Here is a 56,359-nt window from a genome sequence, read left to right as displayed (position 1 = left end):
ACTCGAACTGGCTGCTGCCGAACCGGCTCTACGAGGGGTGCCTCAACGGCGCGATCCCGATCGCGCTTGAGGGCACCGAGACGGCCGCATTCATCGAGCGGCTCGGTATCGGTGTCGTCGTTCCCGATATTTCCCAGGAGACGCTTGTCGCCCTCTTTGAGGGGATGACCGCCGAACGCATCCGTGACCTGGCAGCTGCGGTCGCGGCCCAGGACCCCACGACATTCCGATGCGACACGCGCGAATGCGTCGCGCTCGTCGAGCGTCTTTCGGGAGCCAGGTCCACCCAGCCCGCATTGGAGGCCGCCGCATGAGCGCTCGCACAATCATCGTGGTGCCCACCCTCAACGAAGCCCGCCACATCGATGCATTGCTGGACGCCCTGCTCGTCGAGGCGGAGTCACTCGATGCCCGCATTATCGTCGCCGATGGCGGCAGCTTGGATGGCACCACCGACATCGTGGCGCGACGGGCCAGGTCCTCGGCACGCGTGGTGTTGATCCACAATCCCCAACGGATCCAGAGTGCGGCCATCAATCTGGCCGTGCGGGAATTCGGCGATGATGCCGATTACCTGATCCGGATCGACGCGCATGGTGCGTATCCGGCCCACTATTGCCGCATGCTGGTGGCCGAGGCCGAGGAGCGGCAGGTGGGCAGCATCGTGGTGCCCATGACCACGGTCGGCATTGCGACCTTCCAGCGTGCCGTCGCTACGGCGCAGAACTCGGCGATCGGCACAGGCGGCTCGGCTCATCGCACCGGCAAGGGGAGCGGACCGGTCGATCATGGTCATCATGCCCTCATGCGTGTCGACGCCTTTCGCGACGTCGGCGGGTATGACCAGAGCTTCCGGTTCAACGAGGATGCAGAGCTCGATCATCGCCTGCGGCTGGCGGGTCACACGATCTGGCTGACCGACCGTACCGGCATGACCTACTATCCCCGATCGACGGCGACCAGCCTGTTCCGGCAGTATTTCGGCTATGGTGGGGGCAGGGCGCGCAACATCCTCAAACACCGCATGCGGCCACGCCTGCGCCAATTGGTGCCGCTGGCCATCCTGCCCGTCGTGCTGCTGGCGGCGCTGTCGATCTGGCATTGGGCCTTCCTTGTGCCCTTGGCCATCTGGGGGCTGGGATGCATTGCACTGGGCATGCATGCCGCGCAGAAACACTATCCTCAATATGAGATGCCGATGCTGCTCTCGCCGCTGGTGGGCCTGGCCGCCATGATCATGCATCTGGCCTGGTCGTCCGGCTTCTGGGCGCATGTGGCGCAACGGCCGTTCCGCCGGCGGGAGCCAGTGTGATCGCCATGGCCAGCGTGGACATCTGCATCTGCACCTATCGCCGGACCTTCCTGGCCCAGACGCTGGGCTCGATCGCGTCGCTCGACCATGGCGGACACACCATCCGGGTGATCATTGCCGACAATGACGCGGTCGCTTCGGCCCGGGACCTTGTCGAGGGCATGCGGGAGCAGGTGCCCTTTCCCATCATCTATGTGCATGCCCCGGCGGCCAATATCTGCATTGCGCGCAATGCCTGTCTGGACCAGGCGGACGCCGACTTCGTCGCCTTTGTCGATGACGACGAGGTGGTCACCCCCGGCTGGATTGCCGCATTGGTTGAGAAGGCTGGGGCGAGCGGCGCTGCGGCAGTATTGGGCCCGGTGCGCGCCATCTATGGCCCGGATGCCCCGGCCTGGATGGTGGATGGCGACTTTCATTCCACGCGCCCGGTCTTTGTCGGCGACACGATCCGCACCGGCTATACCTGCAACGTGCTGATCCGCTGGAAGTCGCCCTACAGCGGCCTGCGCTTCGATCTTGCCCTAGGCAAGACCGGCGGCGAAGACACAGCCTTCTTCTATCAACTGACCGCCTTGGGCGGCACCATCGCCTATGCCGAGGCCGCCCTGGTCGAGGAGCCCGTGCCGGCCGACCGGGCCAGCATGAACTGGCTGGTGCGTCGGCGCCTGCGGTTCGGGCAGACCCACGGCATGCTGCAGGCCGGTTCGCGGGCGAGGGCCCTGGCCATCGTCGCCGCCAAGATCGGCTATTGCGGCGCAATGGCGGCGCTGACGGCATTTTCCCCGGTGCTGCGGCGCCGGAACTGGCTGCGCGCCGTGCTCCATGTCGGCGTGGCCGGGGGCCTTCTCGGCGTCCGCCAGGCCGCCCACTACGGACAACCGGCGTCCCGCTGAGCGTCCCCTTTTCCTCCCAGCCAGAATGGCGGAGTTCAAAATATGCTTGAAAAGACTGGATACCCCGAGACGTTGGCGCCGCTACCGTCCGACCTCAAGACCATCGATCTCGAGCGTATCCTGTCGCTGCTGCGTCGGCACGCGGTGGTGCTGGGATCGTGCGTGCTGGTGACCCTGGTGCTGGCGACGTTCTATCTGTCGCTGGCACCGCGCAGCTACCTCTCGGCCGGACAGGTGCTGCTGGACCGCAACCTGGAGCAGGCTGCGGGGGACGGGGAACCCACGACCAGCAGCGTTGATCTGGAAGCCCAGGTGCTCAACCAGATCGAGGTGCTCCGGTCCAGCCGCGTCGCCACGGCCGTGGCAGAGGCCGAAAACCTGACGACCGACCAGGAATTCCTCAATCCGCCGCCTTCGTTCAGCCAGCGGGTGCGCGGGCTGCTGCCATTCGGTCGTGCCGCGCGCCCTGCCAACCTCGAGGCCAGCATCGAAGAGGTGGTGGGCATGTTGCGGGCCAATGTGCAGGTCGATCGCATGGGCCGCAGCTCGATCATCCGGGTGGGCTATGAGGCGACGACGCCTGAGCTGGCACAGCGCATTGCCCGCGCCTATGCCGAGGCGCTGCTCGAAGACCAGCTCAACGCGGAACTCGAGGCAACCAGTGCCGCGTCGGACTGGCTGCAGCAGCGGCTGGCTGAAATCGGCGAGAGCCAGCGAACCGCGAGCCTTGCCATCGAACAATATCGCCAGCAGACCGGGCTGTCGGTCGGGCAAGATACCAACCTGACCAATCAGCGCATCGAGGCCCTGTCCAATCAGTTGGCGGAGGCGCAGGCCGAGACGGCGCGACTGCGTGCCCTGTCGGATCAGTTGCAGACCGTGGTGGCAGCCGGGCCGGAAGCGGCCGCCGCCAATGTCTCCCTGCTGAGCGGAACCCAGGTCGACCCTGCCGAAATTGCGGTGCTGCGCACCCAATCGGCGGCGCTCACCAGCCGGATCGCGGAGGTTCGTTCCAGCTTTGGCGAGGATCACCCGCAATTGCAGGTGCTGGCGGCGGAAAAGGCCGGGCTCGACAGCCGCATCTATGCCTTGCTGCAGAATCTGGACGAGCAATACCGTACCCAACTGTCCATCGCGACACAGCAGGAGGCGGGCCTGCGCCGCGATATCGATGCGGAGGGGCAAAGTGCTGGACTGATCAGTCAGGAACAGGTCCGGCTCAACGAACTCCAGCAGCGCTCCGACGCCCTGCGATCGCTCTATAACAGCTATCTGTTGCGCTATGAGGAATCGGTGCAGCGCCAGAGCTTCCCGATCCCCTCCATCCGCATCGTTACCGATGCGCTGCTGCCCGAGCAGCCCTCCAGCCCGAAGGTCATGGTCATTGTAGCCGCAGCCCTCATCGCCGGTGCCTTCATGGGCACCATGCTGGCGGCGGTCATCGAGCTGCGCGATCGTGGCTTCCGCGTGGGGTCGCAGGTCAGGCGCCAGTTGGGCTTGCGCTTCCTGGGCTATTTCCCAAGGCTTCAGGTCGATGGCGGCCTGCCGCAGACGGAATCGCGCCGGACGATCCGCACTCTGGTCCGCCACGCCTTCGGCCAGCGCAGCGGCCCGCGCTGGGGTCGCCCGTATATGGAGACGCTGAGGGCCACCCGCCTGGCGCTGCAGCCGGTGGCAGACCGTGGGACGGCCGTCATCGGGGTGCTGTCGGCTTTGCCGGGCGAGGGGAAGTCCACCTTTGCGGCGTCCTTTGCCGAAATGCTGGCCGCCTCCGGTTCACGGGTCCTCATCATCAATGCCGATGAGATCACGCCGCAGGGCCGCACGGCGATGCCGGTGCGCGTCCTGCCTTCGCAAATGGGCGATTGGCGCAGGATCGTCGTGACCGACAGCGAAACGGGGATTGTCAGCCTCTCCGCCTCGGCTCCCGAATCCGGGGGCGGGGACCTTTCGGGCATCGTGATGCAGAAGGTGCTGGCCGAGGCTCGTGGCGAATTCGACTATGTGCTGCTGGATCTGCCGGCATTGGCGCTGGTCGTCGGCGCACTGTCGGTATTGCCGCTCACCGATGGGGCTATCCTGGTGGCGGAATGGGGCAAGACGCCTCGCCGGCTGCTCACGGGTCTGCTCGAAGAGGAGCCGGAACTGACCGACTACATTGTCGGCGTGGTGCTCAATAATGTGGATTTGAACGCGCTGCCCAGGTTTACCGATATCGGGGGGCTGGAGCGGTTCGCCTATCGGGCGGAGCAACAGATGCAGACGGCGCCCAACTAGGGGCGCCGTCTCACGGCTAGCTGGCAGCAATCTCGCGGCTATTCGGCAGCAATCTTGAAGCCTTCCATCAGGGCGTTGTGCAGCCCGATCCTGGCCAGTGCGGCCAGGAAGTCGTCGCCGATATCTTCCCGGTCGAGCGCGTAGGCGACATTGGCCGTGAGGAACCCGATCTTGGAGCCGCAGTCGAAGGACTGGCCTTCATACTTCACGCCAATAAAGGGCTGCCGCTGCATCAGTGTCTGCATGGCGTCCGTTATCTGAATTTCCCCTCCCGCTCCCCGCGGCTGATCGGCAAGCAGCGAGAAAATCTCCGGCTGCAGGATATAGCGGCCGGAAATGATGAGGTTCGACGGGGCGTCGGCAATAGCGGGTTTTTCGACCATGCCGTTGATGCGGAAGCCATTATCGTCGCCTTCGCCCCGCCCCACGACGCCGTAGGACGACACCTCGGCCATCGGCACTTCCTCGACAGCGACGACATTGCCGCCGGTCACTTCGTAGGTTTCCATCATCTGCTTGAGCACGCCGCGGCGGCCCTTGAAGAGCATATCGGGCAACAGCAGGGCGAATGGTTCGTCGCCGACGATATCGCGGGCGCACCAGACGGCATGACCCAGGCCCAATGGCTCCTGTTGGCGCGTGAAGCTGGTGCGGCCCGCCGATGGCAGATCCTGTTGCAGGTCCTTGAGAATGCGGGTTTTGCCGCGCGCCTCCAGGGTTGCTTCCAGCTCAAACTGACGGTCGAAATGGTCCTCGATGACGCCCTTGTTGCGGCCGGTCACGAAGACGAAATGGGTGATTCCCGCTTCACGCGCTTCGTCGACCGCATATTGGATGAGCGGCCTGTCGACCACCGTGAGCATCTCCTTGGGCATTGCCTTGGTGGCGGGCAGGAAGCGGGTTCCCAGTCCCGCGACCGGAAATACGGCAGTTTTTACACGTTTGGACAACGCACTCTCCTTATTCAGTGTAAGCCGAGTGGATTGGACCATCTCCGCACAAGTCGATCCACCTGAAACGCCAAATGTCGTTGCATGGCTCGATTGCAGATATGCTGCTGACCTGATTTGCCCAATTGGAAGGCATCCGCGCGGGTTTTGGCCGCATTTTCAGCTCCCTGTCAGGTCTGCTTTTTCTGGGGCCTTCAGAATTGGCAAGTAATTTTGGTTGAAGCGCCGCACCACTGGAAATAACCTGATGGTGCCACATCTTGCTTGCGCACTGGGCCGGTGGCGGCGAGCGCTCAACGCAGTCGTGATCGCCAGACCTATTTCGCCTCGCGCATGAGGGTTGTATTTACCGCCGCATGCTACCCAGCCTGCGGGTACAGTTGGCAGCTTGTCGACGCGGTCGACCGTTTGCCGCATCTGGCGGTGGCCATGGGAGGTTTTCGTGGAGCCAAAGGGACCCAAAGAAGGTCAGTTGCGCAAGGCGCCGATGACGGCCGTTCCGCAGGGAAGGGCGCGCGCGGAATTTCCCTGGCCGTGGGGGCTCGTCGCCATCGGCGTGATGGCGATCGCCTGGGTCGGCGTCTACCTGATGTGGAACGGCATCGCCTTCCTGTTCAATTGGTGAGTCTTGGCTCCTTTTGAGCCGCTCCGCTGCATTACTTGCCTGGGCACTCCGGCATAGAATAGCAGAAACGATAGTCTTTTCAGTCGTACCCGGTGCACCCTGCCTGCACTTGGCGGGGTGATTTGCCTTTGCCGGCCCCCGTCGCTTTGGGGTGAATTTGTGACTGGGAGGCGCATTGCAGCCATGCGCACCCGGCGTTGCCACGCCAATCCGATCATGTTTGCCTCCTGCCAATGGCGATGCGCGATCCGGTCACGGAGGCGGTATCGTCAAAGTGCGGCGAACCCGGCGTAGGCTCCGGGGATAGATCAGAACTGTTCGACCGGTTGGGACACCGTGGGAGCGTGCGCTTTCGCGAACGATGTTCCATGCCTCCGAGAGACGATTGAGCGCCGCTGGTTATCAAGGCTTCAAACTTCGCGAGAGAACATCATGTCGATCACAAATGCTGAAGTCGGTTCGTCAGACCTCGATTCCAAGTTCGGCGCACGACGCGGCGCCGGCGCCAAGCGGGCGTTCGATATCACGGCCGCGTCCCTCATGCTGATATTCGCCCTGCCGGCGATGTTCTTCATCGCCGTCATCCTGTTTTCCGCCGATCGCGGGCCGGTGCTGTTCTCGCATGAGCGGATCGGCCAGAACGGCAAGCGCTTCAGATGCCTCAAGTTCCGCTCGATGGTGGTCAACTCCCAGGAAGCGCTGCAAAGGCACCTCGAAATGTTCCCGCAGGCCCGGGCCGAGTGGGAGGCAACGCAGAAGCTGCGCGACGATCCCCGCATCACGCCCCTGGGCCGCTTCCTGCGGGTGACCAGCCTTGATGAGCTGCCGCAGCTCATCAACGTCATCCGCGGCGAGATGAGCCTGGTGGGCCCGCGGCCCATCGTTCAGGACGAAGTGGTCCGCTATGCCGACCAGATCGAACACTATGCGGCCGTTCGGCCGGGGATTACGGGTCTATGGCAGGTCAGTGGGCGTAGCGACGTCGACTACGACCAGCGCGTCCAGCTCGACAGCCTCTATGTCCGCGAGTGGTCCTTCCTCGGCGACTTCGTGATCCTGCTCAAGACCGTCAAGGTCGTCATCATGCGCACCGGCAGCCGCTGAGGAGATGGCCATGAAGATGTTTACGATGCGTCCGCGTGCATTTCGGTCTCGCAATCCGAGTCGGGACGCCGAGACCGACGAGGCGCGCTTCGGCACGATCAGCAATGCCATCGCCATGGCCCTGGCCGATGCCCGCCGCGAGCGCGATGGCCTCGGCCAGCGCATGAATTTCTATTACGCCCAGGCCGCCACGCTGATGGACAACTCGGCTGACTATGGCAAGCGTGAGCCGCTCGACGAGCGCGCGATAGGCTCTGCCGAGCAGAACGGGTCCCGCGCCCGGCAGCGCATGGCGCAGCTCGATACCCAGATCCAGCGGCTCGAGGACTTGCTGGGGCAGGTGGATCGGACCCTCGCACCCAAGGCAGAGCCGGGCGAGAGCGTCGCCTAGGCGATGCCGGAAGCGGGTGCGCAGATGCAGTCATCGGACAGACGGACCAGGGGCGGGCCGCTCATCTCCGTCATCATGGCCAACTTCCAGGCTGGTGGGCGAATTGTACCCGCCATCAGGTCCGTACTCGGTCAGACGATGGGCGATGTCGAGATCATCGTCAGCGACGATGCCTCGCGTGACAACAGCCTGGCCCTGGTGCGCGCCATGATGGCGGACGATCCCCGCATTCGCGTGGCTACTGAAGAGGCCAATCGCGGCCCCGCCCACTGCCGCAACCGGGCGCTGGACCTGGCGCGCGGCGATTGGGTCGCCATCGTGGATTCCGACGATATCATCCATCCGGAGCGCTTCGAGCGACTGCTCGCGGTGGCCGCACGGCACGATGCCGACATCGTTGCCGACGACCTGCTGCTGTTCCACGAGGACGGCAGCCCGCCCAAGCTGATGTTGGGCGCCGAGGCCCAAGCCAGCTTCATCGTGTCCCCCATGCAGTGGGTCCTGGCGGGTCTCGATGGCTCCCCCGCGCTTGGCTACCTCAAGCCGATGATCCGCGCCGAGCGGCTCAGGGGTGTGCGCTACGACGAGGCCCTGCGCATCGGGGAGGACTATGACTTCGTGTTGCGGCTGCTGCTCGACAATGCGCGCATGGTCGTCGCGCCGGAGCCGCTCTATCTCTATCGGCGCCATTCCGCCTCGATCTCCCACCGGCTGTCGGTCGGTGACATGAAGGCCATGGTGGAACGGCAACGTGCCTTTGTCGCCACCCGCCAGCCCCTGTCCACCGAACTTGCCGCTGCCCTCGCAACCCGCCTGGCCGCTCTGCAGCAGGGCCTGGCCTATGAAGATCTGGTATCGAGCATCAAGGAACGGAAGCTCGGGCAGGCACTTCGGCTGCTGAGGCGAAATCCGGGTCATTTCGGTCGCCTGTGGCGCTCATTCATGGAGGGGCGGCAGCACCGCGAGCGGGACGACAAGGCGGCCCCACGTCCATCCGAGCCCCTCGTGTTGGGAGGGCAGGGAAGCTCAGGCGCGAGCAGGATCGTGCCGGATTATGTGCCGACCGCCCTGGTCGACTGGTCCGCACCCCGGCCGCGTGGCACCTGGCGCGAGCTCGCCTCCTATGCCGGCACGCGCTGCGTAGCGCTGGATCAGGCCGGTCGCTACGCCGCGGGCTTCATCCCCGAGGTGATGCTGGCCGATGCCAGCGCCGTGCCGGAGGCGTCATGACCACACTGCCGCCCCGCTTGACCATAGACGTGGCCTATCTGCTGATCTTCGGCGCCTTCGCTGCCCTGGTGCTGAATGCCATGTTCGGGCCGCTTGCTGCGCTGACATTCATGGCCTGTAGCGGGCTGCTCGTCATCAGCAACGTGCCTGCCAGCATCGATAGCGTAGGTCGATGGTGGTTCGTATTGCTGTTGCCCGCCTACTGCCTGCTGACGGCGCTGTGGTCGCAGTATCCAGCCAATTCGCTGCGCTATGGCGCGCAACTGGCCTTCACCTTCGTGGTCGCCATCGTCATTACCGGTCGCCTGTCGACGACCGCCCTGATGCGCCTGATGTTCCTGGTCTACGGCATAGGCGTCATAGCCAGCATCCTGTTTGGCCGCACGGGCACAGGCGGGGCCTGGCTTGGCGTCTTTGGCAGCAAGAATGCCTTTGCGGCCCATATCGCGGTCTTTGCGCTCATCTCGATCGCCGTGGCGGTAGATGGCAAGTCGCATTGGCTGCTGCGCCTTGCCGGCATGGCCGGGGCGGTTGCGTCGGCCCCACTGCTCGTACTTGCCCAATCGGCAGGCGCCAGCCTGATGGTCGCCCCTTGTGCCGCCATCGTGGTGTTCAGCATCCTTTCGGCACGCCTTACCGGCGTCCAGAAACTGTTCATGTTCGCTATGCTGGTCATTCTCGCGGCAGCATTGGTGGTGGTCGTCATCACCACCGGCGACGCGCTGCTCGCGGGGATTCTTGAGGGATCGGGCAAGGACGCCACGCTGACCGGACGTACCGATCTTTGGGCTACAGGCCTGAGCTACATAGCAGAACGACCCCTGCAGGGCCTGGGCTACCGCGCTTTCTGGGTGCTCGGCTTCGCCCCCGCCGAAGAGCTGTGGGCGATGTTCGACGTGCCCTCGGGCGCCGGCTTCAACTTCCACAACACCTACATTTCCAACGCCGTCGAGATCGGCCTGATCGGCTTGGCTCTGCAGGTCGCCATCATGTATGGCGGCGCCATTCTCATGGCGATCTACACTTTTTCTCGCCCCAATGCGCCCAATGCGCTGCTGCTTTCGCTGCAGACGCTGATGATCCTGCGCAGCTTCATCGAGGTGGAAGTGTTCTTCGAATTTTCCATTCGCTCGATCTTGGGTGTCGCCACCCTGATTTATGCCGCGGCCGGGCTCATCGCCCTGCGTCGCCAAGCTGCCGCCATGCCGCGGCGGCCCCGTCCTGAAGGAATCCTGAGCCATGTCGCAGCACCAGCCCGACCTCGTCCACTTCCGAACCCCCACCTATAAGCGTCCCGAGGCGCTGCGCCGCGCCCTGCAATCGATGATTGCGCAGACCTCGCCCCACTGGGTCTGCGACGTGTTCGATGACGACCCCTCCGAGGCGGGGCGGTTTGTCGTGGCCGAGCTAGGTGACCCACGCATTCGCTACACCGCCAACAAGCCGCAGCTCTTTGCGTCCCGCAACATCGATCACTGCTTCGCGGCGGACAATCCGCATGGCGCAGACTTCTTCTGCGTCGTCGAGGACGATAACTTCATCCTGCCCGATTTCTGCGCCGCCAATATCGCGCTGGCGCGCCGCGAGGGTGTCGAGATCGTGCTACGCAACCAGTTGATCGAGCATGCCAGCGGCACGGCGGCGGCCAGTGTCGGCACCATGGGTGTGCTCGACGACCTGTTCACCGAGGGGCTTTATTCGGCCGAGGAGTTTCGGCTGGCGCTGCTGGCCGGGATCGGGGTGTCCAATGGCGGCCTGTTCTGGTCGGTGCGGGCGCGGTCGCCCCTCGAAATCGGCTATGCCTGCACGGCCACGTTGCAGGAATATCTGCGGACCTATTCAGTCGCCGAACCGGTGTTTGTGGCGATGGAGCCGCTGGCGGTCTGGGCGGAGAATGCCGAACAGACCACCCGCAACGCCGAGCTGAAGGCCGGGTATCTCCGGCGCGAGCTGGACCTCAAGCGGGCCGTGCAGGCCTTGCGGCAGAAGGTGTGGAACGAGAGCAGCCCAGACCGCCGCGCCGCTTTCATGACCAATCCCCGGTTCACGGCCTCAGTGGGCGTCCGGGCGGAGCATGTCGGCAAAGCCCTGATCGGTCAGCAGCTTGCCGGGCATGTGTCCCCGCTCGAGGCCCTACGGCTGCGTGGACGGGGGATGATGATCCGCACCCTGGGGCGGCTGACGCCGGAATTTGACCGCTTTGTCGCTTCCCGCGACAGCCAGCGGTCGCCAGTCCACCCCGCATGAGCGTTTCCACGGAAGCCGGGTCCCTGCGCGGCCACCTCACCACCGGCCGTGCCTCGGCCGCGATCAAGGGTACGCTCTGGTCGCTGGTGAGCAGCTTCGTGCCGGCGGCCCTGGGCTTTCTGGTGTTCCTGGCGAGCTCGCGCGTGCTGTCGCCGGCCGAGTTCGGCATCGTCGCCTTTGCCGTGAGCATAGCCAGTGTCGGTGTGGCGATCGCCCCAGCCGGCTTTCGCGAAGCGCTGATCCAGCGCGAGAACGTGTCATCTGCCCACCTCGATACGGTGTTCTGGCTCTGCCTCGGCGCAGCCCTGCTCATTTTTGCCGCGCTGTGCGCCGCTGCGCCGGTCATTGCAGCAGCCTCGGGTGAGCCCTTGCTGGTGGCGCTCCTCCCGCTCGTGGCCGCGCGCGTCATCTTCGACATGGCCGCTGCCGTGCCAAACGCGCTGATCGTGCGCACCATGTCGTTCAAGATGCTGGCCTTGCGAACGACGGCGGCATCGGCGGTCACCGCAATTGTCTGCCTTGGCCTACTCTGGGCAGGTTTCGGGCTCTGGGCCCTAGCATTCTCGCAACTGGCAGGGGCGGTTGCGGCCTGTTTTGGTGCACTGGTTGGCGCGCGCTGGTGGCCCGGGCTGCGGTTTGACCGCAATGCGCTGCGCGAGCTCCGGGCCTTTGGCCTGTTCTCGACCGGCAATCACTTCATCACCACGATCAATCTCGATCAGTTGCTCATCGGTGCGCTGATGGGACCAGCCTGGCTGGGCATCTACAGCTTCGCCCGCCGCATCTTCCAGATCCTGACCGATCTCATTTCCGGCGCGCTCAACCTGGTTTCCTACTCGCTTCTGTCCTCGATGCAGCGCGAGCCCGCCAAGCTGCGCGACGCCTACCTTCTGGGCACGTTTGCTTCATCGGTCGTGGCATTTCCCGTCTTTGCGGGGCTGGCATTGATCGCCCCCGATCTCATTCCCTTCGCCTTCGGCGAGGCATGGCTTTCCGCAGTGCCGGTCGTACAGGCTTTCTGCGTCCTCGGCCTGCTGACCGCGGTCGGCACGCTGCAATCCTCGCTGATCCGCAGCCAGGGGCAGGCAGATTTGTGGTTCTACTACATCCTGGGCAAGCAGGCCGTCACGGTGCTCTACATCTTCCTGTTCTCAGGCTGGGGCGTGGTAGCGCTGACCACTTCGTTGGTCATCCTGAACGTGCTCATCTGGCTGCCAACCGTGCACATGGTCGTGCGGCTGCTTAGCGTTTCGGTGTGGTCCTATCTCGGGTCCCTTGCCCTGCCAGTGGCAGCAACGCTGGTGATGGGCGGCTGCGGATGGCTGGTACAGCAGGAACTGGCGGCGGCCGATCCGGTCCTACGACTGGCCGCAACAATAGGCGCCGCAGCCTTGAGCTACGGCGCCGTCATTCTGCTTGTTGGAGCAACGCGGCTCAAAACCCTGGTGGGTTTCGTCCGCCGGCGGCGTTAGGCCGCCGCCACGCGACTGCGGACGAAGCCATCAACCGCGGCCAGCGCACGATCGGTCACTTCACGGATCGCGGTATCGGCGCTCAGTTGCGGCTCCAGCCTGGACATTCCGTCGAGATGCCGCGCCGCCTGCTCGGTGAATATTCGATTTGGAATGCCCGCCAGCGGCGATGCGCTGAAGCGGCCGACCTTGCCCAGGCTGCCGCCACGTCCGGTCCGGCCGATATAGTATTCCAGAACACTGGTGGGCTTGAGCGTATTGAGCCGCACGTCGAGGCCAAGGGCGCCGGCCCAGTCGAGCCATTTCTTGTGGTGGCCACCATAGATTGGGCGGGCTCCGATCCAGGGGGTGCGCAGGGCATCCGCGACGATGGCGCCGTGCATCGCCTCGGTGATGAGAATCCGGGCGCCGGCAATCTGGCTCAGCACCTTTTCCACCGGCTCGGTGGCATCGATCAGCGTCATGCCGGCCAGCCGGCAGGCTTCGGCCCAGTTGCCGCGCTCGAGGCTCTCGTAGTGGGGCATGAAGGCGACGCCGACGCGCTCGTCGGGGGCCGGAAGCTCCATGGCGCGCAACAGGATGGCGCTGTCGCAGATCGAAAGGGCGGGGTCTATGCCCAGGGTCTTGGCAGTATTGGGTCCACGCACGAAGCGAATGTCCCAGCTTCCGTCATGCACGTCCGGCAGGCCCATATAGCCCGCATAGCCTGAGCCCATGACGAACTTGCGGGACCGGGCAGGCAGGTGGTCACCGATAATGGAGCCGATACCGACGAAGAGTTCGTCCTCGTCTTCATCGAGAAAGCCCTTGGGCAGGAGTGCCGGCCAGACATACAGGTTCAGTTCGTCTCCAAAATTCGGCACCTTGCCGCGAAAGAACACCAGTTTCATCAATTGTCCTCGTTGTCTTGGCACAGGATGGAATCGTCAAAGGCGCAATCGGCCCCCAGTGGCGTGAAGGCCACCCAATCCACTTCCATGGCGATGGGGCTCGTGACGGGCGCAAATGTACCCATCCAGTCGGTCAGTGTGTCCGAGCCCCACAGGCTGAAGAAGATGCGCTGCGGGTTGCTCGGTATGGTCGCGGGCTCGGTCATGGTCCGAACGAGCTCGCCGTCGATGTAGAAGCGGAGGCGATCCGGCTCCCAGGTAAAGGCATAGGTGGTGAAATCAGCGTCGGAAGGCTGGGGCAGGGGGTGGGACTGCCCGGCGCCGGTCGTGCCATCGCCGCTCTTGCCATTGACGAACGTGGTCGTGTCGACGTGGCTGGTGTCGTGCAGCAGCACTTCGAAGTCGATCTCATCGTGGGGCTTGCCCTGCTGCTGCCCGATATAGGTGAAAAAGGCTGCATTCAGCCCCGAACCCGACGGCGTCTTGAAGCGGGCTTCAAAGGTGCCGTAGCCATAGGCCTTGCGCGTCTGGATCTCACCGCACCGATACTGGCGGTCGCCCTTGGGGACGGGGGCGAAGCCGACCAGCAGCATGCCATTGGCGGCTTTGGCCTGGTCCGAGGACCAGGTGCAATTCTGGTGGCTGCCATTGCTCCAGCCATCCGAAACATACCAGCGCGTTAGATCGAGCTGGTTGAAATCGTCGCGAAAGGCGGCTTCCTGCGCCAGGGTCGGGCCCGACATGGCGAGCGATCCAAGCAGCAGCGGCAACAGAGTTCGGGTGGGCAAGCGTCTCATCGCAGTCATGGTGCAAGCTCCAGTTTGGCCACCACGACATCGCCGGCTTCGAGCGGCGTGGTGAGATCGGCAGGGATCTCCTCGCCATCGCGGACGATGACGTAACTGTAGGACGGGGCCGAGTTCCCGGGCACGGCGACGCCGGTATAGAGGGCGGCCTCCTGGACCAGTCCCTGCTGCGTGGCGATCTTGAGCTGCAGGGCGCCGATCTGCCCATCGACGGTCTGCCGCTCGAGAGTCAGGTCGGAGATGCGCTGGTCGGTCAGCCGTGCCTGTTCGCGCTGGGCGGCGGCGATGTCCTGGCGGGCCTGCAGCGTGGTGGTCTGCGTGTCGAGAAGGCGGGATTCGAGGTCCGAGACATTGGTCTGGAGCGATGCGACGCGCGAGGCCAGGGCAAGGCCGTCATCGGAGAGGGCGGTGATCTTGTCGAGCTGCTCGCGTGCCAGGACGAGTTGCGCCTCGGTCCCCGTCTCCTTCTGGCCAAAGGCGTCGATCTGGGTATTGAGCAGGGCCACCTGATCGGTCAGTGATGTGGATTGCGCTTCGGCCTGACGCCGCTGCGCCGACAGAATAGCGGTTTCGGCCGCGACCAGAGGCTCAAGCCCCTCGGTACCCTCGAGTTCCGGTGGTATGGCAATCTGGTCCTGCCCGGCCAGTTCGGCATCCAGCCGCGCCCGGCGGACCAGCAGGCGCCGATACTCATCCCGAAGCACATCCAGGGCGCCCGATGTGGTCAGGATCTCCTTCTCCGGGCGCGAAGTCGTTTCGGCACTGCGTCGTTCGCCACCCGCCAGGGCCAGGGCCTTGACGACCGTCAGGTTCGGGGCGAACGGATATTCACCGGGGCTGCCGACATCGCCCGAGACATAGATCGGACCATAGGCGGCGACCTCCACGGTGACGGTTGGCGCGGTGCTCAGGCCAAGGGTCTGCTGCAGCGCCGAACCCAGCGCGACGGCCAGGTCGGCGCTGGTCTTGCCGGCCCCTTCAGTCGGGCCAACCATGGGGAAATTGACGTTGCCGTCCGCGCCGACGACATATTCGCCGCCCAGTGCCGTCCACTCCTCGAAGGTGGAGTCGGCGGCCTTCCACTGCACGACCTTGATGCTGAGCTTGTCGGAAACCCCCAGCATATAGGGGTTGGCCGCCTGCGCTGTTCCGAGCCAGACAAGCCCGATGGCGAGGCTGGTTGCAAAACGCAGGGCGGATCGGGTTCGGTGCGGGATTGCTTGCATGTCCCCATCCTTGCTGGTGATTTATCAGAGCTAGGATTGTTGAGACTGATCGTGCTCGCAATGGGGCACAGGCGCGGCAGGATATTGCCACACCTTGGCTAGTTCCGGATTAAGTTATTGATATCGCGACGTTTTTAGCGCGGGATCGGGACTTGCCGTCTCAGTCAAGGGAGCCTTGCGCGGAGCGGCCAGCTGAACCTCGACCCGCGGCAGCCGGCGGACCTGGGTGCGATGCACCAGGGTATCGGCGGGGGCAAAGCCGAGTGAAGCCAGCCGGCGACGTTGCTGCGGCGAGAGCGCTATCCAGACGAGGCTCCGGTCAGCCTCCGAGAGGCTACCGAATTCCTGTTGATGCGCATTGCTGCGGGTTTGCACCTCGAAGACGCGCGCGTTGATCTGCTCGCCGACACGCAGCATGGTCGAGAACAGGCGGGCCGCGCGAAGTGGCGAGAGCTGCAGGTTGCGATCGAAATAGATCACCACTTCTTCAAGTTCTGCGTCGGGGCTCGCCGCCTGTACGCGCCGGAGAATATCCTGGCAGGTTGTCTGCTTGAGCCTGGCTGTCAGACCGTGTGCATAGGCCCTGGCGGCCTTGGGCTCCATCGGTTCGCCGTCGAGCGTGGCGCCGATCGGATAACGCGCGATGCAGTTCTGGCAGATCCAGGCAACCTCTTCGCCGCGTGTGACTTCGTAGGTCAGCCGCAAGGTATCTCGCCGACAAAACCCGCAGCTGCTGCCGAGGGTGACGTCGTCATTGACCTGCCAAGTATAGGTCCAATCCTGCGGGTTCCCTACATGTTCGCAAAGCGTGTAGCGGTTTCGGGCCAATACTAACTCTCTCTCGCAACTTGCGGGGTGCCCTGATCGAAGCTGTCATCCATGGTCGCCCCAAGGCGGTCACTTCATAGCCAGCCATGCACCTTACTCGAATCGTCGATCAGGCCCGCGCGATATAAGGCTTGAAGCGTGAGAGCCAAATTCGGCCACAGCAAGGCGGGCCGGCGCATGGCAGCTGCGCCTGCGATGACATGAGTGCATTTAGCGGGGGAGATCGATAGCGATGGGCCGGCCGGGTAGGCGCCGGTTCACTCCGAGTCCGGGATCAAACAGGGACGAGGTTGATGACCTTATAGGTGTGTGTCGCATCGCCGGGTCCACGGATGGAGACATATTCTCCCTGGACAAAACGCTCCGCATCGAGGCGGTGGCCCCACTCGTCGCCAAACGAGGCGCCGTCGTCATAATCGAAGTCCCATCGGCCACCGGGGCCGTGCCGGATAATGCCCACCGCAGATTGCCCGTCTGACGTGAATTTGCGAACCAGGCAATCCGCCTTCGCGGCCTGCCATGCCCCGGCGTCAATGTGCCCGTCGGCCGTCAGCGGGAGGTAGAGATCGTAGCCGGTCGCGTGGTCCCCTTCGGGGTGTCCGGTCTCGCGGGCCAGTTCCAGCCGGATGTGGGTCAGGGCGATCATGCGTGGTCTCCGATATAGGTTGCCCGGCCATTATGATCGGGCTAGCGACAAAACATGCTGCCATTATGGGAGGTTAGCGGGCCGCGCATTTTGACCCTGATCAAATGGGCTTGGCAAAAGTCCCGGACCGCCGGCTAGAGAGTTGGTGTCGCCACCACGCGGACGCCATCGGCAATGGTATCTCCCGGATGAATGATCACCTCTTCGCCCATTAACAGGCCGGTTTCGACTACGGCATAGTCGGGGTTCCGCTCGCCTAGTGTGACGACCCTTACGGTCGCCACACCGTCTTGCACCACGAACACCGCCCATTGATCGCCGTGGCGAAACAGGCTTCCCATCGGTACGGCGACCAGCGAGCGACCCTCCCAGACGACCACCTTGGCAATCACGTGAAAGCCATGGCCAAGCCGCAGTCGCTTGGCGGGTTCATCCGTGAAGGCCAGCGTTACCCTGGTTCGCTGCTCCTCGATGCCCAACGCGCTGATATGCGTTGTGGCGGTGGGCTCGACGCGGGTGACCCGGGCTGCCAGCGGCTCACCTCCCCAGCCGTCTATCGTCGCCTCCGCGCCCTCCGAGATGCGGACTGCATCGCTGGAGAGCACCTCGATGACCACCTCGAGATCGCTGGGATCGCCGATGTCGAGCAGCGGCGTTCCAGGCTGTACCACCTGCGCGCTTTCGGTCAGCACCGAGAGCACTTGCCCCGAGGCCGGAGCCCGGACTTCCACGCAACAGGTGCTGGCCTCCGTCTCGCCGCCTCCCTCCATCAAGGACGCCTGCGCGCTCTCAAGCTCTTGCTTGCGCATCAGCAGTGTGGCCTGGGCCGCGCTGACATTAGCCTGGGCGGTCGAGGCCGCAAGCACAACCTGTTGCTCGATCCTGGTGGGAACGAGGCCGCGGTCGGCCAGAGACATGGTGCGGTCCAGTTCGGCGGCGGCAAAGCCCTGCTGCGCTTCCGCCTGGGCGAGGTTGGCGGCCGCCAGGTCTACCCCTGCTGCCGCCGCCTGTACGGTTGCCTGGGCGATACGCCTTGAGCGCTCGTCGAGGAGGCCTGGGTCAACGGGCCGGATCGTGGCGACGGCCTGTCCCTCGGTCACCGCGTCCCCGGCATGTACGGCGACGCGGGTCAGGCTGCCGCTGACCGGCGCCGAGACGCGGAATACCTCGCGGATACGACTGGTGCCCTCTTCCTCCACCAGCACCTGCAGGTCGCGGCTGGCAATCGTGGCGACCTCGACCGCCATCGGACGAGGCCACAGGGCCCATACCGCGGAGGCGAGGATCAGGGCGACAACTATGGCGCTGACGAGGCGACCCCACATGGCTCTATTCCCTTGTCTTGAGGACTGCGATCATATCGAGGCGGTCGACGCGGCGCACCACAACCAGGCCGGCAATCAGGGCCGAGGCGACGACGACGAGGCTCGAATAGGCATAGACCTCGGGCCCCACGACCAGGGGCATGCTGAACAGCTCGCTCGAAAAGCCCTTCACCATGGCGATGGCGAGGCCATAGCCCAGGAGCCAGCCCAAGGGTTGCGCCAGCAGCACCACGACACCGATCTCGGCGAGGAGCAGCCCTGCGACCTCGCCCTTGCGAAAACCCAGCACCCTGAGGCTGGCCATCTCCCGGCCCTGCTCGGAAAGCGAAATCCGGGCGAAATTGTAAACGATGCCGAAGGCGATCACCCCCGCCAGGGCGACCAGGACGCCGACCATCACGAACAGGTTCTGCGCCATGGTCTCCCGGAAGCGCTCCAGGGCAGCGGAGCGCAGGGAGAGATGACCCAGCGACGGCGATTCCTTGAGAAGAGAGAACAGCTTGTCCTGTGACGCTGGATCGATGGAAACAGCCGCTCCCGAGATTAGGTCGCTCTCTCCCATGAGCGTGCCGAGCGCATTGATGTCCATATAGGCCGCCATGCCGAGATAGCCTTCGATCACGCCGGCAACCGGCAGAAGCGCGGTGTTGCGCCGGCCCTCGAGCAGCTTGACCTCCACCGTCTCCCCGCGTCCGACATTCAGCACTTCGGCGAGTGGCCTTGTGATCAGCAGCCCGCTGTCTGGAAGGGCCACCGTGGCGGAGGAAGCATCGAGCAGGCGGGTCAGCCTGGTCTCAGGCAGGCGTCCGCTGATGGCGAGGCGTCGCGTAACGTGTCCGCTACCGATTTCGGCGCCCACCACGCGAAAGGGTTCGGCGACCAGGATGCCCGGCAGGCGCGCAACTTCGTAGAGGGCCGACAGGGGTTTGGGCGCGACGAAATTGAGCGTGGCGTCCTGGCGGTCGCTCTTGTTGAAGGTATAGTCGATCATGAATTCCATGGCGCCCACCGTCCAGAGCGAACCGACGAGGATAGCGACCGAACTGGCAGCGCCCAGTACGCCCCCGACCGTGCGCCATGGCCAGTGCAGCAGGTGACGGGCGACCATCACCGAGGTCTGGCGTGGCTCGGGAAACAGACGCCGGATGTCCGCCTTCAGCAACCGTCGATAGTGCGGCGGGGCAGGGGGGAGCATGGCGACGGCCGGCGGCAACCAGGCCGCGGTGCTTGCCGCCCGCACCGCGCCGGCAACGGCCGCCGCCACGGTGACGAAGGCCGCGATGACGTAAAGCGCCGGGTCACGACTGAAGATCAGGATAGGGAAGCTGTAAAAGCGGGCATAGAGGAGAGCCAGCTGATTGCCGGCCCAGATCCCCAGGGCAAAGCCGATGACGGTTCCCAGGATGGCGATCAGCAGCACGAATTCGATATAGTGCCAGGCGATCGCCCAGGAGGAATAGCCCAGGGCTTTCAGCAGGCCGATCTGCTCTCGCTCGAGCGCGATGAGCCGCGTCAGCGTCATATTGACGAGAAAGGCGGCGACCAGCAGGAAGATGGGCGGCAGCACCTGGCTCATGGCCCGTAGCTGCGTCAGTTCCGTGTCCAGATAGGCGTGCGATGTTTGTCGTTCGCGGCCGTAGGCGCCCTGGCCGCCATAGGCTTCGAGCAGGCGATCCAGCCGCTCGATCGCCGCGGCCTCCGAGGCTCCCGGCAGGAGCTTTATCGAGAGGCTGTTGAAGGCGCCTGCCAGGTCATAGGCGGCGGCGAGATTGCGCTCGGGCACCCATAGAACGCCGAACCCGCCCTCATTGGGCATCACTTCGCCCGGTGCCATGGCATAGATATAGTCGGGCGAGAGTGCGATGCCGGTGATCGTCACCTCCCGCAGGGCCCCATTGATCACCAGCTTGAGCCGCGATCCTTCGCGGATGCCATTGGCGTCGGCGAAGACCTCGCTTGCCACCGCCTCGAAGGTGTTCCCGACCTCAGGCAGCCGGCCGCTGCGCAGATAGATCCGGTTGAGGGCCACGTCTCCCTGCCGCGGTATGGACACCAGGAGGGCGGAGGCCGGCGCCGTCATGGTTTCAAGGTCCATCAAGGCGTGCTTGGCAATGCGCGCGTCGACCTCGAGCACGCCATCGATCGCCGCGATCTGCGTCAGCAGCGAGCGGGGGGCGCGGGTGACCGTGGCGAAGATGTCGGCAAAGCGGTGGCTCTCGTAATAGGCGCTCCGCGTCTGTGCCAGGGACTGATAGGTCCCGACGCCGATGACGAGCGTCGCGACGCCGGCGGCCATGACCAGCGCGATGGCCAGTATCTGCGGCCAGAGCCGCCGCATCTCCCGCAACAGCTTTAGATGGAGGGCGTGCATCAGGTCACCAGCCGACCGAGGATGCTGACATCCGCTGGGCATTGACCTGGATCGAGGCAATTCCGCCATCGGCGAAGTTCACGACCCGGTCGGCGATGGCGCGAATGGCGACATTGTGAGTGATGACCAGGGTCGTCGTGCCCAACTCGGCATTGACCCTGGTGAGAGCTTCGAGCACCACCACCCCGGTCTTGGAATCAAGCGCGCCGGTGGGTTCGTCACAAAGCAGGAGATCGGGTCGCTTGGCGATGGCCCGGGCGATGGCGACGCGCTGCTGCTCGCCGCCGGAGAGCTGGGCTGGGAAGTGGTCCATGCGGGTGCCCAGCCCAACCATGTCAAGCGCTTCCTCGGGGCGCATGGGATTGCGTGCGATCTCGGTAACCAGCCGGACATTCTCGCGGGCGGTCAGGCTCGGAACCAGGTTGTAGAACTGAAACACGAAGCCCACATGGTCGCGCCGATAGCGTGTGAGTGCGGCCTCGCGCGCACCGGTAAGCTGATGATCCTGGAACCAGGCTTCGCCCGATGTGGCCGTATCCAGGCCGCCGATGAGGTTGAGAAAGGTCGACTTGCCAGAGCCGGATGGCCCCAGGATGACGATGAACTCGCCGGCATTGGCGGAGAAATCTACCTGATTGAGCGCGACCACCTTCAGTTCGCCCATATCATAGGTCTTGGAGAGGCCGCTCGTCCGCAGCAGCGGCTCGCCTTTGGCAACGGAGGGTGCAGCGGATCGGTCTAACATGCCTGATAATGGCGACAGGCGTGTGTCCGCCGCCTTGATCCGCGTCAAACGGCGGGCGACTCTCCCGTAGGATGTCGCCTCAGAGCACCAGGACGGCTGCCCCATTCAACCTCCCGTCGCGCAGATCGGACAAGGCGACGTTTGCGTCGCTCAGGGCGTAGGGCACGACGACGGTTTTCAACTCGATAGTCTGGATGCGGGCGAAGAAATCTGCAGCGTCGGCGCGGGTGAGGTTGGCGACCGAGCAGATGTGTCGCTCACCCCACAGGTCGAAATACGGGAAGGCCGGTATGTCCGACATGTGGATGCCTGCGCAAACCACCCGCCCTCCCTTGCGGACCAGTTGCAGCGCGCGCGGAACCAGTGAGCCGTCGGGCGCGAAGATGATGACGGCGTCGAGCCTGCCCGGCGGTGACTGATCGGATCCGCCGGCCCAGGCTGCCCCGAGGTCGAGGGCGAAGCGGCGTGCCGCCTCGTCCGATGGCTTGGTGAAGGCAAATATCTTTACCCCGTCCGAACGGGCGATCTGGGCGATGATATGCGCGGCAGCGCCAAAGCCGATGATGCCTAGGGTCTTGACGGGCCCTGCGGCTCGGTAGGCGCGGAAGCCGATGAGGCCGGCGCACAGGAGTGGGGCCTGGTGGCTGTCGCCCAGGTTGTCGGGGAGCGGGATGCAGGCGGCCGCATGCGCGACGGCGAATTCGGCATAGCCGCCATCGAGGTCATAGCCGGTGAAGGCCGGCCTGTCGCACAGGTTCTCCCGCCCGGAGGTGCAATATTCGCAGGTGCCGCATGTCCGCCCCAACCAGGGAACGCCGACCCTCTGGCCGATGCGCAAGGTCGTAACCTCAGCGCCTGCCTGGATCACTTCGCCGACGATTTCGTGCCCCGGTATGAGCGGCAGGACGTGTGCGGGCAGGTCGCCATCCACAATGTGGAGGTCGGTTCGGCAGACTCCGCACGCCCTGACCCTGATAAGGACCTCGTCAGGCAGGGGGGTGGGGCGATCGACCTCCTCCAGGATCAGCGGCTGGCCTGGCCGATGCAACCTCATTGCTTTCATTGCTCTCACCACATTCAATCCCTGGAGAAGTATCCTGGATCGTGGCGGCGCCAGTCTTGACGTCGGTCAAGTGGCAGTGGAGAGCGTCGGGGCATAAGAGGCGCGACGCCCATTTTCCGGCGGTGGAAGGTTCATGCAATTGCTGCAGAAAGAGATTTCCTGGCATGCCCTTCCGGTGGATCAGGTCGGAGCCCAGCTGGAAGCCGAATCTGGCGGTCTGGATTCTGAGGAGGCCAGGCGCCGCCTGGACAGGTTTGGACCCAATGCGCTGAAGCCGCCAAAGCGACGGTCGCTGATCGCCATCGTGCTGGGGCAGCTTCGTAGCCCGCTGATCTACCTGCTTCTGCTGGCGGGGGCGGCCTCAGTGGTCATGGGCGATGGTGCCGATGCAGCGTTCATCTTCGTCATCCTGATCATCAACTCGGCAATCGGCGCCACGCAGGAAGCGCGCGCCGATGCCAACACTGCCGCATTGCGCAGCGCCCTGCGGACGTTGGCAAAGGTCCGTCGCGACGGCGAAACCGTGGTGGTGGACGGCCGCGACCTCGTGCCGGGTGACGTGGTCCTTGTCGAGGCTGGGGATCGTGTTCCTGCAGACCTTCGCCTGATCAGGTCGGTCGAGTTTCTCATCGACGAGTCGTCGATGACCGGCGAGTCCGCACTGGTGGAAAAGGAAGCGAACGTCGCCCTGTCGCCCGATACACCACTCGCTGACAGGCGCAATCAGCTCTTTGCGGGAACTGTCGCCAGGGTCGGCCGGTGTGAGGGATTCGTCGTTGCCACCGGGACGAACACGGAACTCGGGCATATCGCCGAAACGGTGGCCGGGCCGGGAACGGAGCCGCCACTGACCAAGAGGCTTGACGGCTTTACCAGGGCGTTGGGCGTGGTCGCGCTGGTCCTGGTCGCCGCAATCGTCGCGCCCAGGCTGCTGGCCGGCGCCGAACTCAAGGAGGTGCTGCTGGTCGGTGTTGCGCTGGCAGTCTCCATCATTCCCGAGGGTCTGCCGGTGGCCGTCACCGTGGCCCTGTCCATAGCCACAAGGAGAATGGCGAGGCGCAACGTGATCGTGCGCCATTTGCCGGCCGTCGAGGGATTGGGCGCCTGCACGGTCATTGCCACCGACAAGACCGGAACGCTGACCGTGAACGAGCTCACCGCCGAGTGGGTCTGGATCCCTGGTTACGGGTCCATCGCCCTGGCGGAGGGGGAAGACAGTGGGGGTGGAAGTCTTCGCGCCGAACTCACGGCGCTCGGCCGGTCCGCCGCGCTCTGCAATGACGCCTGGCTGGACGTCGCCTCGGATGACGGTGGCGTCGGCGACACCGTCGACATTGCCCTGCTCTGGCTGGCCGAGAAAAACGCGATCGATGCCAGCGCCTTGAGAGCCGGGGCGCCTCGACTGGACGAGGTGCCGTTCTCGGCGGAGCGACGGTATTCGGCCACGCTCAACCGGCACGAGGATGGTCACTTCATACACGTGAAGGGTGCGCCAGAGGTCATCTTGCCACTCAGCATGAATGCGATGGAGGCCGCGCGGCAGGTCGAGATCATGGCCGGCGAGGGATATCGCGTTCTGGCCATCGCAACCAAGGGCGTGGAGATGGCGGAGGCCGGAGGGCTGGAGGAGGAGCTCACCGGCCTGACCTTGCTCGGTCTGGTGGGGTTCATCGATCCCCTGCGGCCGGAAGCGCGCCAAGCGGTGGCCGATTGCCATCGTGCCGGGGTCGAGGTACGGATGATTACTGGCGATCATCCGGGGACGGCGCTGGCCATCGCGCGGCAACTTGGGCTGGCGACACATGCCGGGGAGGTGGTTACCGGCAAGGATCTGGTGCTTGCCGAAGGCGACGCCGGCGCGACGGCCCGTGTGGCGGCAGCGCGGGTCTTCGCCCGGGTCGAACCGTCCCAAAAGGTCCAGATCGTGGAGGGGCTCAGGGCCGCTGGTCACTTCGTGGCAATGACCGGCGACGGTGTGAATGATGCACCCGCTTTGGTCCGCGCCGATATCGGCGTGTCCATGGGGCGCGACGGGACCGATGCGGCCCGCGACGCATCCGACCTTGTGTTGACCGACGACAACTTCGCTTCCATCGTTGCTGGGATCGAGGAGGGCAGGGCGGCCTATGCCAATATTCGCAAGGTCATCTACCTGCTGATCAGCACCGGCGCGGCCGAGGCGATCATATTCTTCCTGTCGGTGGCCACGGGCCTGCCCTTGCCGCTGGGCGCGGTGCAACTGCTCTGGCTCAACCTGGTCACCAATGGGGGACAGGATGTGGCGCTGGCCTTCGAGAAACCCGAGTCGGACCTGCTCGACAAGCCGCCGCGTCGGCCAACCGAACGCCTCCTGGACGGGCTGCTCATTCGCCAGGTCGCGGTCTCGGGAATCTATATGGGCGTCGTCGCCTTCGCCGTCTTCGCCTGGGCACTGTCGCTGGGCGTCCCCGAGGTTGAAGCCCGCAATCTCCTGCTCATTCTGATGGTGCTCTTCGAAAACGTGCATGCGTTCAATGTGCGCTCGGAGACCCGCTCTGCATTCCGGATACCCCTCTCACACAACTGGCCGCTTATGGCTTCGATTGCGGTCGCGCAAACGCTGCATCTGGCGGCTCCCTACATTCCTGTTCTTCGCGATGTACTGGAGGTTCAGCCCGTCAGTCCGGCCATCTGGGCGATGCTCCTGGGCGTCGCAGCGTCGCTCCTTCTGGTTATGGAGGCAGACAAATGGTTGCGCCGCAGGCGCCAGGGCGCCCGCGCCCGTTGATCACGATCCGGTTCGGGTAGAACGCCCCTCGGCTCTCCGGGCCGGAGAAAGTTCCGGGATGACAGGTAGTTGGGCGTTGCCGCGCAGGTGGCGTCTCCTTGCCACTGCAGTTCCGAAGGATTACCACTTCGGCTGTGAGCGGATGGTTGCAGGACGGCTCGGTGGCGCGGAAAGTCTGGATGTTCGAAATGGCCCAGAATAGATGGCTGCCTTACGCCGCCGCACTTGTGCTGGTGCTTGCCGTCTTCCCGCTGCGCTTTGCGATGGATGACTATCTGCCTACTTCGGCGGTTGGGCTGCTCTTCACGCCAGTCATTCTGGTCGCCGTCATCCTTGGTGGTTTTGCCCCCGGGATATTTGCGACGCTCATTGCCTCTCCCGCGGTCTTCTACCTCTCCACGCTCCATGTCGATACGCTGGTCGCTCCAGGCGTGAACCTGGTGCTTTTCCTTGTCGTAGGTCTCCTGATGGCCTGGCTGGGGGGTATGCTCCATCGTGCCCAACAAAAGGCGGCGCAGACGCAATGGGAGGTCGAGCGCCGGGAAATGCATCTGCAGTCGATCCTCGACACGGTACCGGACGCAACGGTGGCCATCGAGACTGACGGAACGATCATGACGTTCAATCGAGCGGCGACGCGGCAATTCGGCTATGATCCAGTCGAGGTCATCGGACGGAATGTCAGTGTCCTCATGCCCGAGCCCTACCGCAGCCAGCATGATGCATATCTCGCGCGATACCTGAGGACGGGCGAGGCGCGCATCATTGGCAAGGATCGGGTCGTGGTGGGGCAACGGAAGGATGGATCGACCTTTCCAATGTCCCTGGCGGTGGGCGAAACGCGGACAGGCGAGCGGTCCTTCTTCACGGGCTTCATTCAGGACCTCACCGAGCGGCAGGAGAATGCCGCGCTGCTTGAATCGGCACATTCCGAACTGGCGCGACTGGCCAGGCTGAACGAACTGGGGGAAATGGCGTCGACGCTGGCGCACGAACTGAACCAGCCGCTGTCGGCGATCGCCAACTACGCGCAGGGTGGTGTGCTGCTGCTTGACCGGGTCGATGAAACCTTTGCCAACAAGTTGCGCAGCGCCCTGGCGGAGGTATCCAAGCAATCGCTGCGTGCCGGCGATATCATCCGCCATCTCCGGGAGTTCGTGACCCGTGGCGAGACAGAGAAGGCCCCCGAGGACATAAAGCGGCTGGTCGAAGAAGCCGCGGGGCTGGCTCTGGTCGGGTCACGGGAATATGGCGTGCGGGCCGATTTCCGGTTTGCGGGCGATACGGGCCTGGTAACAGTGGATCGGGTGCAGATCCAGCAGGTCTTGACCAATCTGATGCGCAACGCCATCGAGGCGATGCGGGAGGCCCCGGTCAGGGAACTGCTGGTGGAAACCTCTGCGGCAAGCGATGGCATGGTGCGCATCGAAGTTTCCGACACCGGTTCAGGCATTCCCGACGAGGTGGCTGGCCGGCTGTTTCAACCTTTCGTAACGTCAAAGGCGGGCGGCATGGGCATCGGACTGTCGATCTCCAAGAGGATAGTCGAGGCCCATGGGGGAGCGATCTCTGCTGCCCGCAATAACAGCGGCGGCACGACCTTTACCTTCACACTCCCAATGCAGAGCCACCAGCCTGATGAGTAACGCCGAGATTGTCGTTCACATCGTTGACGATGAGGATTCAGTCCGATCCTCGCTCGCATTTCTGCTCGATGCTGCAGGATATGCCGTGCGGACGCACGCGTCTGCCGGCGAATTCCTGAAGATCGCGGAAGGCGTCGGCAATGGCTGCCTGGTAACGGACCTGCGGATGCCCGATATCGACGGTATAGAACTGCTCAAAAGGCTGAATGCCCTATCTGCCATGCTCCCCACGATCATGGTCACCGGTCACGGCGACGTGCAGATGGCCGTGGAGGCCATGAAGAACGGCGCCATGGATTTCATCGAGAAGCCTTTCAGCAAGGAGACCATTCTCGAATCGATCGGCCGGGCCGTCGACCGTGCCGGGGCTAACTACCGGGCCGAGCAGAACCGTACTCGCGTGGTCGAAGCACTGGCCCTGTTGAGTGACCGCGAGCGCCAGGTGCTGGCCGGGGTGCTCAGGGGGCTCCCAAACAAGGTCATCGCCTTCGATCTCGGGATCAGCCCCCGCACGGTGGAAGGCTACCGCGCGACCGTCATGGCCAAGATGCAGGCCCGCACGCTGGCCGAACTGGTCAGAATGACCATGGATGCCGGTGTGGATTCAACCGCAATCGCCACCTGAGCCCCCGGGAGCCGTTGGGGCAGGGGGCGTGAAGACCTTCCACGAGTCCACGCGGCAGGCGGTTTGGGCATGGAACATATCAGGTACGTAGAGTCCCGGGGGGCACGACCGGAGTTTTGTCAAAAGCACGAATAAGTAAGTCTGCAGACCAGCAAACAGGGGAAGCAGACATGTTCATTCAAAACGGCTTGCGGCATGACGCCGACACGCAAATGCCTGTAGTGACTGATCCCGACCTCGCCAAGGTGCTCAAGCACACCGCTATGGGTCCGGTCGATTTTTACCCCATCAACGCGACGATCTATGGCCAGGGCGACAGTGTCGGCCCGCTATACCTTGTCGAGTTCGGCACCGTGCGGCTCTGCCGCATCACCAGCGATGGCCGTCGTCAGATCACGGCATTCTATTTTGCCGGGGACGTGTTCGGCTTCGATCCGGGTCGCGAGCATCAGTGCTACGCGGAGAGCGTTGATGGTGCGGGAATTCGAACCCTGCGCGTAAGGTCGGGTGACCTGTCCGCTGCCGACGGGTTGCTCCAGCTCGCCCTGCGCAGCATTGCAAAGGTCCAGTCGCATCTGCTGCTGCTGGGTCGCGCCAGCGCCAGCGAACGTCTGGCGCGCTTCTTGCTCAACCTCATGGAGCAGCAGGATTCTGACGAGACCGTCGCACTGCAGATGCAGCGCATCGATATCGGCGACTATCTGGGGCTGACCTTCGAGACTGTCTCGCGCGCCCTGCGGGTACTGAAGGATCGCGGCCTCGTCCGCCTGCCGTCGGCGGACAGGGTTGTCGTGCTCGACCGGGAGCGACTGGCCGGGATCTGCATCTGACGGGCATCCCAATTGCGGCCGGCCACCGAGGAGAGACACCATGGCATTCGATTTCTTCATGCCGCTGCTTACCTTTCCGGACCCGACCGACAAAGACGCCTTGCGCCGGGCTCTTAGTCTTGCCGCGCGCCTGGGCGGGCGGGTAACGGTTCAGGCCGGCGAGGTGGACATTCGGAACATAAGGAGTTTTCTGGGCGAGGCGCTGCTCGACCTTTCCGCCATGATCGCCGATGCCGAAGCGAAGAGCCGCGCACGGGCCACCGAGCTGCTGGGCGTTGCAGAAGCGGCTGCCGCAGGCCTGCAGTTGCCATTGGTGTCGCAGCGATTGCGGGGAGCGCCCGAGCTGCTTCCCGACATGGTTGCCGCGGCGGCCAGAACCTCGGACTATACCATCCTTCCCGAATGCGGCACCGAAGCGCAGATTGCGGTGGCCGAAGCTGTCCTGTTCGGCTCCGGCGGTCCCGTCCTGCTGATGCCCGGCGCGGATGTGGCATTTCATGCCGAGATCGTCGCCATCGCCTGGGATGGTAGTCGCGCGGCGGCTCGTGCCGTTCGCGACGCCTTGCCCATCATCGACGGTGCCAAGAAGGTGACTATCCTGACGGTCGACGACGACAAGCCGCTAGAGTCGGTTCGCAACGACCTGCTCGCCGAGCACCTGCGCTATCGTGGCGTCGTCTGCGAGTTTGCGCGCGCAGGGCGGGGTACGCTCGATATTGGCGACCGTCTGCAGCAGGCCTCCCTGTCCGCAGGCGCGGGCCTGTTGGTGATGGGAGCCTATGGCCACAATCGCCTCACCGAATGGGTGCTTGGCGGGGCCACGCGCGGCGTCGTCTCGCGCCCCCAGATGACAGTGCTGATGTCGCACTAGTCACGCGCTGTAGCCGATCTCCCTGAGGAACATGTCGATCACGGCAAAGGACTCGGCATCGTGCCCGATGCCGATATGGCCGCCATCGGCAAAGATATGCGCGCGCGCGCCGGGGACTTTGTCCCCCACATAGCGAGCCGCGAGTGCGGTGCCGAAGCCGTCGTCTTCGTAAGAGACTGCCAGGGTAGGGGCGGTAATGGTCTCGATCGCCATCTCTGCCGGGTTTCCGGCGAGGTGCGTATCGTTCAAAAGCCCCTGGGCTCGGCGGCTGACCGGGAGGATCGAGTTCAGGATATGACGCGCCCTGGCTTGCTCCGAGGGATCGGCCGCCCTGACCAGGTCAGGCTTGGTGGCGAGCAGGGCCTCGGTCAGCAGGTCCGGCACGGTCCGGATCGCCAGCCAGAACAGGAAGTCGGATTTCAGGACTGCCATTGCCAGTTGCATCTGGTCGGGAGGAACCGATTGCACTGGGTCGCTGCGAGGCACGTAAGTGGCCGGAACGAGCGGCAGCAGCGCGGCGCAGCGGTCGGGGTGGCGAATGGCGAATGCAATCGCCGATAGTGCACCGGCCGAACCACCGGCAATGGCGACGCTGCCAATGCCGAGCGCATCCAAGAGCTCAACAAAGGCATCCGCCTGGTTTTCGGAGGATGGATCGCTGGGAAAGGCCGAGCGGAGATAGCCAAACCGGGACGGAGCAATAACGCGGTAACCGCCATCGACGAAACGCCTGGCAAAGAACAGGCCCTGGTCAAAGCCGCCACCCGTCCCGTGCACCATCAGCAGCGGCGTGCCTGTCCCGGCTTCGGCATATTCCAGGTCGCCGAAACGCGTGGGGATCACCTTGCTCAACTCCGGCGCCACCAGCGCGCTGGCGCGTGCCATGTCGTCGCCATAGGCCAGCGCCGTCAGGCCGCCGGCAGCGGAAATACCCGCCGCCGCCACGCCCAGTCCAAGGATTACCCTTCGCGACACCATTTTCCGTGTCCTCGCGCTCCGGCTGTCGCCGCGTTATTTCATGCGGTCCTGGGCGTGGAACCATGTCCGCGTCGAGGCGATGAGCTGGGCGTCGCTGGGATGGTCGCTGGGCTGCACGTCCCAGATATTGGCGGCGATGGCGGCGTGGTGCTCTTCCAGAAACGCCTTGAGCGCGGTCTTTGCATTGCCCGGGCCGACGATCAGGATGCCCTTGGCGGCCTTGAGCTTGTCGGCAACGGCATCGAGCATGGTGCGATCCATCGGCACCTGACCCTTGTCGATGTGGTCGGCCTTGCCGTGGATGTGGTATTGGGGCCGCTCATCGGTCACATGGCTGGTCGTCGCGTCACTTGCCGTGATTTCGAAGATCTTGGCTTCGCGGTGATCGATCCAGACGCAGGCGTGATAGGTCATATTCGTTGTCCTTTTAGGTGGTTCCGGTGATTACGGGTTGCCGGGCGCTGCAGCCGCTTGGGTTTCGGCAGCGGCAATGCGTTCAACGTCCTGTCTGCTCCAGCGCACCATGGTCACGACAGCGATGGTGCCAAAGCCGAAGACCAGCAGCAGAAGGGTGATCAGCCAGCCGATGACAGGGATCATGCCCAGAAGTCCCGCGACGATGATCGAGACAGCCAGCAGGCCGACGCGCTTGAGGTTGGTATCGACAGGCAGCAGCGCTGATGCGATCCGCGCACCGACAAGATATGTGCCGGCGAGGTAGGCCAGGGCGCAGGCCAGGACCACGAAGATCAGGACGAATGGCAGCAGGAAGATCCCGACCAGGGTCAAGGCGAATACTGGAACAAGGCCAAGCACCGCGGCAAAGCTGAGCAAGCCGAGCCCGATACTGCGGAAAGGGCGCTTCCGGGAGACGGCCTCGAGCGTGACGACCAGACGCGTGGCAAGGGTGATGAAGAGGATGCCCATGACGCCGAGCAGCAGCCACCAAAGGGCGACGGCCCACACGGCCGGCCAGATGCTGCGCACGACATGATCGGCAGTTTTCCCGGCCTCGGAGGCGTAGTCGGTGTCCTCCAGCTGGATTAATTTGACACGATCGGCCGAGGCGACCGTTTCGGGAACCGGGATTTCCTTTCGGGCATGGATCGTGACGACGCCCGCCACGCTGGCGGCGGGACCAAAGACGACATTCTCGCCAAAGAATTCGAGATCGCCTGCGACTCTGGCATTGAGGTTGAGGGTCTGGGCGGTGACGATGCCGGCGCCCGATACCGGGGTATCGAGGGTGACGCTACTGCCGACAAGTCGCACATTGCCCGTAACCGGCTGGCCAGCCCGCAGCGATACCGTGCTGCCGAATGCCGTTACGTCGCCACCCACCGTGCCGCGGACGTTGACGGTGGCTCCGGCGGCGTAAAGGTCGCCCGTTACGTCGGAGTCGACGTTGACGTTGAAGCCCGCAAGGTGGGCGTCGCCAGCGACCGGCGCCTTGAGGGTCACGTCGTAGCCGGCCGCAAAGGCGTCATGGGTGACGGCCTCGGCGATGCTGGCTGCCTGGCCGGCGGCATATTGATCGCCGCCGATCGTCAACCTGGCCTCCGCCGCGTGGGAGGCCACGGGCAGCAGGAGCAGGAGCGCTATGGCGAGTGCCGAAAGAGCTTTCATGTGAGCCTCCATGGGCCGTGGGTTTCGCTGTGCGGCGGATCAGCCCTTCGTTGGCGCTACTGCGCCGTGTAGCCGCCATCGACGAGGTGATAGCTGCCGGTGATGAAGGAGGCCTGGTCCGAGAGCAGGAACGATGTGAGCGCCGCGACTTCCTCGGACGTGCCCAAGCGCCCCACTGGATGCAGGCCGCGGACATAGGTCAGTGCCGCTTCGTCGAGATTCTTGGAGAGCAGCGGGGTATCGATGAAGCCCGGTCCGATCGAATTGATGCGCACGCCCTGCTTGGCGTATTCCATGGCCGCCACCTTGGTGAGGCCGAGTATGCCGTGCTTGGCCGCCACATAGGCCGGTGCGTTGGCAAAGCCAACGCTGCCCAGGATGGAAGCCATGTTGACGATTGCGCCACCTCCCGAGGCAATGATGGCGGGGATCTGGTAGCGCATGCCGTAGAAGACGCTGTGCAGGTTGGTGTCGATCACCTTGTGCCATCCCTCGAGGGGATATTCCCCCGTAGGAGCGGATGGCCCGCCTATCCCGGCATTGTTGACGGCAAGATGGAGGCCGCCATAGGTCCGCTTGGCCGTTTCGACCATGGCCTCGACTTCGAGCGCATCGGCGACATTGGTTTCGAGCGCGATTGCCTTGCCGCCTTTGGCGACGATCGCTTCCGTGACTTCCTCGGCGCCGCGGCGATCAAGATCAGCCAGGACTACGCTGGCGCCATCGGCTGCCAGTGCCTTGGCGACGGCGGCGCCGATGCCGGAAGCGGCGCCCGTCACGATGGCGACCTTGCCGTTAAAATCATAGGTCATGGATATCGTCCTAAGCTGCGGTGAAATGGGAACCGAGGAAATATGGCCAGATCACCAGACCGAGCAGGCCCATGAGGAAATCCAGCTTCAGGTAGCCGATCGAGAACAACCAGCCGGCAAACCAGAAGGCGCCAAGGGATGTGTGCTGCGTGATGTGGATGCGTTCCATTTTTCTCTCCGTCTCCTGCGCCGACCTAATACCAGCGGTCGGGCCTGCGTCTTGATCTCGGTCAAGCGGCATGAGAATCGGGAATCACTGGCGCCAGGGCGTGGCCGGGCTCCGGGGCAGGGCGGCCGCACTTCTCCTGCGGGCATGGTTCCGGTGCGCTTTCGCCTCGTAAGCCAGGGGCCAGCAGACGACGGGTATGGCCACCCTTGACCAGGGCGCGCCTGAAGTAATCAGCCAGCTGTTCGCGAATAACTCGGACGCACGCAATTGGCGATGATCACGGCAGCGCGCTCGCGCGGGGCAAGCTCGCGCAGGTCCGCCAGGCCGTTTTCGGTGACGAGGATGTCCACGTCGTGCACACGGGCGGCGGCGATGCCACCCATGCAATGCCTGGGGAAGCTAGGAGCTTTTCGTTCCTGGCAACCAAGCCCGGGCTCTATGTCTATCATTGTGCGACGCCGCTGGCGGCCGAGCACATTGCCAATGGCATGTATGGGCTGATCCTGGTCGAGCCCGCGGAAGGGCTGCCGCCGGTCGACCAGGAATTCTACGTCATGCAGGGCGAGATCTACACGGCCGAGGACTACGGCTCCGAAGGACAGCTGACCAGCAGCCGCGGCGCTGCCAATTGACCCCGATCAAATGCACGATCACTCCCGCGTGTCAGTCTGCCGCCTATGACAAACTGGTATGTGATCACCGGCGGTCCAAGTTCGGGCAAGACGACGACCATCGAGCTGCTCGCGGCGCGCGGCTATCGCACGACCATCGAGCATGCGCGGCACTTCATCGATACCCAGCGCGTCACGGGACGGACCGTCGCTGAGATCCGCGCCAACCAGCGTGAGTTCCAGAAGGGCGTTCTGCATATGCAGATCGAGCAGGAACAAAGCCTCGACTCAAACGAGGTTTGGTTTCTCGACCGCGCCCTTCCAGATGCGCTGGCTTATTACCGCTACCTCGGCCTTGAGCCCGAGCCCGAGCTCCTTGAGGCGTTAAAGGCCGTTTCGTATCGGAAGATCTTCATTCTCGACCTGCTGCCACTTCAGAAGGATTACGCCAGGACCGAGGATACAGATGCCCAACACCGAATCCATGAGTTGTTGACCGAGGTCTACCAGTCTCTCAGCTTCCCTTGTGAGACGGTGCCGGCCCTGCCTCCGGACGAGCGGGTGGAGCACATACTGCGGCACATGTAGGCCGGCGTTCCGAACGATCCGAGGCACCAGAAGCGAGCTTGCTGCCCGAAACGATCGACGCTGACGGCAGGGCAGATGGACCAAGGCTGCAGGAGCTCAAGCGCAGGGCCGGGGACATCTAGAGCTAAGCACAACCAGGCCTGTTCGAGCCTCAGTGCCAAATTGGACTATTGCCAGTGCCAGATTGGATTGCGGGCGACAACGAGTGTCATGAACACGAACGAATGTGAGGTGACAAGCGCGGTTCCGTCCCACGGTTTCGGCAACGGAATAGTTCCATAATATATATTATGCGAATGATGGATGGGCTTTAAGTGCCCTTGCCGGAGACGGTCTTTGGTTGCAGGACTTGTGAGATCGCGGACCGCCCCCCTCTACGGGCAATCATCAGATCGGCTATCTGATCTTGGAGGAGACACACAACATGGACCGAGTCACCGGCGGTTGCCTGTGCGGCAGCGTTCGCATTGTCGCTACGGGACGTCCATACCGCGTCGGGCTCTGTCACTGCCTCGACTGCCGCAAGCACCACGGCGCTCTGTTTCACGCCTCGGCGATCTTCCCTCTGGACGCGGTGACGATCGATGGCGAGACGCGCGACTATGCCGGACGGTTCTTTTGCCCCCGGTGTGGCTCGTCGGTATTCTCCCGCAGCGGCGACGAAATCGAGGTCAATCTGGGGTCGCTGGATGAGCCTGATCAGTTCAGGCCAACCTACGAGTTGTGGACCATGCGACGCGAGTCGTGGCTGCCGCCATTCTCCCTCAACAAACGGTACGAGCGCGACCGTGATGCTGCCAGCCGGTTCGAGGAGTAAGGCGGACGGAGGAGCGGCGTTGGTGCTAGGTTCGGCTGACCGATTCCAGAGCCTGAGATGAAGATGCAGCCCTCACGCGATATTGCCCGCCTGATCGAAATCATGGCCGCCCTGCGCGACCCGGATACGGGTTGCCCCTGGGACCTGGAGCAGGATTTTTCGACCATCCGCCATTATACGATCGAGGAGGCCTATGAGGTGGCCGACGCGATCGAGCGCCAGGATTTTGCCGACCTGCGCGAGGAACTCGGCGATCTGCTGCTGCAGCCGATCTATCACGCCCAGATGGCGCGCGAGACCGGCCATTTCGACATTGGCGACGTGATCTACGCCATTACCGACAAGCTGATCCGACGGCATCCGCATGTCTTTGGCGACGTGGAAGCCGGCACGTCGGCGGCGTCGGAGGGGCGCTGGGAAGCCATCAAGGCCCAGGAGCGCGCGGCCAAGGCGGCGCGCAAGGGGGAAGCGGCGCCATCGGTTCTCGATGACGTTCCCAATGTGCTGCCTGCCCTCGCGCGGGCCGGCAAGCTCACCAAGCGTGCGGCCAAGGTGGGCTTCGACTGGCCGGATTTTGCTTCGGTGAAAGCCAAGGTCGATGAGGAGCTCGACGAGGTCGTACAGGCCCAGGCATCCGGCGATGCCGCAGCCGTGCATGAGGAGATCGGGGATTTGCTGTTCGCCGTAGCCAACCTGGCCCGGCATGCCGGCATCGATGCCGAGGCGGCCCTGCGGGAGGCCAACTACAAGTTCACCCGCCGCTTTCATCACGTCGAGGCGCGCTGCCGCGAAGATGGAATCGAGCCGAAGGATGCCGGGCTCGAACGGCTGGACTTCTATTGGAACGAGGTCCGGGCGGCCGACAAGATCTAGGCGTCTGAACTCTCGAACCGGCCGTTGAAGCGCTCGAGAAATGCCGCCTTGTGACGCGGTTCGACGCGCACGATAAAGCCCGAGCCCTGCTCTGTCGGCTCGTCGCGCGAGATGATCTCGGCATGGGAATGAAGCCAGCCGATATCGCCGCCCGCAGTGTGCGGAACGTGGACGTGGTAGGTCCTGCTCTTTTCGCCGAGCGCCTTCTCGATGGTCAGTTTGAGCTCGTCGATCCCCTGCCCGGTCACTGCCGATGCCTGGACGACACCGGCCACCTTTCCGGCGGGCACGATACCGACAGTAGCGTCAGGGCCGACCAGGTCGATCTTGTTCCAGACTTCGATGACCGGCGTCGTCTCCGGAGAAACGCCGAGGTCGGCCAGGACCTTGAGCACGTCGTGCGCCTGCGCGACATGGTCCGGATTGGCGATATCGCGGGCATGCAGGATCACGTCGGCGTCGAGCACTTCTTCCAGCGTGGCGCGAAATGCCGCGACGAGGTCGGTGGGCAGGTCGGCGACGAAGCCCACGGTGTCGCTGAGCATGACCTCACGGCCATGCGGCAGTTGCAGCTTGCGCACGGTGGTGTCGAGCGTGGCGAAGAGCAGGTCCTTGGCGAACACCCCTGCCCCGGTCAAGGCATTGAACAGGCTGGATTTTCCGGCATTGGTATAGCCTACCAGCGCAACAATTGGCGTGCCGCCGCGCTGCTGGCGCTGCTGGGCGCGGGTCTTCTTGACCTTTTCCAGGCGATCTTCGAGCAGGACGATACGGTCCATGATCTGGCGGCGGTCGCTTTCGATCTGGGTTTCGCCCGGGCCGCCCATGAAACCAGTGCCGCCACTGCCGCGCTGCCGCTCAAGGTGGGTCCAGGAGCGGACCAGCCGGCCCTTCTGATAGTTGAGATGGGCGAGTTCGACCTGCAACACGCCTTCGCGGGTCGCGGCGCGCTCGCCGAAGATCTCGAGGATCAGCGCCGTGCGGTCGAGGACCTTGGCGCTGGTCTCGGTTTCAAGATTGCGCTGCTGGATCGCGGTGAGGCTCGCATCGACCAGGAGCACCTCGATCTTGTCCGCCTTCACCCGCGCCGCGAGCGTTTCGGTGTGACCGCCACCGATGAAGGTGGCGGGCTTGATCTCGCGAACCTTGATGATTTCGGAGAAGACGATCTCAAGCCCAATGGCCTCGGCCAGCCCCTCGAACTCGGCCTTGCGGGCGTCGATCATGTGCTGGGAGGCATGGCCGCGCACATCGGGCACGACCAGGCCCGCACGGGTGGGCTGCTCGCGCTGGTCTATAAACGCCTTTGGGCCGCCCCGCTGGACGGCCTCGTCGTCGTCAAACTCGGTCAAAGTACCGCCTGTCAGTCGCTATCGTGGTTCTGCTCGGGATCGAACAGCTGAATCGGCGCGCCCGGCATGATGGTCGAGATCGCGTGCTTATACACAAGCTGCGACTGCGCATCGCGGCGCAGCAGCAGGCAGAAATTGTCGAACCAGGTAATCACACCCTGAAGTTTCACGCCGTTCACCAGAAAAATCGTGACCGGCACCTTCTGCTTGCGAACATGATTGAGGAAGGAATCCTGGAGATTTTGTTGTTTTTCGTTCGCCATTCAGGCCTCTTTTCGCGGCATTGCTTGTCGCTGTCGTCGTTGCAACCACCTGCCATTCCAGCCTCGGGACTGCCGCCCAGTCCCTGCTGGCATGAATTCATCACGCACTAACGACTATGGCACATATCGTTTTTCGTGCCTACCGCGCCAATTGCATGGCGCCCCCGAATTTTCAGAAGATTTTCAGAGTCCCAGTGACTTGATCTTCCGGTGCAGGGCGCTGCGCTCCATACCAACAAACTCCGCCGTCTTGGAGATGTTCCCGCCAAACCGTTCGATCTGCGCCAGCAGATACTGCCGCTCGAAAACTTCGCGGGCATCGCGCAGCGGCAGGCTCATCAGGTGAGCGGACGCATCGGTATCGCCAACCGTCGGCAGCACTTCACCAATGTCGGACGGCAGCATGGCGGCCGTAATGACGCCATCGGCGGGTTGCTGGTCCTTCATCAGGATCAGCAGGCGTTCTATGGAGTTGCGCAATTGCCGCGCATTGCCCGGCCATTCCTGCGCCTGCAGCACGGCAATGGCGTCGTCGCCCACGGTCACGCGCTGCAGATTGTGCATGCGGCAGACCTGCTCGATAAAGACATTGACCAGCGGCGGCACGTCCTCGCGGCGCTCCTTGAGGGGCGTCAGCGGCAGCGGCACGATGGATAGGCGATGGAACAGATCCGAGCGCAGTTCGCCCGACTCGACCAGCGCCGCCACATTCTGTGAGCTCGATGAGATGATGCGCACGTCGATCGGCACGGCCTGGGTCCCGCCGACGCGGTTGAAGCGGTTTTCCACCAGCGTCCGCAGCAGCGCCGCCTGCGTCTGGGCAGGCAGCGTCGTCACTTCGGACAGATAGAGCGTGCCGCCATGAGCCTTTTCCAGGGCCCCGACCTCGACCTTGAGCATGCTGTTCTTTTCGCGCGCTTCGCGCCCGAAAAGTACGACGGACACCTCCTCGGGGGCATAGAGCGAAGCGTTGATTTCGACGAATGGCGACTCGGCGCGCGGGCTGCGCTGATGGATCAGGCGCGCCACCAGGCCCTTTCCGGTCCCGGAAGGGCCGGAAATGAAGATGCGGGAATTGGTCGGGGCCGATTTCTCGATGATGGCCCGCACCTGCTGCAAAGCCGGCGACGTGCCGACCATATCGGCGCTCTTGGTCGCCGAGCGCTCCTTGAGTTCGGCCACCTCGTTGCGGAGGCGCGTTGCCTCCATGGCTCGCTGGGTGATGTGCAGCAGCCGGTCGATCTTGAAGGGCTTCTCGATATAGTCGTAGGCGCCGCGACGGATGGCGGACACCGCCGTTTCCACATTGCCATGGCCGGAGATCATCACCACCGGCATATCGGGGTGCTGGCTCTGGAACACATCGAGCAGCTGCAGCCCGTCAAGGCGGGAGCCCTGCATCCAGATGTCGAGGAAGACCAGGCTTGGCCGGCGGCGGGCAATCTCGTTGAGGCCGCTATCGGCGTCGTGGGCCTGTCGGGTCTCGAAGCCCTCGTCCTCGAGGATGCCCGCGATCAGGTCACGAATGTCGTCTTCGTCGTCAATAATAAGAATATCGAGTGCCATTACTTGTGAACCACCGCTGAAGCCAGCGGTTCCTCCTGTTGGGCGGATTGGTCGTTCGGGTCGTCCGGACCTGCCGCCACTGAAGATTTGGTGGGCGATTGCAGGGGTAGCGTGAATGTTACGCAGGCGCCGATCCGGCCGGCCGGATCGGGCTCTGCGTCGATGAGCTCGACGATGCCGCCGTGCTGTTCGATGATCTTGGCGACGATGGCCAGGCCCAGGCCGGTGCCCTTTTCCCGGGTCGTCATATAGGGTTCCAGCAGCCTTTGCCTGTTATCCTTGGGCCAGCCCTTGCCATTGTCGGAGACGGCAACCCGCGCATGGCTGGCCTCCAACTGGGCCTCCACGGTGATCGTCGGCGTCCAGCTATCAGATTTTTCCACTGATTCAAACGCTTCCACCGCGTTCTTGATCAGATTAGTGAGCGTCTGCGAAATGAGCCGGCTGTCGAACCACGCGTAGATCGGGTCCTCGGGCAACGTGGTGTGGATGGTTATTTCCGGCAGGCGAACGCTCTCGAGGAACACTGCCTGGCGGACCGTATCGTTGAGGTCGGCGATTTCGGGGGCGGCCTCGGGCATGCGGGCAAAGGCCGAAAATTCGTCGACCATGCGGCCGATATCGCCCACCTGGCGCACGATGGTGTTGATGCATTTGTCGAAGACGTCGCGGTCGTCCTCCAGCCGCGCGCCGTAGCGACGACGCAGCCGCTCCGCGGAAAGCTGAATCGGCGTCAGCGGGTTCTTGATCTCATGGGCGATGCGGCGCGCCACGTCGGCCCAGGCGCTCGTCCGCTGCGCCGATTCCAGATCGGTAATGTCGTCGAAGGTCAGAACGTAACCCTTTGATTCGGTTATCGAACCCTCGCGGGTCAACTGCACCTGGTAGGTACGCCGATCGGTTTCATTACCAAGCTGGATCTGGTCGCGCACCTGGCCGCGCCGGGCGGAACGCGCGCGTTCCAGCGTAGGGGCAAGCTGCGGCATGACCTTCTCGATGGGCTCGCCCATCAGGTCGATTTCGTCGCGGTCCAGCATTTCGCAGGCGCGGGCATTGACCAGCGTGACCGCCCCGAACGGATCAAGGCCGATAATGCCGGCCGACACGCCTTCCACCACCGCCTCGGTGAACTGGCGCCGCTTCTCGTTCATCTCGCTGGCCGTCAGCAGCGCCTCGCGCTGGCTCTTGAGCTGCTCGGTCATGCGGTTGAAGCCGTTGCTGAGGTCCCGCAGGTCGCCCCTGCCCTCCTGTACTGGCACCTGTACGTCGAGGTCGCCCTTGCTGACGCGGTTGGAGGCGATCATCAGGTTTCGGATCGGGTCGACGAAGCGATTGGCAAGCGCGATGCCGATCCACAGGGCCGCCAGCAGCAGCACCACGGCGAGGCCGACATACATGATGGTGAAGGTGATCTGGAACACCAGACGGTTGGACGCATACTGGCGGTATTCGGTGATGTTCTCGTCGGTGAGCTGCATATATTCGAGCACCTCGGCCTCGACGGGCCGGGCCACGAACAGGTAGGTATCCTCATATCCCCGCAGCTTGATGACGGAGCCGACAAGGTTGATCCGTCCCGGCGCGATCGCCGCCGGTATGCCCTCCACCAGTCCGGCGGTTATGCCATCAGGCAGGCGGGGATAGGCTCCCTGCACCGCGATCTGGGCGCGCATCAACGTATCGCCCTGGGCGTTGACCAGCGAGGTGAAGGGCAGCGAGCGGGTCACGGCCAAGGCCGTGAGGATACGCTGGAACCGTTCCTTGTCCTCGTTATAGGTGCCGTGGGCCTGCTCGAGTTCCTCGGCCACCCAGATGACATCGTCGCGCAACACCTGGGCATGTTCGAGCATGTAGGAGCGTGCAACCAGCCGCGAGCTCTCCACCATGGCGCGCGTGCGCTCGGAGAACCACTGATCCAGCCCCTGGTTGAGCGCGATGGTCGCGACCACGGCGACGATCGCCGCCGGAATCGCGGCCACCAGCGCGAACATCGTCACCATGCGGATCTGCATGCCGGCGCCGGCCTGCCCCCGCATGCGGGCCTGGATCAGCAGCATGGCCTCGGTCACCACCAGGGCGATCACCAGCAGCACGAGCACCCCGGTGACGATCCAGATCACGGTCCAGACAGTGGTCGAGGGTTCGATATTGGTCGTGCCCGAGAGAATCAGGAACGAAATCGACGACATCAGCACCGAGGCGGACACCACGATGAAGCCCAGGATGCGAAGCGACCGGTTGTTGCGGGCAACAGAAAACGGCGACTTGACCGGCTGAGTCACATCGCTCGCGATATCCCGTTGGGCCGCCTCGCCTGTCGCTGCTAAGTCATTCATCAATGCCCAAGGGCACTCCATTTCCGCCGCAGGGGCAGAACCTGACCCAATTTGTCCGACCCTTCAAGACAATTGTTGCCAAAATGTGACACTCGATTGCGGCAGGAAAACGCTCCAGTGGAGCGTTTTCCGCAATCGAGGCCCGGAGAGCTACGCTCGCAGGGCCGGGATGTTCAGCAAACTGGTTGCCCGTGACACTGGATAGCGGTCTGGCCGCCTGCCGCTCCTGGACAAATAACTGACAGGGGTCGGGAACAGCCGAAGTCTGAGGACATTGCTACTGGCAAGCCAGGAGCTCGTCCCATGAGTTCAATCGACTCTCTGCCGTCTGCACCTACGACAAGTCGCGGGCCTCAATTGGGCGTGCATAAGTGACTGAGCGAAGTGGTGCGGATCATACGCTTCCCACAGAGGCCGACAGGCAGAATGCCAGGCAGGTTGGCCGTGGCCGCCGGGCGACCGATCCGACCGATATTCCCGGGCCAGGTCGTCTCGACATATTGTGGCGGCTCTATCGCAGCATCGCCGAAGACCGCATCATGCTCACCGCGGCCGGGGTCGCCTTTTACGTGCTGTTGGCCCTTGTGCCAGCGCTGACTGCCGTTGTCTCGATCTACGGGTTGTTCAACAATCCCAGCGGTGTCATCGATCAGGTCGAAATGCTGAGAGGGATCGTTCCGCCCGGCGTATTGGAGACCATCCGCGATCAGCTCGTTCGCCTCACCCGACAGAGCAACAACACGCTTGGCCTGGCTCTGGTCTTCTCACTTGTCCTTGCGCTGTGGAGCGCCAGTGCCGGGGTGAAGGCCATGTTTGAGGCCCTGAACATCGCCTATGGCGAAGAGGAGAAGCGGTCCTTCCTCCATCTGAACGCGATGGCGTTGCTCTTTACCCTTGGCGGCGCCGTTGCCGCGTGCCTGGTGGTTGGCGTGCTGTTGCTCCTGCCGGCGGTCATCATGCGGCTTCCAGGCGGCGAAGGCCTCGAATGGGCGGTGCGGGTGGCGTCATACGGCATATTGATGCTGGTGGTGCTGGCGGTGCTTGCAGCGCTCTATCGCTGGGGGCCAAGCCGGCAGGCCGCCAAGTGGCGCTGGATCACCCCAGGCGTGATCCTCACCGTGGCGCTGTTCGGCGCCGTTTCGGCGGTGTTTTCCTGGTACGTGGCCAATTTCACCGACAACAATGCCACCTATGGCTCCCTTGGCGCCACGATCGGCCTGATGACGTGGCTGTGGATCACCATGACACTGGTCATCATCGGCGCCGAGGTGAATTCGGAGATCGAACACCAGACGGCGCGGGACTCCACAACCGGGCCGGAAGAACCACTTGGCCAGAGAGGCGCTCAAGTGGCCGACAGCGTGGGCAGCGCCTGGCCTCGGGCGCGAAAGAAGCTGGAGCGCCCCCTGCCCCAGGACGAGCCGCGTCCAAAGCGCCTGTCATGGACCATCATCGCCTTCGCAGCGCCAGCGGCGCTGGCTCTGCACCTGGCCACCCGGCGGCGAAAGTAAAGCCGACGCGCCTAGCTGCGCCGGCTGTGCTTGACGATTTCGATGCTGTGCGTGCGGATCTTCTTGCGCAGCGTATTGCGGTTGAGCCCGAGCAGGTCTGCCGCCTTGATCTGGTTGCCGCCGCAGGCATTGATCGCCATGGCGATCAACGGCGCCTCCACGCGGTCGATCACCCGCTGGTAGAGGCCTGGCGGCGGCAGATTGGGCTCATATTCCCGCAACAGTTGGCCCACATGGGTCTCCACGGCCATCGATACGTCCATGGGCCCTGCCGCGCCGGGCGCTGCTGGGCGCTCGGCGATATTGAGTTCGTTCTGCACGATCTCGGCCGAGATGGATTCGTCGGCATAGAGGGCCGAGAGGCGCCGTACGAGATTTTCCAGCTCGCGGACATTGCCGGGCCAGGAATAATTCTGCATCAGCCGGATGGCGTCGGGCGAGATCGACTTGATCGGCTCCCCCTCGCGCTGCGCGACCTTGAGGAAATGCGCGGCCAGGTCACCCACATCGTCGACGCGCTCGCGCAGCGGCGGCAGTCGGATCGGCACGACATTGAGGCGGTAGTAGAGGTCTTCGCGGAACAGGCCCTGCCGGATCATCTGGCTCAGGTCACGGTGGGTGGCGGCGACGATACGGACATTGGTCTTGATCGCGCTGCGACCGCCCACCATCGTGTATTCGCCTTCCTGCAGCACGCGCAGCAGGCGCGTCTGGGCATCCATCGGCATGTCGCCGATCTCGTCGAGGAACAGCGTGCCGCCCTCGGCCTGCTCGAAACGACCGGACGAGCGGGTGTTGGCGCCGGTAAAGGCGCCCTTCTCGTGGCCGAACAGTTCGGCTTCGATCAGGTCGCGCGGGATAGCGGCCATGTTGATGGCCACAAATGGTCCGTTGCGGCGCTTGCCGAAGTCGTGCAGCGCCCGCGCTACCAGCTCCTTGCCGGTACCGCTCTCGCCGGTGATCATCACCGTCAGGTCGGTCTGCATCAGTCGCGCCAGGGCGCGGTAGATGTCCTGCATGGCGGTGGAGCGGCCCACCAGCGGCATCGTCTCGCCCGGTTCGTCCGCCTTGCGCTCGGCATTGGTTGGCTTCTTGGCATCCGCCAGCGCCCGCGCCACCACCGACAAGACCTCGGTGATATCGAACGGTTTGGGCAGGTACTCGTAAGCGCCGACCTCCGACGCGCGAATGGCCGTCATGAACGTATTCTGCGCGCTCATCACGATCATCGGCAGATCGGGGCGCAGCTTCTTGATCTTGGGCATCACCTCGAAGGCATTGCCATCGGGCATCGCCACGTCGGTGATCAGGATGTCACCCTCGCCCCGGCTGACCCAGTTCCACATGGTGGAAATGTTGCCGGTCGGGCGAACCTCGTAGCCGGCGCGCGTCAGCGCCTGGTTGAGCACCATGCGGATGGCGGCGTCATCATCGGCGAGCAGGACAACATGGCTCATTTGGCCGCTTCCTCATCAAGTGGTGCCTGGAATGCCCCGCTCGCAACGGGAAGCAGTATTCTGAATTTGGTGCGTCCCGGCCGGCTGTCGCAGTCGATCACGCCGCCATGGTCGCCGACGATCTTGGCCACCAGCGCCAGGCCGAGGCCCGAGCCATTCTGCTTGGTGGTGACGAAGGGGTCGAACAGGAAGGGCAGGATATCGGGGGGGACGCCGGGGCCGTTATCCTCGATGACAATCTCGAGCGGCAGGGAAATGCGCTCGGAGACGCCGGTGACGCTGATGCGGATGCCGGGCCGGAATGCCGTGGAGAATTTGATCTCGGGTTTCTGTGTCCGTTCAAGGGCTTCCGAGGCGTTCTTCACTAGGTTCAGGAACACCTGGATCAACTGGTCCCGGTTGCCATAGACCGGCGGCAGCGACGGATCATACTCCTCTGAGAAGGTGATCCCGCGCCCCACGCCATTGCGAGCCAGGAGCTTCACCCGGTCCAGCACGACGTGGATGTTGATCGGCTCGCGCTCCATCGGGCGCTCGTCGCCGAACACTTCCACCCGGTCGATCAGGCCGACGATGCGGTCGGTCTCCTCGCGGATCAGCCGCGCTAGGGGGATTTCGTCGCTATTGACCGTCTGCTCCAGCAGTTGCGCGGCGCCACGGATGCCCGAGAGCGGGTTCTTGATCTCGTGAGCCAGCATCGAGGCCAGGCCGGTAACCGAACGCGCGGCGCCGCGCGACACCATCTGGCGGTCGATCTTGTCGGCCATGGTGCGTTCCTGGATCAGCAGGGCCACGCGGCCGTCATTGTCCGAAAGCGGGCTGGCGAACACGTCGGCGATGCGCTCGTCGCCAAAGCGGGAGGAGCCGATGCGCACCCGGTATTCGGTCATGGGAGCGCGCCGTGCGGCCACGGTCTCGACCAAGCTGATGATCGGCGAGCCGAAAGCGATGAGGTCGTCCAGCCGTTGGCGGGTCAGCACGCTCAGCGACGCCCCGAAAAAGGCTTCGGCGGCATAGTTGACGAAGGTGATCTGGCGATCCTCGCCGCAAACGATGATCGGCTGTGGCAGGGCCTGCAGCACCGCGGTTGACGGAACGGGGCTGACGGCGGGCGCCGGGGCCTCTATGGCGCTCATGCTGCGGCCCTTTGTTCGCTGGAAAAGATGGTGCCGATCTGTCGGATGACCTCGGCCGGGTCTTCATTGTTGAGGAAGGCGTTGCGATCGGGCTTGGCGAGCACGATGCCGGCCGCCTCGGTGTACCAGTCCAGATGCTTGCGCGCGGCGCGCAGGCCGACGGCGGTGCCATATTCGATCAGCATGTCCTCGTAGTGCTCGGTCACCAGCGCCACCAGGTCCGCGCCATCAGGTGTCGCCGGCCCGGCCCGTCCGGCCAGCCCTGCCCCGATCTGTGCCACCGCCCAGGGCTGCCCCTGCGCACCGCGGCCCAGCATCACGGCGGCGGCGCCCGACTGCCGCAACGCCTCGCGCGCGGTCTTCAGATCGACAATGTCGCCATTGACCACGACCGGTACGTCAACCGCTTCGACAACGGCCCGTACCAGCTCCCAGCGTGCAGTGCCCTTGTAGAATTGCTGCCGCGTGCGACCATGCACCGTGATCATCTGCACCCCCGCCTCGACGGCGCGCCGCGCCATGTCCGCGGCGTTGAGGCTGTCGTCATCCCAGCCCAGTCGCATCTTGACCGTCACCGGCAGCGGTGTTGCCTTCACCACGGCATCGATCAGCGTCATCGCATGATCTGGCACGCGCATCAGCGCCGAGCCGGCATAGCCATTGGTCACGCGCTTGGCAGGGCAGCCGAAATTGATGTCGATGATATCGGCGCCCGCATCGTGCACAATCCTGGCGCCGCGCGTCATCCACTCGGTCTCGCAGCCCGCGAGCTGCACCATATGCGGCAGGCTGCCCGGCTTGCCGAGCTTGCGAGCCATCTCGTGGTTGCCGACGGCCAGGGCATTGCTGGCGATCATCTCGGATACCACCATGCCGGCACCGAAACGCTCGGCGAGCTTTCGGAACGGCCGGTCGGTGATTCCCGCCATCGGCGCCAGGAACGCGGTGTTGCGCACCAGATGGCCCCCGATGCTCAACTTGCAGGCATCTTCAGACACAAACTGCCCCAGAAATGATCAAGTCCACAATAGTGCCTGCACAATAGTCAAAATGGCGGGTAGTGCAACACCCCATATGGCCCAGTCGACCGTGCTGCTGCCCTGCACTTGCCGCATGTCGTGGCGGGCGCTAGACCACGACGAGATTACGGTTTCAAGTTCAGAGTGCCGGGTTCCATGCGTCAAAAGTCGATTGCCGTCCTCGTCGTCGCCGCCGGCAAGGGCGAGCGGGTCAGCGCCGATGGTTCAACCGACCCCAAGCAATACCGACTTGTCGCCGGCAAGCCGGTCCTGGCCCGCACCATCAGCGCATTTCTCGGAGTGCCCAATCTCACCCGTCTGGTGACCGTCATTCACGCTGATCATGCGGAGCGCTATGCGGCGCTACGACTGGACGATGAACGACTGTTGCCGCCCGTCGTCGGCGGAGCGTCGCGACAGGCCTCGGTTCTGGAGGGCCTGAAGGCCCTGGCGCCGCACAAGCCCGATCTGGTGCTCATTCAGGATGCGGCGCGCCCCTTCGCGACGCTGCAGGTCATCGGTGACGTAATCGCCGCTCTCGATCAATATGAAGGCGCCCTGCCCGCCATTGGCGTCACCGATACTATCAAGCGCTCGACCGACGGACGCCAGGTCACGGCCACCGAGGACCGCAGCCGGCTGTTTGCGGCGCAGACGCCGCAAGGTTTCCGCTTCGGGCAGATCTTCTCCGCCCATATGCGTGCCTCGACCATTCGCCGCCAGTTCACCGATGATGCCGAAATCGCCGAATGGGCCGGTCTCCGCGTTGCCATCGTCACGGGCGACCGCGACAATATCAAGATCACCCACCCCGGGGATTTTACCCGGGCAGAGCGCATCCTATCCGGAGATCAGACCATGGAGACCCGCGTCGGCACCGGCTTTGACGTCCATCCGTTCGAACCGGGCGACGCGGTCTGGCTGGGCGGCGTCCGTATTCCCCATAAGGCGAAGCTCAAGGGGCATTCCGACGCCGACGTGGCGCTGCACGCACTGACCGACGCCATCCTCGGGGCCATCGGCGAAGGCGATATCGGTGTCCACTTTCCGCCCTCCGACATGCAGTGGCGCGGCGCGGCGTCGACGGTCTTCCTCAAGCATGCCGGGGTGCTCGTCGCCAGAGCCGGCGGGCGTATCGTCAATCTGGACGTGACAATCGTCTGCGAAGCGCCGAGGATCGGACCGCATGTTGCGGCGATGCAGGGGATTATCGCTGAAACACTCGGGATCGCGACCACACGGATCGCGATCAAGGCAACGACAAGCGAGCAACTCGGGTTTACCGGGCGGGAGGAAGGTATCGTGGCGATGGCGAGTGCAAGCGTAGAAGTGCCGAGGGTCGATTGATGGCAGCACGGAAAGTGGAGACGGCAACGTCCGATCCCGGCAAGCGGATCATCGATATCCTGACCGAAGCCAACAAGACCATTGTGACTGCCGAAAGCTGTACCGGCGGCATGATCGCGTCGGCACTAACAGACATTCCCGGGGCATCTGCCGCCGTTTATGGCGGCTACGTGACCTATGCCAACACTGCCAAGTCCCGCATGATTCACGTGCAGGCCCGCCTGATCCGCGACTATGGCGCGGTCAGCAACCAGGTGGCCCGGGCCATGGCCGATGGTGCGCGCAACACGGCGCGTGCGGACTACGCGGTCGCCGTGACAGGCATTGCCGGCCCGGATGGCGGCAGCGAAAAGAAACCCATCGGGCTGGTCTATGTCGCGGTCTCGTCAGAGCTGGCGACCGTGGTCATCGAGCATCGGTTCGGCGATCTGGGTCGCGATGAAATCCGCAAGGCAAGCGTCAGGGCGGCGCTCGATCTGGTGCTGCAGGTGCTGACCAGCGACAAGGATTAGGGCGACGGCTCTGCCGTCCCTAAGGGATGGATTAGGGTCAGTCTCCGTATCGCCGATCGGCCTCGTCGGCAAAGGCCTGCATAATCTCCGCCTGCTTGGCGGCGAAAGCCGGCTCGGCCACGGCTGCGATGAGCGGATTTGATATCTTGAAGTCGATCTCGAACCGGACCCGCGTGCCCATGCCTTCGGGCTCGAAGCTCCAGACGCTGTCGAGATAGGCGAACGGGCCGTCCACCGCCCTGGCCGAGATGGTCAGCGCCTGGTGGTCGAGCGTGACCCGGCTGGTATAGGCCTGGGTGATCGGCCCAAAGGACAGGGTCATCCTGGCCAGCCGCACGTCCGCCGCGCCGGCCGCGGGGTCCTTGCGAACCTCCATCGCCTTGCAGTTGGGAATGAAGCGCGGATAGTCATTGAGATCGGCCACGATCTCGAACATGGGCTGCGGCAGGTGCGGCACATGCCGCTCGAAGAAACGCTTCATTGATTTGGGCTATTCAGGGGTTTCGGTGGACCATGAATACTCCACGGCGTTATTCCCGCGAAGGCGGGAATCCATTCTTGCCAATGTGCCGCAGTAAGTGTGGCTCCCCGCCCGCGCGGGGATGACGTCCTGGTGCTGACGTCTCAATGTCCCATCTTCGCCATGCGCGCCGCCTTGAGCCGGGCAAAGTCCTCGCCGGCATGGTGGGACGAGCGGGTCAGCGGGCTGGACGAGACGAGCGCGAAGCCCTTGGCCGTCGCTACCGTCGCATAGGATTTGAACTCGTCCGGCGTCACGAAACGCTGCAGCGGATAGTGCTTCTTGGTCGGCTGCAGGTACTGGCCAATGGTCAGGAAATCCACATCGGCCGAACGCAGGTCGTCCATCAGCTGGAGCACTTCGTTCCGCTCTTCACCCAGCCCGACCATGATGCCGGACTTGGTGAACATGGTGGGGTCGAGTTCCTTGACCTTCTGCAGCAGGCGGATCGAGTGGAAGTAGCGGGCCCCCGGGCGCACCTTGAGATACTTGGAGGGTACGGTCTCAAGGTTATGGTTGAAGACGTCGGGCTTGGCCGCCACGACGATCTCCAGCGCGCCGTCCTTGCGCAGGAAGTCCGGCGTCAGGATTTCGATGGTGGTTCTCGGATTGGCGGCACGGATGGCCAGGATCACCTCGGCAAAGTGCCGAGCACCGCCGTCGGCGAGGTCGTCGCGGTCCACCGAGGTGATGACGACATGTTCCAGACCGAGCTTCTGGACCGCCAGGGCAACGCGTTCCGGTTCGCCAGCGTCAAGCGGTCCCGGCAGGCCGGTGCGCACATTGCAGAAGGCACAGGCGCGGGTGCAGATCTCTCCCATGATCATGAAGGTCGCGTGCTTCTTGGACCAGCATTCTCCGATATTGGGGCAGCCGGCTTCCTCACAGACGGTGACGAGATTGTTCTCGCGCACGATCTGCTGGGTTTCCTTGTAGACCGGTGAGCCCGGTGCCTTGACGCGGATCCAGTCCGGCTTGCGCAGCACCACGCTTTCGGGCCGGTTGGCCTTTTCGGGGTGGCGCGGCTTGAGCGCAGAGGTGTCGATCAGAGTGACCAAGGGATGTCCTGACGTTGGGTGCGACCGCGGTTAAGCGATCAGCCGTGCCAGCAGCACGACGATGATGGCGCCGACCGTCGAGGTGACGATCTGGCGAACCACATCGTTCCTGATCCCCAGATCGATCCGCAGCGCCGTGAACAGATACCCTCCCACGAACGAGCCGATCACCCCGCTGATGAGGTAGGTGATCAGGCCGCCGCCTCCGACGATGAGACTGGCGAGGAAGCCCGCCAGGATGCCGATGCCCAGAAAAATCAGGATCGCGCGATTATTGTTTCCACCCATGGTGAAGCCCCCGCCCGCAGTTTGCCGTTCCGGTAGTGCCATGATTTGCCCTCTCAAACTCTCCACGAGATATTGCGTCCCGTCGAGTGTCCTTCAAGCCCCCGCCCTTATCGAGCGACCACTCGGGCAACCAGGATCACGACGATAGCGCCGATGGTGGCGGTGATGATCTGGCTGACCAGCGCATTGCCGACCGGCAGCGAGATATTGGCCACCGAGAGCAGCCAGCCACCGACAAAGGCGCCAATGACGCCCACGATCAGGTTGCGCAGCAATCCGCCGCCGCCCAGCAGCAGGCCGGCAAGCCACCCGGCCACCAGCCCGATCGCCAGGAAAATCAGAAGTTCAGTCATGCCGACGCTCACTGCAGTACCTCCGCGATTTCAACCCATTCGCCATGCCGGGAAGCCGACAGAATCGTCGCCTGCACCAGGGCCAGCGAATGCAGGTTATCTTCTCCCGAGCTGAAACGCGCGGGAATCGCGCCGGTCTCGATCACCTTGGCGATGGCCGCGAGCGTACCCGTGCGGTCGGCATATTCGATGGGGTCGAGCGGAAAGGCGACCGCCTCGCCGTCCCGCTCGCGCAGGCTCAACTTGTCGGGGCCGGCTTTGCCCATGAAATGATCGCGCGAGCTCCAGATGATCTCGCCCTCCGAGCAATCCATGGTCCATTCGCCCGCCCAGGGGGTAACCGGGCCACTGCTCATCCAGCTGCCGCGATAGGACACGATGGTGCCCTTCTCGAATTCCAGCGTCGCCACGCCGATCGGATGATGCCCGAAGGGGCTGGCGGGCGGGTTCCAGGTGCGGCAGGAGACTCGCTTGGGATTGTCGTTCAGCACCATGCGCATCAGGTCGAAGTGGTGGATCGACATGTCGGCCAGCAGCGGATCAGGCATGTCCCAGTAGCGATAGCCCTGGCTGGGCGCATGGCGGCGGAAGTCGATCGACACCAGGTTTACCGGGCCGAACTTCTGCGCGCCGATCAGTTCGGCTGCCGCAATCGGTGCCGGCTGGAAGCGGTAGTTCTGGCTGACCATCAGCACCCGGCCGCTGGCGCGCGCCAGTTCGACCAGTTCCTTGGCCTGCGCGATGGTCGAAGCAAAGGGCTTCTCGACCAGCACGTTGAATCCCAGCTCGAGGCACCGCTTGACGACCGGATAATGCGCTTCGGTGCGGAGCGTGCAGATGGCGAGATCGGCTTCTACCCCTTTGGCCGCCTCGTCGAGGCTGTGGAAGCAGCGCCTTTCCTCGATCCCGAGTTCGCTCTGCACCCGCTTGATGGCCTCCGGACTGGAATCCACATAGCCCACCATGTGGATGTTGGGAACTTTGGGGATAACTTCCTTGGTCCAGCTGAATCCCCAGTGTCCCAGGCCGACTTGGATTGCCTTGACCATGTGGATAACTCCTTGAAAAGCCGTGTGATGCCTGTGGAAAGCGGCGGCTAGATGTTCAGCGCGCGCCCGTAAGCATCCAGAACGCTTTCCTTCATCGTTTCGCTCAGCGTCGGATGCGGGAAAATGGTGTGAATGAGCTCTTCCTCGGTCGTTTCGAGGTTCATGGCGATCACGAAACCCTGGATCAGTTCGGTCACTTCCGCGCCGACCATATGGGCGCCCAGCAGTTCACCGGTCTTGGCGTCGAAGATGGTCTTGACCAGCCCATCGGGCTCGCCCAGGGCGATCGCCTTGCCATTGCCGACGAAGGGGAAGCGGCCGACCTTGATCTCGCGTCCGGCTTCCTTGGCCTTGGCCTCGGTCAGGCCCACGCTGGCCACCTGCGGTTCGCAATAGGTGCAACCCGGCACCTTGGTTTTGTCCAGGCCATGGACCTTGAGCCCCGCGATCTTCTCGACGGTGATGACGGCTTCATGCTCGGCCTTGTGGGCGAGCATCGGCGGGCCGGCGACGTCGCCGATTGCCCAGATACCGGCGACGTTGGTCGCGCCATAGTGGTCGATGACGATGGCACCGCGCTCGGTTTTCACGCCGACCGTCTCGAGGCCCAGATTTTCGATGTTGCACTGGACGCCAACGGCCGAGATCAGCTTGTCGCCGGAGACCTGAAGCTTGCTCCCGTCTTTCAGCAAGACATCTGCAAGAATTCCTGCGGCATGCTTGGTGACTTTCTCCACCTTCGCGTCAGTCAGGATCTTGATGCCGCGCTTCTCCAGCCGCTTGCGCGCCAGGCCGGCAATCTCGGCATCCTCCACCGGCATGATCTGCGGCAGCAGCTCGATAATGGTCACTTCCGCGCCCATCGAGCGATAAAACGAGGCAAATTCAACGCCGATGGCGCCCGAACCCATCACCACCAGGCTCTTGGGCATGGCCGATGGCTTCATCGCCTCGAAATAGGTCCAGATCTTGTCGCCATCCGGCTCGATGCCGGGCAGCACGCGCGGCCGTGCGCCGGTCGCGATGATGATATTCTTGGCCTTGTAAGTGCCTTCACCCAAAGCGTTTTTCGGTGGCGGCACCTGCGGCTGCTGGATCGCCTTCTTGGTCGGCGCGACCTTGACCTCGCCCGGCTTGGTGATGACGGCCTCGCCCCAGATGATGTCGACCTTGTTCTTCTTCATCAGGAACTGGACGCCATTGTTCATCTGCGCCGCGATGGCGCGGCTGCGCTTCACCACGCCGTCGATGTCGAAGCCGAATTTTTCCGCCGTCAGGCCATAGTCCTTGGCGTGACTCATATGGCCGTAGATCTCGGCCGAGCGCAACAGGGCCTTGGTGGGAATGCAGCCCCAGTTGGAGCAGATGCCCGCCATGTGCTCGCGCTCGATGATGCCCACCTTCATGCCGAGCTGCGCGCCGCGGATGGCGGCAACATAGCCGCCGGGGCCGGCGCCGATGACGAGAAGGTCGTATTGGTCAGCCATTTGGGCCTCCGAAAAGTCTATTGGTGCGGGTCAAAGACCCAGCATGGATTTGACGACCGGCACTAGCCCCTCGCCGATCGCCCGCGTATTCCTGGCATCGAGATGCACGCCATCGAGCGGATCGGCCACGGCCACCGTCGAGGCGTCAAAAAATCCGGTATCCCATTCTTCAGCCCGGCGGGCGTAGTGGGCGGCAAACTGGCTGGATTGCTCCAGACCGTGCGCGAGGCCACCGAAATGGCCAAGCATGTCGGCATTCTCGGTGTCGCAGAGCAGCGGCGGCGCGACGAGGACGATCTTCGGGGCGGTCTCGCCCTTGCCGGCATAGTGGCCGCGGATGATCTGCACCAGCCGGCGCATGCCGAACGAAGCCTCCAGGGCCGAGCCGCAGATGGCGGGCTTGAGGTCATTGGTGCCCAGCATGATGATGACCATGTCGAGCGGCGAATGACTTTCCAGCAGCGTCGGCAGGATGCGGGCGCCGTTGCGATCGGCATTGGCATACCAGTCGTCCGACGCGGTGGTGCGACCGCCCAGCCCCTCGGCAATCACCCTGGCCTTGCCGCCCAGGCCCTTTTCCAGCACGGTCGGCCAGCGGTCTTCATAGGCGTGCCGCGGCCCGTTGGGCTGCGGATTGGCCCCGAATGTCAGACTGTCGCCATAGGCGAGAATGGTCTTCATGCGCCCTGCCCCTTAGGCCAGCATCATTACCGGGTTTTCGATCAGGCCCTTGAACACGCCGAGCAGTTCGGCGCCCAGCGCTCCGTCCACCGAACGGTGATCGCAGGAGAGAGTCACCGTCATGAAATTGGCGATCTTGACCTGGCGGGCATCGGCATAGACACGCTCTTCGCCCACACCGACGGCCAGGATCGTGCCATGCGGCGGGTTGATGACGGCGGCAAATTCCTTGATGCCGAACATGCCCAGGTTGGAGACCGAGGTGGCGCCGCCCTGGTATTCATGCGGCGCCAGCTTCTTGTTGCGGGCGCGGGTCGCCAGATCCTTGACCTCTTCGGAGATTTCCCGAAGCGTCTTGGTATCGCAGCTCTTGACCACCGGGGTGAACAGGCCGCCGGGAACGGCGACCGCCACGGCGACGTCGCTGCGCTTGTGATAGAGGATCGAATCCCCGGCCCAGGTGGCATTGGCCATCGGCACGCGCTGCAAGGCCACGGCCCAGGCCTTCATCACGAAATCATTGACCGAGAGCTTGTAGGCCGGCTTGCCGTCCTTGCCCTTGGGCGCCTGTGCATTGATCTGCTCGCGCGCGGCCAGCAGCGCATCGATTTTGCAGTCGAGCGTCAGGTAGAAATGCGGCACGGTCTGCTTGGATTCTGTCAGGCGCGCCGCCACGACTTTGCGCATGCCATCATTCGGCACCAGCTCGTAGCTGCCTTCCTGATAGAGGGCGAGAACCTGGGCCTTGGTCATGCCGCCGGCCAGTGCGGCGCCGCCAGTGGCGGGTGCGGATGCCGGTGCGGAAGTAGCAGCCTTGAGCGGTGTCTTGCCTGACTTGGCGGCTTCGACGTCGGACTTGACCACGCGGCCCTTGGGACCAGAACCGGAAATCGCCGACACCTCGATGCCGGCTTCCTTGGCCAGGCGCCGGGCGAGCGGCGAGGCAAACACCTTGCCACCTTCCGACTTGGTCGCGGCAGGCGCAGGAGCGGCCTTGGCAGCGGGCGCAGTCTGCGTCTCGGCATTGGCGCGGGTCACCGTGCCGGCATCGGCCTTGGGTGCCTCGGCGGCGGGCTTGGGAGCCTCAGCCTTCGGCTCTGCCTTGGGCGCAGCAGCCGCATCGGCGCTTTCGCCCTCCTGCAGCAGCACGGCGATGACGGCATTGACCTTCACGCCTTCGGTGCCTTCGGCGACCATGATCTTGCCGATCTTGCCTTCGTCCACGGCCTCGACTTCCATCGTGGCCTTGTCGGTTTCGATTTCGGCGATCACGTCACCGGAAGAGACGGAGTCGCCTTCCTTGACGTGCCACTTGGCGAGCTTGCCCTCTTCCATCGTCGGAGAGAGCGCCGGCATGGTGATATCGATTGGCATCCCGGTTCTCCTTACGAGCGGTAGGTCACGGCGTTGACCGCCGCGATCACTTCATCGACGTTCGGCAGCGCCAGCTTTTCGAGGTTGGCAGCATAGGGCATAGGCACGTCCTTGCCGGTGACGCGCATCACCGGAGCATCGAGATAGTCGAAGGCCTGCTCCATGACGCGGGCCGACAGCTCGGACCCGATGCCGCCCTGCGGCCAGCCCTCTTCCACCGTCACCAGGCGCCCGGTCTTCTTGACCGAGGCAATGACCGTGTCGCTGTCCATCGGACGCAGGGTGCGCAGGTCGATCAGCTCGACATCGACGCCGGCAGCAACCAGCTTCTCGGTCGCCTGGGTGGCGTAGCGCATGCCCATGGAGAAGGAGACGATGGTGACATCGGCGCCCTTGCGGGCAATGCGGGCCTTGCCGATCGGCAGGACGAAGTCATCGACCTTGGGGACGAGGCCGGTCGAGCCGTAGAGGATTTCGTTCTCTAGGAAGACGACCGGATTGGGCGAGCGAATGGCGGCCTTGAGCAGGCCCTTGGCGTCAGCGGCGCTATAGGGCGCGATGACGGTGAGGCCGGGCACGTGGCTGTACCAGGCCGAATAATCCTGGCTGTGCTGCGCGCCGACGCGGGCCGCGGCACCATTGGGACCGCGGAACACCATCGGCGCCTTGACCTGGCCGCCCGACATATAGAGCTGCTTGGCGGCCGAGTTGATGATCTGGTCGATCGCCTGCATGGCAAAGTTCCAGGTCATGAACTCAACGATGGGCTTGAGGCCGGCGAAAGCCGCGCCGACGGCCAGGCCGGCAAAGCCGTGCTCGGTGATCGGGGTATCGATGATGCGCTGGGGGCCGAATTCCTGCAGCAGGTTCTGGGTGATCTTGTAGGCGCCCTGGTATTCGGCCACCTCCTCGCCCATCACGAACACGTCCTTGTCACGGCGCAGTTCCTCAGCCATGGCCTCGTTCAGCGCCTGGCGCACGGTCATCTCGACCATCTCGACGCCATCAGGGAGGTTGGGGTCGCTCTGCGCTTCGAATTTCGGCGCTGCCGGTACGGCGGCAGTCGAAGGGGCGGCCTCGGCAGCCTTTTCGGCAGCCACGACAGGCGCTTCCGCGGGTTCGGGCGCGGTCTGGGCGACCGGCGCGGCGGAGGCAGTCTCGCCTTCAGCCAGCACCAGCGCGATCGGTGTGTTGACCTTCACGCCCTCGGTACCCTCGGCGACCAGCAATTCCTTGACCACGCCTTCATCGACCGACTCGACTTCCATCGTCGCCTTGTCGGTTTCGATTTCGGCGATGACGTCGCCGGATTTCACCTCGTCGCCCTCCTTCACCAGCCATTTGGCGAGCGTTCCTTCCTCCATGGTCGGCGAGAGCGCGGGCATCAGGATTTGGGGCATATCAGCTCTCCAGGAGATTTGGTGCGCCGGGCA

The 56,359-nt window shown here is 63.9% G+C and carries 54 protein-coding genes and 1 pseudogene (1 of these 55 cut by a window edge); 23 read left to right on the top strand and 32 right to left on the bottom strand.

Annotated features, from left to right (window positions below; genetic code table 11):
- The 4 genes in view from IH615_RS07330 to IH615_RS07315 are tightly spaced (at most 42 nt apart) and all read left to right on the top strand, a layout consistent with a single transcriptional unit that may run on beyond the window.
- On the top strand, window positions 1-314 hold the 3' end of the coding sequence (locus tag IH615_RS07330; RefSeq protein WP_291361022.1) for a glycosyltransferase. It extends 826 nt beyond the left edge of the window; the window shows 314 of its 1,140 coding nt (coding positions 827-1,140); the start codon falls outside the window, past its left edge; it ends in the stop codon at window positions 312-314.
- Complete coding sequence (locus IH615_RS07325) at window positions 311-1,312, top strand: glycosyltransferase family 2 protein (protein WP_291361020.1); 1,002 nt, start codon at window positions 311-313, stop codon at window positions 1,310-1,312. Before IH615_RS07330 ends, IH615_RS07325 begins: the two co-directional genes overlap by 4 nt.
- A 5-nt stretch (window positions 1,313-1,317) precedes the next feature.
- On the top strand, window positions 1,318-2,208 hold the full coding sequence (locus IH615_RS07320) for a glycosyltransferase family 2 protein (protein ID WP_291361120.1): 891 nt from the start codon (window positions 1,318-1,320) through the stop codon (window positions 2,206-2,208).
- A gap of 42 nt (window positions 2,209-2,250) precedes the next feature.
- Window positions 2,251-4,485 (top strand): Wzz/FepE/Etk N-terminal domain-containing protein, encoded by a 2,235-nt coding sequence (locus tag IH615_RS07315; protein WP_291361018.1) that lies wholly within the window; start codon window positions 2,251-2,253, stop codon window positions 4,483-4,485.
- Between the two features lie 38 nt (window positions 4,486-4,523).
- Here the strand turns inward: IH615_RS07315 and galU are convergent, their stop codons facing one another.
- Window positions 4,524-5,435 carry a UTP--glucose-1-phosphate uridylyltransferase GalU gene (gene galU / locus IH615_RS07310; RefSeq protein ID WP_291361016.1) on the bottom strand — a complete coding sequence of 304 codons (912 nt, stop codon included), beginning with the start codon at window positions 5,433-5,435 and terminating at the stop codon, window positions 4,524-4,526.
- A gap of 442 nt (window positions 5,436-5,877) precedes the next feature.
- Between galU and IH615_RS07305 the strand changes: the two genes are divergently transcribed.
- From IH615_RS07305 to IH615_RS07275, 7 genes are all read left to right on the top strand, one after another.
- Window positions 5,878-6,060: a hypothetical protein gene (locus IH615_RS07305; RefSeq protein WP_291361014.1), complete on the top strand. Its 183-nt coding sequence runs from the start codon at window positions 5,878-5,880 to the stop codon at window positions 6,058-6,060.
- Window positions 6,061-6,492: 432 nt separating this feature from the next.
- The gene (locus IH615_RS07300) at window positions 6,493-7,164 is read left to right on the top strand and encodes a sugar transferase (protein WP_291361012.1); all 672 of its coding nucleotides are present in this window, start codon (window positions 6,493-6,495) and stop codon (window positions 7,162-7,164) included.
- Window positions 7,165-7,174: 10 nt separating this feature from the next.
- Window positions 7,175-7,555: a hypothetical protein gene (locus IH615_RS07295; RefSeq protein ID WP_291361010.1), complete on the top strand. Its 381-nt coding sequence runs from the start codon at window positions 7,175-7,177 to the stop codon at window positions 7,553-7,555.
- A gap of 24 nt (window positions 7,556-7,579) precedes the next feature.
- Window positions 7,580-8,785, top strand: a complete 1,206-nt coding sequence (locus IH615_RS07290; protein WP_291361009.1) for a glycosyltransferase family 2 protein — start codon at window positions 7,580-7,582, stop codon at window positions 8,783-8,785.
- Window positions 8,782-10,074: an O-antigen ligase family protein gene (locus IH615_RS07285; protein WP_291361008.1), complete on the top strand. Its 1,293-nt coding sequence runs from the start codon at window positions 8,782-8,784 to the stop codon at window positions 10,072-10,074. Before IH615_RS07290 ends, IH615_RS07285 begins: the two co-directional genes overlap by 4 nt.
- On the top strand, window positions 10,025-11,032 hold the full coding sequence (locus IH615_RS07280; RefSeq protein ID WP_291361007.1) for a glycosyltransferase: 1,008 nt from the start codon (window positions 10,025-10,027) through the stop codon (window positions 11,030-11,032). The genes IH615_RS07285 and IH615_RS07280 overlap by 50 nt, the downstream gene beginning before the upstream one ends.
- Entirely contained in the window at window positions 11,029-12,504 is a 1,476-nt protein-coding gene (locus tag IH615_RS07275; protein ID WP_291361006.1) for a lipopolysaccharide biosynthesis protein, read from the top strand. The genes IH615_RS07280 and IH615_RS07275 overlap by 4 nt, the downstream gene beginning before the upstream one ends.
- On the opposite strand, the gene IH615_RS07270 is transcribed toward IH615_RS07275, so the two are convergent.
- From IH615_RS07270 to IH615_RS07230, 9 genes are all read right to left on the bottom strand, one after another.
- Window positions 12,501-13,394: a polysaccharide pyruvyl transferase family protein gene (locus tag IH615_RS07270; protein WP_291361004.1), complete on the bottom strand. Its 894-nt coding sequence runs from the start codon at window positions 13,392-13,394 to the stop codon at window positions 12,501-12,503. The genes IH615_RS07275 and IH615_RS07270 overlap by 4 nt on opposite strands.
- On the bottom strand, window positions 13,394-14,200 hold the full coding sequence (locus IH615_RS07265; protein WP_291361003.1) for a family 16 glycosylhydrolase: 807 nt from the start codon (window positions 14,198-14,200) through the stop codon (window positions 13,394-13,396). Before IH615_RS07265 ends, IH615_RS07270 begins: the two co-directional genes overlap by 1 nt.
- Window positions 14,197-15,426 (bottom strand): polysaccharide biosynthesis/export family protein, encoded by a 1,230-nt coding sequence (locus IH615_RS07260; protein ID WP_291361001.1) that lies wholly within the window; start codon window positions 15,424-15,426, stop codon window positions 14,197-14,199. The genes IH615_RS07265 and IH615_RS07260 overlap by 4 nt, the downstream gene beginning before the upstream one ends.
- A 114-nt stretch (window positions 15,427-15,540) precedes the next feature.
- Complete coding sequence (locus tag IH615_RS07255; RefSeq protein ID WP_291360999.1) at window positions 15,541-16,254, bottom strand: hypothetical protein; 714 nt, start codon at window positions 16,252-16,254, stop codon at window positions 15,541-15,543.
- A gap of 274 nt (window positions 16,255-16,528) precedes the next feature.
- Entirely contained in the window at window positions 16,529-16,900 is a 372-nt protein-coding gene (locus tag IH615_RS07250) for a hypothetical protein (RefSeq protein WP_291360998.1), read from the bottom strand.
- Window positions 16,901-17,034: 134 nt separating this feature from the next.
- Entirely contained in the window at window positions 17,035-18,225 is a 1,191-nt protein-coding gene (locus tag IH615_RS07245; RefSeq protein WP_291360997.1) for an efflux RND transporter periplasmic adaptor subunit, read from the bottom strand.
- 4 nt (window positions 18,226-18,229) lie between these two features.
- Window positions 18,230-20,596: an ABC transporter permease gene (locus tag IH615_RS07240; protein WP_291360996.1), complete on the bottom strand. Its 2,367-nt coding sequence runs from the start codon at window positions 20,594-20,596 to the stop codon at window positions 18,230-18,232.
- 4 nt (window positions 20,597-20,600) lie between these two features.
- Complete coding sequence (locus tag IH615_RS07235; RefSeq protein WP_291361117.1) at window positions 20,601-21,260, bottom strand: ABC transporter ATP-binding protein; 660 nt, start codon at window positions 21,258-21,260, stop codon at window positions 20,601-20,603.
- Window positions 21,261-21,420: 160 nt separating this feature from the next.
- The gene (locus IH615_RS07230) at window positions 21,421-22,404 is read right to left on the bottom strand and encodes a zinc-dependent alcohol dehydrogenase family protein (RefSeq protein ID WP_291360995.1); all 984 of its coding nucleotides are present in this window, start codon (window positions 22,402-22,404) and stop codon (window positions 21,421-21,423) included.
- Between the two features lie 133 nt (window positions 22,405-22,537).
- Between IH615_RS07230 and IH615_RS07225 the strand changes: the two genes are divergently transcribed.
- From IH615_RS07225 to IH615_RS07205, 5 genes are all read left to right on the top strand, one after another.
- Window positions 22,538-25,171, top strand: coding sequence for an HAD-IC family P-type ATPase (locus IH615_RS07225; RefSeq protein WP_291360993.1), 2,634 nt, complete (start codon window positions 22,538-22,540; stop codon window positions 25,169-25,171).
- 188 nt (window positions 25,172-25,359) lie between these two features.
- A complete protein-coding gene (locus IH615_RS07220; protein WP_291360991.1) occupies window positions 25,360-26,817 on the top strand; it encodes a PAS domain S-box protein in 1,458 nt (485 codons plus the stop codon).
- Window positions 26,810-27,442 carry a response regulator FixJ gene (gene fixJ / locus IH615_RS07215; protein ID WP_291360989.1) on the top strand — a complete coding sequence of 211 codons (633 nt, stop codon included), beginning with the start codon at window positions 26,810-26,812 and terminating at the stop codon, window positions 27,440-27,442. The genes IH615_RS07220 and fixJ overlap by 8 nt, the downstream gene beginning before the upstream one ends.
- Window positions 27,443-27,654: 212 nt before the next feature.
- A complete protein-coding gene (locus IH615_RS07210) occupies window positions 27,655-28,272 on the top strand; it encodes a helix-turn-helix domain-containing protein (RefSeq protein ID WP_291360988.1) in 618 nt (205 codons plus the stop codon).
- A gap of 40 nt (window positions 28,273-28,312) precedes the next feature.
- Window positions 28,313-29,143 (top strand): universal stress protein, encoded by an 831-nt coding sequence (locus tag IH615_RS07205; protein ID WP_291360987.1) that lies wholly within the window; start codon window positions 28,313-28,315, stop codon window positions 29,141-29,143.
- Here the strand turns inward: IH615_RS07205 and IH615_RS07200 are convergent, their stop codons facing one another.
- The 6 genes and pseudogenes from IH615_RS07200 to IH615_RS07175 all read right to left on the bottom strand — a co-directional run.
- A complete protein-coding gene (locus tag IH615_RS07200; RefSeq protein WP_291360986.1) occupies window positions 29,144-30,121 on the bottom strand; it encodes an alpha/beta hydrolase in 978 nt (325 codons plus the stop codon).
- 33 nt (window positions 30,122-30,154) lie between these two features.
- A complete protein-coding gene (locus tag IH615_RS07195; RefSeq protein WP_291360985.1) occupies window positions 30,155-30,535 on the bottom strand; it encodes a translational machinery protein in 381 nt (126 codons plus the stop codon).
- A gap of 30 nt (window positions 30,536-30,565) precedes the next feature.
- Window positions 30,566-31,747, bottom strand: a complete 1,182-nt coding sequence (locus IH615_RS07190) for a hypothetical protein (protein WP_291360984.1) — start codon at window positions 31,745-31,747, stop codon at window positions 30,566-30,568.
- Between the two features lie 56 nt (window positions 31,748-31,803).
- Window positions 31,804-32,559, bottom strand: a complete 756-nt coding sequence (locus tag IH615_RS07185) for an SDR family oxidoreductase (RefSeq protein WP_291360983.1) — start codon at window positions 32,557-32,559, stop codon at window positions 31,804-31,806.
- 10 nt (window positions 32,560-32,569) lie between these two features.
- Complete coding sequence (locus IH615_RS07180) at window positions 32,570-32,728, bottom strand: hypothetical protein (protein ID WP_291360982.1); 159 nt, start codon at window positions 32,726-32,728, stop codon at window positions 32,570-32,572.
- A gap of 61 nt (window positions 32,729-32,789) precedes the next feature.
- A pseudogene (locus IH615_RS07175) lies at window positions 32,790-33,084 on the bottom strand (acetyl-CoA hydrolase/transferase C-terminal domain-containing protein); the annotation flags it as partial.
- Window positions 33,085-33,114: 30 nt separating this feature from the next.
- Here IH615_RS07175 and IH615_RS07170 point away from each other — a divergent pair.
- The 4 genes from IH615_RS07170 to mazG all read left to right on the top strand — a co-directional run bounded on the left by IH615_RS07170 (window position 33,115) and on the right by mazG (window position 35,617).
- The gene (locus IH615_RS07170; protein ID WP_291360981.1) at window positions 33,115-33,360 is read left to right on the top strand and encodes a hypothetical protein; all 246 of its coding nucleotides are present in this window, start codon (window positions 33,115-33,117) and stop codon (window positions 33,358-33,360) included.
- 60 nt (window positions 33,361-33,420) lie between these two features.
- Complete coding sequence (locus IH615_RS07165; protein WP_291360980.1) at window positions 33,421-33,927, top strand: ATP-binding protein; 507 nt, start codon at window positions 33,421-33,423, stop codon at window positions 33,925-33,927.
- A 424-nt stretch (window positions 33,928-34,351) separates the two neighbouring features.
- Window positions 34,352-34,744 carry a GFA family protein gene (locus tag IH615_RS07160; RefSeq protein ID WP_291360979.1) on the top strand — a complete coding sequence of 131 codons (393 nt, stop codon included), beginning with the start codon at window positions 34,352-34,354 and terminating at the stop codon, window positions 34,742-34,744.
- A 63-nt stretch (window positions 34,745-34,807) separates the two neighbouring features.
- Complete coding sequence (gene mazG, locus IH615_RS07155) at window positions 34,808-35,617, top strand: nucleoside triphosphate pyrophosphohydrolase (protein WP_291361116.1); 810 nt, start codon at window positions 34,808-34,810, stop codon at window positions 35,615-35,617.
- On the opposite strand, the gene hflX is transcribed toward mazG, so the two are convergent.
- The 4 genes from hflX to IH615_RS07135 all read right to left on the bottom strand — a co-directional run bounded on the left by hflX (window position 35,614) and on the right by IH615_RS07135 (window position 41,134).
- Window positions 35,614-36,882 carry a GTPase HflX gene (gene hflX, locus IH615_RS07150; RefSeq protein WP_291361115.1) on the bottom strand — a complete coding sequence of 423 codons (1,269 nt, stop codon included), beginning with the start codon at window positions 36,880-36,882 and terminating at the stop codon, window positions 35,614-35,616. The genes mazG and hflX overlap by 4 nt on opposite strands.
- Before the next feature lie 98 nt (window positions 36,883-36,980).
- Window positions 36,981-37,232: an RNA chaperone Hfq gene (gene hfq / locus IH615_RS07145; RefSeq protein WP_056230518.1), complete on the bottom strand. Its 252-nt coding sequence runs from the start codon at window positions 37,230-37,232 to the stop codon at window positions 36,981-36,983.
- 183 nt (window positions 37,233-37,415) lie between these two features.
- Window positions 37,416-38,798: a sigma-54 dependent transcriptional regulator gene (locus IH615_RS07140; protein ID WP_291360978.1), complete on the bottom strand. Its 1,383-nt coding sequence runs from the start codon at window positions 38,796-38,798 to the stop codon at window positions 37,416-37,418.
- The gene (locus IH615_RS07135) at window positions 38,798-41,134 is read right to left on the bottom strand and encodes a PAS domain-containing sensor histidine kinase (RefSeq protein WP_291360977.1); all 2,337 of its coding nucleotides are present in this window, start codon (window positions 41,132-41,134) and stop codon (window positions 38,798-38,800) included. The genes IH615_RS07140 and IH615_RS07135 overlap by 1 nt, the downstream gene beginning before the upstream one ends.
- 371 nt (window positions 41,135-41,505) lie before the next feature.
- Between IH615_RS07135 and IH615_RS07130 the strand changes: the two genes are divergently transcribed.
- Window positions 41,506-42,645: a YihY/virulence factor BrkB family protein gene (locus tag IH615_RS07130; protein WP_291360976.1), complete on the top strand. Its 1,140-nt coding sequence runs from the start codon at window positions 41,506-41,508 to the stop codon at window positions 42,643-42,645.
- A gap of 11 nt (window positions 42,646-42,656) precedes the next feature.
- Here the strand turns inward: IH615_RS07130 and ntrC are convergent, their stop codons facing one another.
- Genes ntrC through dusB form a run of 3 tightly spaced genes read right to left on the bottom strand, consistent with a single transcriptional unit; the run spans window position 42,657 to window position 46,236 of the window.
- Window positions 42,657-44,102, bottom strand: coding sequence for a nitrogen regulation protein NR(I) (ntrC, locus tag IH615_RS07125; RefSeq protein WP_291360975.1), 1,446 nt, complete (start codon window positions 44,100-44,102; stop codon window positions 42,657-42,659).
- A complete protein-coding gene (locus IH615_RS07120; protein WP_291360974.1) occupies window positions 44,099-45,238 on the bottom strand; it encodes an ATP-binding protein in 1,140 nt (379 codons plus the stop codon). The genes ntrC and IH615_RS07120 overlap by 4 nt, the downstream gene beginning before the upstream one ends.
- Window positions 45,235-46,236 carry a tRNA dihydrouridine synthase DusB gene (gene dusB / locus IH615_RS07115; protein ID WP_291360973.1) on the bottom strand — a complete coding sequence of 334 codons (1,002 nt, stop codon included), beginning with the start codon at window positions 46,234-46,236 and terminating at the stop codon, window positions 45,235-45,237. Before dusB ends, IH615_RS07120 begins: the two co-directional genes overlap by 4 nt.
- A gap of 177 nt (window positions 46,237-46,413) precedes the next feature.
- Here dusB and IH615_RS07110 point away from each other — a divergent pair, with 177 nt between their 5' ends.
- Window positions 46,414-47,604: a bifunctional 2-C-methyl-D-erythritol 4-phosphate cytidylyltransferase/2-C-methyl-D-erythritol 2,4-cyclodiphosphate synthase gene (locus tag IH615_RS07110; RefSeq protein WP_291360971.1), complete on the top strand. Its 1,191-nt coding sequence runs from the start codon at window positions 46,414-46,416 to the stop codon at window positions 47,602-47,604.
- A complete protein-coding gene (locus IH615_RS07105) occupies window positions 47,604-48,116 on the top strand; it encodes a CinA family protein (protein WP_291360970.1) in 513 nt (170 codons plus the stop codon). Before IH615_RS07110 ends, IH615_RS07105 begins: the two co-directional genes overlap by 1 nt.
- A 37-nt stretch (window positions 48,117-48,153) precedes the next feature.
- Here IH615_RS07105 and IH615_RS07100 read toward each other — a convergent pair whose 3' ends face one another.
- The 9 genes from IH615_RS07100 to IH615_RS07060 form a co-directional block, all read right to left on the bottom strand.
- On the bottom strand, window positions 48,154-48,597 hold the full coding sequence (locus tag IH615_RS07100; protein WP_291360969.1) for a type II toxin-antitoxin system RatA family toxin: 444 nt from the start codon (window positions 48,595-48,597) through the stop codon (window positions 48,154-48,156).
- Window positions 48,598-48,740: 143 nt separating this feature from the next.
- On the bottom strand, window positions 48,741-49,694 hold the full coding sequence (gene lipA, locus IH615_RS07095) for a lipoyl synthase (protein ID WP_291360967.1): 954 nt from the start codon (window positions 49,692-49,694) through the stop codon (window positions 48,741-48,743).
- A gap of 30 nt (window positions 49,695-49,724) precedes the next feature.
- Window positions 49,725-49,982 carry a GlsB/YeaQ/YmgE family stress response membrane protein gene (locus IH615_RS07090; protein ID WP_291361113.1) on the bottom strand — a complete coding sequence of 86 codons (258 nt, stop codon included), beginning with the start codon at window positions 49,980-49,982 and terminating at the stop codon, window positions 49,725-49,727.
- A 107-nt stretch (window positions 49,983-50,089) separates the two neighbouring features.
- Window positions 50,090-50,335, bottom strand: a complete 246-nt coding sequence (locus tag IH615_RS07085) for a GlsB/YeaQ/YmgE family stress response membrane protein (protein WP_291360965.1) — start codon at window positions 50,333-50,335, stop codon at window positions 50,090-50,092.
- A gap of 8 nt (window positions 50,336-50,343) precedes the next feature.
- On the bottom strand, window positions 50,344-51,384 hold the full coding sequence (locus IH615_RS07080; protein ID WP_291360963.1) for a Gfo/Idh/MocA family oxidoreductase: 1,041 nt from the start codon (window positions 51,382-51,384) through the stop codon (window positions 50,344-50,346).
- 47 nt (window positions 51,385-51,431) lie between these two features.
- Entirely contained in the window at window positions 51,432-52,871 is a 1,440-nt protein-coding gene (gene lpdA, locus IH615_RS07075; RefSeq protein WP_291360961.1) for a dihydrolipoyl dehydrogenase, read from the bottom strand.
- Between the two features lie 30 nt (window positions 52,872-52,901).
- Entirely contained in the window at window positions 52,902-53,552 is a 651-nt protein-coding gene (locus IH615_RS07070; RefSeq protein WP_291360959.1) for an SGNH/GDSL hydrolase family protein, read from the bottom strand.
- A gap of 12 nt (window positions 53,553-53,564) precedes the next feature.
- The gene (locus IH615_RS07065; RefSeq protein WP_291360957.1) at window positions 53,565-54,926 is read right to left on the bottom strand and encodes a pyruvate dehydrogenase complex dihydrolipoamide acetyltransferase; all 1,362 of its coding nucleotides are present in this window, start codon (window positions 54,924-54,926) and stop codon (window positions 53,565-53,567) included.
- Between the two features lie 11 nt (window positions 54,927-54,937).
- Window positions 54,938-56,326 carry a pyruvate dehydrogenase complex E1 component subunit beta gene (locus IH615_RS07060; protein ID WP_291360955.1) on the bottom strand — a complete coding sequence of 463 codons (1,389 nt, stop codon included), beginning with the start codon at window positions 56,324-56,326 and terminating at the stop codon, window positions 54,938-54,940.
- Between the last annotated feature and the right edge of the window lie 33 nt (window positions 56,327-56,359).

The organism is Devosia sp. (assembly GCF_014860165.1).
In the GTDB taxonomy this organism is placed as follows: domain Bacteria; phylum Pseudomonadota; class Alphaproteobacteria; order Rhizobiales; family Devosiaceae; genus Devosia.
Note: the sequence above shows the minus strand (reverse complement) of the source record. Positions and strands in the feature narration are given on the sequence as shown.

Bases quoted from the DNA above. Each gene is read 5' to 3' on its own strand.
- IH615_RS07110 (WP_291360971.1), top strand. From the start codon at position 46,414: ATGCGTCAAAAGTCGATTGCCGTCCTCGTCGTCGCCGCCGGCAAGGGC.
- mazG (WP_291361116.1), top strand. From the start codon at position 34,808: ATGCAGCCCTCACGCGATATTGCCCGCCTGATCGAAATCATGGCCGCC.
- ntrC (WP_291360975.1), bottom strand. From the start codon at position 44,102: ATGAGCCATGTTGTCCTGCTCGCCGATGATGACGCCGCCATCCGCATG.
- IH615_RS07135 (WP_291360977.1), bottom strand. From the start codon at position 41,134: ATGAATGACTTAGCAGCGACAGGCGAGGCGGCCCAACGGGATATCGCG.
- IH615_RS07285 (WP_291361008.1), top strand. From the start codon at position 8,782: ATGACCACACTGCCGCCCCGCTTGACCATAGACGTGGCCTATCTGCTG.
- IH615_RS07245 (WP_291360997.1), bottom strand. From the start codon at position 18,225: ATGTGGGGTCGCCTCGTCAGCGCCATAGTTGTCGCCCTGATCCTCGCC.
- IH615_RS07315 (WP_291361018.1), top strand. From the start codon at position 2,251: ATGCTTGAAAAGACTGGATACCCCGAGACGTTGGCGCCGCTACCGTCC.
- lpdA (WP_291360961.1), bottom strand. From the start codon at position 52,871: ATGGCTGACCAATACGACCTTCTCGTCATCGGCGCCGGCCCCGGCGGC.
- IH615_RS07105 (WP_291360970.1), top strand. From the start codon at position 47,604: ATGGCAGCACGGAAAGTGGAGACGGCAACGTCCGATCCCGGCAAGCGG.
- IH615_RS07325 (WP_291361020.1), top strand. From the start codon at position 311: ATGAGCGCTCGCACAATCATCGTGGTGCCCACCCTCAACGAAGCCCGC.
- IH615_RS07120 (WP_291360974.1), bottom strand. From the start codon at position 45,238: ATGAGCGCCATAGAGGCCCCGGCGCCCGCCGTCAGCCCCGTTCCGTCA.
- IH615_RS07225 (WP_291360993.1), top strand. From the start codon at position 22,538: ATGCAATTGCTGCAGAAAGAGATTTCCTGGCATGCCCTTCCGGTGGAT.
- IH615_RS07170 (WP_291360981.1), top strand. From the start codon at position 33,115: ATGCCTGGGGAAGCTAGGAGCTTTTCGTTCCTGGCAACCAAGCCCGGG.
- IH615_RS07300 (WP_291361012.1), top strand. From the start codon at position 6,493: ATGTCGATCACAAATGCTGAAGTCGGTTCGTCAGACCTCGATTCCAAG.
- IH615_RS07320 (WP_291361120.1), top strand. From the start codon at position 1,318: ATGGCCAGCGTGGACATCTGCATCTGCACCTATCGCCGGACCTTCCTG.
- IH615_RS07085 (WP_291360965.1), bottom strand. From the start codon at position 50,335: ATGACTGAACTTCTGATTTTCCTGGCGATCGGGCTGGTGGCCGGGTGG.
- IH615_RS07270 (WP_291361004.1), bottom strand. From the start codon at position 13,394: ATGAAACTGGTGTTCTTTCGCGGCAAGGTGCCGAATTTTGGAGACGAA.
- IH615_RS07200 (WP_291360986.1), bottom strand. From the start codon at position 30,121: ATGGTGTCGCGAAGGGTAATCCTTGGACTGGGCGTGGCGGCGGCGGGT.
- IH615_RS07140 (WP_291360978.1), bottom strand. From the start codon at position 38,798: ATGGCACTCGATATTCTTATTATTGACGACGAAGACGACATTCGTGAC.
- IH615_RS07100 (WP_291360969.1), bottom strand. From the start codon at position 48,597: ATGAAGCGTTTCTTCGAGCGGCATGTGCCGCACCTGCCGCAGCCCATG.
- fixJ (WP_291360989.1), top strand. From the start codon at position 26,810: ATGAGTAACGCCGAGATTGTCGTTCACATCGTTGACGATGAGGATTCA.
- IH615_RS07295 (WP_291361010.1), top strand. From the start codon at position 7,175: ATGAAGATGTTTACGATGCGTCCGCGTGCATTTCGGTCTCGCAATCCG.
- IH615_RS07240 (WP_291360996.1), bottom strand. From the start codon at position 20,596: ATGCACGCCCTCCATCTAAAGCTGTTGCGGGAGATGCGGCGGCTCTGG.
- IH615_RS07210 (WP_291360988.1), top strand. From the start codon at position 27,655: ATGCCTGTAGTGACTGATCCCGACCTCGCCAAGGTGCTCAAGCACACC.
- IH615_RS07160 (WP_291360979.1), top strand. From the start codon at position 34,352: ATGGACCGAGTCACCGGCGGTTGCCTGTGCGGCAGCGTTCGCATTGTC.
- IH615_RS07195 (WP_291360985.1), bottom strand. From the start codon at position 30,535: ATGACCTATCACGCCTGCGTCTGGATCGATCACCGCGAAGCCAAGATC.
- IH615_RS07080 (WP_291360963.1), bottom strand. From the start codon at position 51,384: ATGGTCAAGGCAATCCAAGTCGGCCTGGGACACTGGGGATTCAGCTGG.
- IH615_RS07180 (WP_291360982.1), bottom strand. From the start codon at position 32,728: ATGGAACGCATCCACATCACGCAGCACACATCCCTTGGCGCCTTCTGG.
- IH615_RS07205 (WP_291360987.1), top strand. From the start codon at position 28,313: ATGGCATTCGATTTCTTCATGCCGCTGCTTACCTTTCCGGACCCGACC.
- hfq (WP_056230518.1), bottom strand. From the start codon at position 37,232: ATGGCGAACGAAAAACAACAAAATCTCCAGGATTCCTTCCTCAATCAT.
- IH615_RS07090 (WP_291361113.1), bottom strand. From the start codon at position 49,982: ATGGGTGGAAACAATAATCGCGCGATCCTGATTTTTCTGGGCATCGGC.
- IH615_RS07060 (WP_291360955.1), bottom strand. From the start codon at position 56,326: ATGCCCCAAATCCTGATGCCCGCGCTCTCGCCGACCATGGAGGAAGGA.
- IH615_RS07220 (WP_291360991.1), top strand. From the start codon at position 25,360: ATGGCCCAGAATAGATGGCTGCCTTACGCCGCCGCACTTGTGCTGGTG.
- IH615_RS07230 (WP_291360995.1), bottom strand. From the start codon at position 22,404: ATGAAAGCAATGAGGTTGCATCGGCCAGGCCAGCCGCTGATCCTGGAG.
- IH615_RS07070 (WP_291360959.1), bottom strand. From the start codon at position 53,552: ATGAAGACCATTCTCGCCTATGGCGACAGTCTGACATTCGGGGCCAAT.
- IH615_RS07250 (WP_291360998.1), bottom strand. From the start codon at position 16,900: ATGATCGCCCTGACCCACATCCGGCTGGAACTGGCCCGCGAGACCGGA.
- IH615_RS07260 (WP_291361001.1), bottom strand. From the start codon at position 15,426: ATGCAAGCAATCCCGCACCGAACCCGATCCGCCCTGCGTTTTGCAACC.
- IH615_RS07185 (WP_291360983.1), bottom strand. From the start codon at position 32,559: ATGACCTATGATTTTAACGGCAAGGTCGCCATCGTGACGGGCGCCGCT.
- IH615_RS07265 (WP_291361003.1), bottom strand. From the start codon at position 14,200: ATGACTGCGATGAGACGCTTGCCCACCCGAACTCTGTTGCCGCTGCTG.
- IH615_RS07275 (WP_291361006.1), top strand. From the start codon at position 11,029: ATGAGCGTTTCCACGGAAGCCGGGTCCCTGCGCGGCCACCTCACCACC.
- IH615_RS07290 (WP_291361009.1), top strand. From the start codon at position 7,580: ATGCAGTCATCGGACAGACGGACCAGGGGCGGGCCGCTCATCTCCGTC.
- IH615_RS07280 (WP_291361007.1), top strand. From the start codon at position 10,025: ATGTCGCAGCACCAGCCCGACCTCGTCCACTTCCGAACCCCCACCTAT.
- IH615_RS07190 (WP_291360984.1), bottom strand. From the start codon at position 31,747: ATGAAAGCTCTTTCGGCACTCGCCATAGCGCTCCTGCTCCTGCTGCCC.
- IH615_RS07235 (WP_291361117.1), bottom strand. From the start codon at position 21,260: ATGGGCGAACTGAAGGTGGTCGCGCTCAATCAGGTAGATTTCTCCGCC.
- IH615_RS07065 (WP_291360957.1), bottom strand. From the start codon at position 54,926: ATGCCAATCGATATCACCATGCCGGCGCTCTCTCCGACGATGGAAGAG.